At 71.9% G+C, this 57,186-nt stretch carries 46 protein-coding genes (1 of these 46 only partly in view); 23 read left to right on the forward strand and 23 right to left on the reverse strand.

The window, feature by feature from the left end; all coding sequences use genetic code 11:
- Nucleotides 1–379: the start of an excinuclease ABC subunit UvrA gene (gene uvrA, locus ACZ5PB_RS28180; protein ID WP_468694816.1), read on the reverse strand. Its footprint begins 2,621 nt before the window's first position; the window shows 379 of its 3,000 coding nt (coding positions 1–379); it begins with the start codon at nt 377–379; its stop codon lies off the left edge, out of view.
- Nucleotides 380–637: 258 nt separating this feature from the next.
- Here uvrA and ACZ5PB_RS28185 point away from each other — a divergent pair, with 258 nt between their 5' ends.
- The 4 genes from ACZ5PB_RS28185 to ACZ5PB_RS28200 all read left to right on the forward strand — a co-directional run bounded on the left by ACZ5PB_RS28185 (nt 638) and on the right by ACZ5PB_RS28200 (nt 4,583).
- Complete coding sequence (locus tag ACZ5PB_RS28185) at nt 638–1,324, forward strand: maleylpyruvate isomerase family mycothiol-dependent enzyme (RefSeq protein WP_468694817.1); 687 nt, start codon at nt 638–640, stop codon at nt 1,322–1,324.
- Nucleotides 1,325–1,346: 22 nt separating this feature from the next.
- Nucleotides 1,347–2,003 (forward strand): MBL fold metallo-hydrolase, encoded by a 657-nt coding sequence (locus ACZ5PB_RS28190; RefSeq protein ID WP_468694819.1) that lies wholly within the window; start codon nt 1,347–1,349, stop codon nt 2,001–2,003.
- A 90-nt stretch (nt 2,004–2,093) separates the two neighbouring features.
- Entirely contained in the window at nt 2,094–3,131 is a 1,038-nt protein-coding gene (locus tag ACZ5PB_RS28195) for a carcinine hydrolase/isopenicillin-N N-acyltransferase family protein (RefSeq protein ID WP_468694821.1), read from the forward strand.
- 168 nt (nt 3,132–3,299) lie between these two features.
- On the forward strand, nt 3,300–4,583 hold the full coding sequence (locus ACZ5PB_RS28200) for an MFS transporter (protein WP_468694924.1): 1,284 nt from the start codon (nt 3,300–3,302) through the stop codon (nt 4,581–4,583).
- A gap of 79 nt (nt 4,584–4,662) precedes the next feature.
- On the opposite strand, the gene ACZ5PB_RS28205 is transcribed toward ACZ5PB_RS28200, so the two are convergent.
- From ACZ5PB_RS28205 to uvrB, 4 genes are all read right to left on the reverse strand, one after another.
- Complete coding sequence (locus ACZ5PB_RS28205) at nt 4,663–5,640, reverse strand: TerC family protein (protein ID WP_468694925.1); 978 nt, start codon at nt 5,638–5,640, stop codon at nt 4,663–4,665.
- A 283-nt stretch (nt 5,641–5,923) separates the two neighbouring features.
- Nucleotides 5,924–7,984 carry a TerD family protein gene (locus tag ACZ5PB_RS28210; RefSeq protein WP_468694823.1) on the reverse strand — a complete coding sequence of 687 codons (2,061 nt, stop codon included), beginning with the start codon at nt 7,982–7,984 and terminating at the stop codon, nt 5,924–5,926.
- A 102-nt stretch (nt 7,985–8,086) separates the two neighbouring features.
- Complete coding sequence (locus ACZ5PB_RS28215) at nt 8,087–8,665, reverse strand: TerD family protein (protein WP_468694825.1); 579 nt, start codon at nt 8,663–8,665, stop codon at nt 8,087–8,089.
- 140 nt (nt 8,666–8,805) lie between these two features.
- Nucleotides 8,806–10,935 carry an excinuclease ABC subunit UvrB gene (gene uvrB, locus ACZ5PB_RS28220; protein WP_468694827.1) on the reverse strand — a complete coding sequence of 710 codons (2,130 nt, stop codon included), beginning with the start codon at nt 10,933–10,935 and terminating at the stop codon, nt 8,806–8,808.
- A 258-nt stretch (nt 10,936–11,193) separates the two neighbouring features.
- Here uvrB and ACZ5PB_RS28225 point away from each other — a divergent pair, with 258 nt between their 5' ends.
- From ACZ5PB_RS28225 to ACZ5PB_RS28235, 3 genes are all read left to right on the forward strand, one after another.
- Complete coding sequence (locus ACZ5PB_RS28225) at nt 11,194–12,081, forward strand: glycerophosphodiester phosphodiesterase (protein ID WP_468694829.1); 888 nt, start codon at nt 11,194–11,196, stop codon at nt 12,079–12,081.
- 40 nt (nt 12,082–12,121) lie between these two features.
- A complete protein-coding gene (locus tag ACZ5PB_RS28230; RefSeq protein ID WP_468694830.1) occupies nt 12,122–12,682 on the forward strand; it encodes a methylated-DNA--[protein]-cysteine S-methyltransferase in 561 nt (186 codons plus the stop codon).
- Nucleotides 12,683–12,745: 63 nt separating this feature from the next.
- A complete protein-coding gene (locus ACZ5PB_RS28235; RefSeq protein ID WP_468694832.1) occupies nt 12,746–14,026 on the forward strand; it encodes an MFS transporter in 1,281 nt (426 codons plus the stop codon).
- A gap of 18 nt (nt 14,027–14,044) precedes the next feature.
- Here the strand turns inward: ACZ5PB_RS28235 and ACZ5PB_RS28240 are convergent, their stop codons facing one another.
- Together ACZ5PB_RS28240 and ACZ5PB_RS28245 are read right to left on the reverse strand one after the other, a co-directional pair.
- Nucleotides 14,045–14,416 (reverse strand): cupin domain-containing protein, encoded by a 372-nt coding sequence (locus tag ACZ5PB_RS28240; protein ID WP_468694834.1) that lies wholly within the window; start codon nt 14,414–14,416, stop codon nt 14,045–14,047.
- Nucleotides 14,417–14,427: 11 nt separating this feature from the next.
- Nucleotides 14,428–14,883, reverse strand: a complete 456-nt coding sequence (locus ACZ5PB_RS28245) for an SRPBCC family protein (protein WP_468694835.1) — start codon at nt 14,881–14,883, stop codon at nt 14,428–14,430.
- Between the two features lie 173 nt (nt 14,884–15,056).
- Between ACZ5PB_RS28245 and ACZ5PB_RS28250 the strand changes: the two genes are divergently transcribed.
- Entirely contained in the window at nt 15,057–15,362 is a 306-nt protein-coding gene (locus ACZ5PB_RS28250) for a GlsB/YeaQ/YmgE family stress response membrane protein (protein WP_468694838.1), read from the forward strand.
- Between the two features lie 16 nt (nt 15,363–15,378).
- Here the strand turns inward: ACZ5PB_RS28250 and ACZ5PB_RS28255 are convergent, their stop codons facing one another.
- The gene (locus tag ACZ5PB_RS28255) at nt 15,379–16,032 is read right to left on the reverse strand and encodes a nucleoside/nucleotide kinase family protein (protein ID WP_468694840.1); all 654 of its coding nucleotides are present in this window, start codon (nt 16,030–16,032) and stop codon (nt 15,379–15,381) included.
- 76 nt (nt 16,033–16,108) lie between these two features.
- On the opposite strand from ACZ5PB_RS28255, the gene ACZ5PB_RS28260 reads away from it, so the two are divergent.
- Nucleotides 16,109–16,906 carry an SDR family NAD(P)-dependent oxidoreductase gene (locus ACZ5PB_RS28260; RefSeq protein ID WP_468694842.1) on the forward strand — a complete coding sequence of 266 codons (798 nt, stop codon included), beginning with the start codon at nt 16,109–16,111 and terminating at the stop codon, nt 16,904–16,906.
- A 27-nt stretch (nt 16,907–16,933) separates the two neighbouring features.
- A complete protein-coding gene (locus tag ACZ5PB_RS28265) occupies nt 16,934–17,320 on the forward strand; it encodes a MerR family transcriptional regulator (RefSeq protein WP_468694843.1) in 387 nt (128 codons plus the stop codon).
- Nucleotides 17,321–17,769: 449 nt separating this feature from the next.
- Here the strand turns inward: ACZ5PB_RS28265 and ACZ5PB_RS28270 are convergent, their stop codons facing one another.
- Nucleotides 17,770–18,504, reverse strand: coding sequence for a DUF7873 family protein (locus ACZ5PB_RS28270; protein ID WP_468694845.1), 735 nt, complete (start codon nt 18,502–18,504; stop codon nt 17,770–17,772).
- A gap of 73 nt (nt 18,505–18,577) precedes the next feature.
- Here ACZ5PB_RS28270 and ACZ5PB_RS28275 point away from each other — a divergent pair, with 73 nt between their 5' ends.
- The 3 genes from ACZ5PB_RS28275 (at nt 18,578) to ACZ5PB_RS28285 (ending at nt 22,663) form a co-directional block, all read left to right on the forward strand.
- Nucleotides 18,578–19,342 (forward strand): DUF2293 domain-containing protein, encoded by a 765-nt coding sequence (locus tag ACZ5PB_RS28275; RefSeq protein WP_468694847.1) that lies wholly within the window; start codon nt 18,578–18,580, stop codon nt 19,340–19,342.
- 57 nt (nt 19,343–19,399) lie between these two features.
- On the forward strand, nt 19,400–20,746 hold the full coding sequence (locus ACZ5PB_RS28280) for an MFS transporter (RefSeq protein ID WP_468694851.1): 1,347 nt from the start codon (nt 19,400–19,402) through the stop codon (nt 20,744–20,746).
- Between the two features lie 381 nt (nt 20,747–21,127).
- Nucleotides 21,128–22,663 (forward strand): CDP-glycerol glycerophosphotransferase family protein, encoded by a 1,536-nt coding sequence (locus tag ACZ5PB_RS28285; protein WP_468694853.1) that lies wholly within the window; start codon nt 21,128–21,130, stop codon nt 22,661–22,663.
- On the opposite strand, the gene ACZ5PB_RS28290 is transcribed toward ACZ5PB_RS28285, so the two are convergent.
- The 6 genes from ACZ5PB_RS28290 to ACZ5PB_RS28315 all read right to left on the reverse strand — a co-directional run bounded on the left by ACZ5PB_RS28290 (nt 22,640) and on the right by ACZ5PB_RS28315 (nt 32,402).
- The gene (locus tag ACZ5PB_RS28290; RefSeq protein WP_468694854.1) at nt 22,640–24,826 is read right to left on the reverse strand and encodes a tetratricopeptide repeat protein; all 2,187 of its coding nucleotides are present in this window, start codon (nt 24,824–24,826) and stop codon (nt 22,640–22,642) included. The two genes, ACZ5PB_RS28285 and ACZ5PB_RS28290, sit on opposite strands and share 24 nt — an antisense overlap.
- A 109-nt stretch (nt 24,827–24,935) precedes the next feature.
- Entirely contained in the window at nt 24,936–26,195 is a 1,260-nt protein-coding gene (locus ACZ5PB_RS28295) for an SWIM zinc finger family protein (protein WP_468694856.1), read from the reverse strand.
- Nucleotides 26,192–29,089, reverse strand: coding sequence for a DEAD/DEAH box helicase (locus ACZ5PB_RS28300; RefSeq protein ID WP_468694858.1), 2,898 nt, complete (start codon nt 29,087–29,089; stop codon nt 26,192–26,194). Before ACZ5PB_RS28300 ends, ACZ5PB_RS28295 begins: the two co-directional genes overlap by 4 nt.
- 128 nt (nt 29,090–29,217) lie before the next feature.
- Nucleotides 29,218–29,676 (reverse strand): hypothetical protein, encoded by a 459-nt coding sequence (locus ACZ5PB_RS28305; RefSeq protein ID WP_468694859.1) that lies wholly within the window; start codon nt 29,674–29,676, stop codon nt 29,218–29,220.
- A gap of 90 nt (nt 29,677–29,766) precedes the next feature.
- Nucleotides 29,767–31,188, reverse strand: a complete 1,422-nt coding sequence (locus ACZ5PB_RS28310; RefSeq protein ID WP_468694861.1) for an alpha/beta hydrolase — start codon at nt 31,186–31,188, stop codon at nt 29,767–29,769.
- A gap of 152 nt (nt 31,189–31,340) precedes the next feature.
- Nucleotides 31,341–32,402 carry an acyltransferase domain-containing protein gene (locus ACZ5PB_RS28315; protein ID WP_468694863.1) on the reverse strand — a complete coding sequence of 354 codons (1,062 nt, stop codon included), beginning with the start codon at nt 32,400–32,402 and terminating at the stop codon, nt 31,341–31,343.
- A gap of 448 nt (nt 32,403–32,850) precedes the next feature.
- On the opposite strand from ACZ5PB_RS28315, the gene ACZ5PB_RS28320 reads away from it, so the two are divergent.
- The 4 genes from ACZ5PB_RS28320 (at nt 32,851) to ACZ5PB_RS28335 (ending at nt 37,022) form a co-directional block, all read left to right on the forward strand.
- Complete coding sequence (locus tag ACZ5PB_RS28320; protein ID WP_468694864.1) at nt 32,851–34,119, forward strand: LLM class flavin-dependent oxidoreductase; 1,269 nt, start codon at nt 32,851–32,853, stop codon at nt 34,117–34,119.
- Nucleotides 34,116–34,985, forward strand: coding sequence for an ABC transporter permease (locus tag ACZ5PB_RS28325; protein ID WP_468694865.1), 870 nt, complete (start codon nt 34,116–34,118; stop codon nt 34,983–34,985). The genes ACZ5PB_RS28320 and ACZ5PB_RS28325 overlap by 4 nt, the downstream gene beginning before the upstream one ends.
- Nucleotides 34,986–35,110: 125 nt before the next feature.
- On the forward strand, nt 35,111–36,190 hold the full coding sequence (locus tag ACZ5PB_RS28330) for a taurine ABC transporter substrate-binding protein (RefSeq protein ID WP_468694868.1): 1,080 nt from the start codon (nt 35,111–35,113) through the stop codon (nt 36,188–36,190).
- Complete coding sequence (locus ACZ5PB_RS28335; protein ID WP_468694869.1) at nt 36,177–37,022, forward strand: ABC transporter ATP-binding protein; 846 nt, start codon at nt 36,177–36,179, stop codon at nt 37,020–37,022. Before ACZ5PB_RS28330 ends, ACZ5PB_RS28335 begins: the two co-directional genes overlap by 14 nt.
- Nucleotides 37,023–37,077: 55 nt before the next feature.
- On the opposite strand, the gene coaE is transcribed toward ACZ5PB_RS28335, so the two are convergent.
- The 3 genes from coaE to rpsA form a co-directional block, all read right to left on the reverse strand.
- On the reverse strand, nt 37,078–37,683 hold the full coding sequence (gene coaE / locus ACZ5PB_RS28340) for a dephospho-CoA kinase (RefSeq protein ID WP_468694871.1): 606 nt from the start codon (nt 37,681–37,683) through the stop codon (nt 37,078–37,080).
- Between the two features lie 134 nt (nt 37,684–37,817).
- Complete coding sequence (locus ACZ5PB_RS28345) at nt 37,818–38,756, reverse strand: PAC2 family protein (protein WP_468694872.1); 939 nt, start codon at nt 38,754–38,756, stop codon at nt 37,818–37,820.
- Between the two features lie 254 nt (nt 38,757–39,010).
- A complete protein-coding gene (gene rpsA, locus ACZ5PB_RS28350) occupies nt 39,011–40,522 on the reverse strand; it encodes a 30S ribosomal protein S1 (protein WP_468694874.1) in 1,512 nt (503 codons plus the stop codon).
- Between the two features lie 385 nt (nt 40,523–40,907).
- On the opposite strand from rpsA, the gene ACZ5PB_RS28355 reads away from it, so the two are divergent.
- Together ACZ5PB_RS28355 and hrpB are read left to right on the forward strand one after the other, a co-directional pair.
- Complete coding sequence (locus tag ACZ5PB_RS28355; protein ID WP_468694876.1) at nt 40,908–41,774, forward strand: class I SAM-dependent methyltransferase; 867 nt, start codon at nt 40,908–40,910, stop codon at nt 41,772–41,774.
- A 46-nt stretch (nt 41,775–41,820) separates the two neighbouring features.
- Nucleotides 41,821–44,331 (forward strand): ATP-dependent helicase HrpB, encoded by a 2,511-nt coding sequence (gene hrpB / locus ACZ5PB_RS28360; protein ID WP_468694878.1) that lies wholly within the window; start codon nt 41,821–41,823, stop codon nt 44,329–44,331.
- Between the two features lie 12 nt (nt 44,332–44,343).
- Here hrpB and pgfA read toward each other — a convergent pair whose 3' ends face one another.
- The 3 genes from pgfA to ACZ5PB_RS28375 all read right to left on the reverse strand — a co-directional run bounded on the left by pgfA (nt 44,344) and on the right by ACZ5PB_RS28375 (nt 47,412).
- Nucleotides 44,344–45,348 (reverse strand): cell envelope lipid trafficking protein PgfA, encoded by a 1,005-nt coding sequence (pgfA, locus tag ACZ5PB_RS28365; protein WP_468694880.1) that lies wholly within the window; start codon nt 45,346–45,348, stop codon nt 44,344–44,346.
- 16 nt (nt 45,349–45,364) lie between these two features.
- On the reverse strand, nt 45,365–45,502 hold the full coding sequence (locus tag ACZ5PB_RS28370) for an SPW_0924 family protein (RefSeq protein WP_468694881.1): 138 nt from the start codon (nt 45,500–45,502) through the stop codon (nt 45,365–45,367).
- A 173-nt stretch (nt 45,503–45,675) separates the two neighbouring features.
- Nucleotides 45,676–47,412, reverse strand: coding sequence for a lytic transglycosylase domain-containing protein (locus ACZ5PB_RS28375; RefSeq protein WP_468694883.1), 1,737 nt, complete (start codon nt 47,410–47,412; stop codon nt 45,676–45,678).
- Nucleotides 47,413–47,632: 220 nt separating this feature from the next.
- Between ACZ5PB_RS28375 and ACZ5PB_RS28380 the strand changes: the two genes are divergently transcribed.
- A complete protein-coding gene (locus ACZ5PB_RS28380; RefSeq protein WP_468694884.1) occupies nt 47,633–48,463 on the forward strand; it encodes a DUF4184 family protein in 831 nt (276 codons plus the stop codon).
- Between the two features lie 102 nt (nt 48,464–48,565).
- On the opposite strand, the gene polA is transcribed toward ACZ5PB_RS28380, so the two are convergent.
- Nucleotides 48,566–51,325: a DNA polymerase I gene (polA, locus tag ACZ5PB_RS28385; RefSeq protein WP_468694886.1), complete on the reverse strand. Its 2,760-nt coding sequence runs from the start codon at nt 51,323–51,325 to the stop codon at nt 48,566–48,568.
- A gap of 158 nt (nt 51,326–51,483) precedes the next feature.
- Here polA and ACZ5PB_RS28390 point away from each other — a divergent pair, with 158 nt between their 5' ends.
- Both ACZ5PB_RS28390 and ACZ5PB_RS28395 read left to right on the forward strand, forming a co-directional pair.
- Nucleotides 51,484–53,763: an FdhF/YdeP family oxidoreductase gene (locus tag ACZ5PB_RS28390; protein WP_468694887.1), complete on the forward strand. Its 2,280-nt coding sequence runs from the start codon at nt 51,484–51,486 to the stop codon at nt 53,761–53,763.
- A gap of 72 nt (nt 53,764–53,835) precedes the next feature.
- Nucleotides 53,836–54,324, forward strand: a complete 489-nt coding sequence (locus ACZ5PB_RS28395; protein WP_468694889.1) for a PaaI family thioesterase — start codon at nt 53,836–53,838, stop codon at nt 54,322–54,324.
- On the opposite strand, the gene ACZ5PB_RS28400 is transcribed toward ACZ5PB_RS28395, so the two are convergent.
- The gene (locus ACZ5PB_RS28400) at nt 54,314–56,233 is read right to left on the reverse strand and encodes a Xaa-Pro dipeptidyl-peptidase (RefSeq protein WP_468694890.1); all 1,920 of its coding nucleotides are present in this window, start codon (nt 56,231–56,233) and stop codon (nt 54,314–54,316) included. The two genes, ACZ5PB_RS28395 and ACZ5PB_RS28400, sit on opposite strands and share 11 nt — an antisense overlap.
- Before the next feature lie 146 nt (nt 56,234–56,379).
- Here ACZ5PB_RS28400 and ACZ5PB_RS28405 point away from each other — a divergent pair, with 146 nt between their 5' ends.
- Nucleotides 56,380–56,808 carry a hypothetical protein gene (locus tag ACZ5PB_RS28405; RefSeq protein ID WP_468694892.1) on the forward strand — a complete coding sequence of 143 codons (429 nt, stop codon included), beginning with the start codon at nt 56,380–56,382 and terminating at the stop codon, nt 56,806–56,808.
- Nucleotides 56,809–57,186 lie beyond the last annotated feature (378 nt).

A 57,186-nucleotide genomic window follows, 5' to 3' on the forward strand; every position in this document is an offset into this window, starting at 1 on the left:
GCCGGTGGCACTCGGGACAGTGCGGCTTGCCGATCCGGGCGAAGAGCAGGCGGAGGTAGTCGTAGACCTCGGTGATGGTGCCGACCGTCGAGCGCGGGTTGCGCGAGGTCGACTTCTGGTCGATGGAGACCGCCGGGGAGAGGCCCTCGATGAAGTCAACGTCCGGCTTGTCCATCTGGCCGAGGAACTGCCGGGCGTACGAGGAGAGCGACTCGACGTAGCGGCGCTGCCCCTCGGCGAAGATCGTGTCGAACGCGAGGGAGGACTTGCCCGACCCGGAGAGCCCCGTGAACACGATGAGGGAGTCGCGGGGAAGGTCGAGCGAGACGTTCTTGAGGTTGTGCTCGCGAGCGCCACGAACGATGAGACGGTCGGCCACGCCGGTCCGCACCTTTCTTGGGAAGAAGCAGGGTGCCGGGAAGCAGGCTGCTGGGGTGGGGTGCCAGCGCCGCACGGAGGAGCGGGCGCTGTGCATGTGCTGGGTGCCGGGTCCTGGGACACCGTTCGGTTCAACGGTTGTCCGGGGCTCGGATGTTCCCTTCGAGCGTATAGCACGTACATTCGATTAGGAGCCATACGCCTCTCGCTTCACCCGAACGAGTGGCTCAGTCTTGCGCTGCGGCCTATCGTCTGCCTCATGAATGATCATGTGCACGATCTGGCCCTGCTGAGCGACGCCACGAACCGTCTGCTCGCCGCCGCGGCCAAGCTGGACAACGCCGCCGTCGCCGAACCGTCACGGCTTCCCGGCTGGACGCGCGGCCATGTGCTGGCCCACCTGGCCCGCAACGCCGACGCCCTGCTGAACGTACTGGCCGGCCGCCCCATGTACGAGAGCGCCGAGGCCAGGGACGGCGACATCCAGCGCGACGCCCCGCGCCCCCTCGACGTACAGCTGGCGGACGTACGGTCCACGGCCGACGCCTTCGCGCGGGCGGCCGACGCGCCCGCGGACTGGTCGCGGACCGTGGAGCTGCGCAACGGAATCACCGACTCCGCCTCCCGGGTGCCGTTCCGGCGGCTCGTCGAGATCGAGCTGCACCACGTCGACCTGGGGATCGGCTACACGCTGGAGGACCTGCCCCAGGAGTTCACCGGGCGCGAGATCGAGTTCCTCGCGGACCGCTTCGCGGGAAATGCGACGGTGCCTCCGACGACGCTGACCGCCGCCGACGGACGGCAGTGGACCACCGGCGGCACGGACGGCGACGCGGTGACCGTGACGGGCGGGGCCGCCGATCTGCTGGGCTGGCTGGCGGGCCGCCGCGACGGGGCCGCGCTGACCGCCACGGGCGGCCCGCTGCCCGTACTGCCTCCGCTGTAGGCACGGCAGTAGGCTGCCCGCCATGACATACAGCGGAGTGGTGAAGGTCGGCGGGCCCGCGGATGTGCACGAGCTCAAGGACCTGATGATCTCGAAGGTCGCGGTCGGGTCGATGAACAACAACGCCTATCTGCTGCGCTGCCGGGCCACCGGCGAGCAGCTCCTGATCGACGCCGCGGCCGAACCGCACACCCTGCTGACGCTGATCGGTGACGACGGGATTGCCTCCGTCGTCACCACTCATCAGCACGGCGACCACTGGCAGGCTCTCGCGGAGGTCGTGGCGGCCACCGGGGCGCGCACCTACGCCGGGAGGTACGACGCGGAGGGGATCGACGTCCCCACGGACGTCCTCGTGGAGGACGGCGACACGGTACGGGTGGGACGGGTCGAGCTGACCGCCCGGCACCTCGCCGGTCACACCCCGGGCAGCATCGTCCTGACCTACGACGACCCGCACGGCCACCCGCACGTCTTCACCGGGGACTGCCTCTTCCCCGGCGGCGTGGGCAACACCTGGGGCAGCGCGGACGCGTTCGCCTCGCTGCTCGGCGACGTACAGCGGCAGATCTTCGACCGGCTGCCCGACGAGTCCTGGGTCTACCCGGGGCACGGCGGCGACACCACGCTCGGCGACGAGCGGCCGAAGCTGGCGGAATGGCGCGAGCGCGGCTGGTAGCAGGCTCCGGCGCCGGCGTCCTGCACGGCCCTCCCGGTGGCACTCGTTCCGCGCGCATAGTGGAGGGGAGCGCCCAGGGAGGGCCGAGCCATGAGGACGTCCAGGGCGGCCGCCGCGACAGCCGCCCCGCTGCTCGCACTTGCCGTGCTGTTGTCCGGCTGCACGGCGGCCCCCGCCTCGGATCGCCCGGAACGCCCGGCTCCGGTGACCTCCACGGGCGCGCTCCCCGCGGCGGACGCCGCCAAGCTGAGGTCGCTGCGCAAGGTGGACGACCACCCCCTGTGGCAACTGCGCTACGAGGGCACGTACGACCGGCTGCGCGAGGTCACCCCGCCGACGGTGCCCGTTCCGGCCGACGCGGGCTTCGGCTGCTCGCTCTTCTTCGCCCACGGCAACCGCGCGGACCCCCAGTTCGCGCGGAACTTCGACTGGCAGCACGGCCCGGCGCTGCTGCTCTACACCGACCCGCCGGACGGCTACGCGTCGGTGTCCGTCGTCGACACCACCTACCTCGGGCTGCGCAGCGCGGCCGACTTCACCACCGAGCGGGGCAAACGGGGTCTGCTCCAGGCCCCGTTGCTGCCCTTCGACGGGATGAACAGCAAGGGCCTGGCCGTCGGCTTCGCGTCCGTCGACCGGGCGGAAGGGCCCAAGGGCGGCAAGAAGGTGGGCAGTACGCGCATCGTGCGGATCGCCCTCGACAAGGCGGCCACCGTCGCGGAGGCGCTCAAGTTCTTCGACACGTACGAACTCGACTTCACCGACAGCCCTCCGCTGCACTACTTCCTGGCCGACGCGACCGGCGACTCCGCCGTGGTGGAGCTCGTCGACGGGAAGATCGCGGTCGCCGAGCGCGGCCGGCAGCCGTGGAACGGCGCCGTCAACTTCACGTTCGCCGACACCCCGGTGGGCGCCCGCCAGAACGACTGGCGCTACAGGGCGGCGACCGGCGTGCTCGACACGGCGAAGGGCGCACTGGGACAGGCACAGTCGGTGGACCTGCTGCGCACCGTCGCGCAGTCGCACACCCAGTGGTCGGTCGTCTACGGCATGAAGAGCGGCAAGGTCACCCTGGTGACGGGGCAGCGCTGGCAGACCCGGCACAGCTTCACGCTGCCCATGGAGTGACCTCGTACGCTGACCTCCCGGGTGATCTTTTCCGGCGCGTCGGTACGACTAGTCGGGGATTGCCCCTCGGGGCAGTGCGGCACAGGGTAACGAGGGCGCATGCACGCTTCGGAATCCCTCCCTCAACAGTCACCACAATCACCGGAATCACCGGCCCAGTCCCCCTCGATGCTGCGGCTCGCCACCGCCTCGCTCGCCGGAACGGCCATCGAGTTCTACGACTTCGCGATCTACGGAACGGCCGCCGCCCTCGTCCTGGGGCCGCTCTTCTTCCCGTCCTTCTCGCCCCTCGCGGGCACCCTCGCCGCCTTCGGCACCTTCGGCGTCGGCTTCCTGGCCCGCCCGATCGGTGCTGTTCTCTTCGGGCACATCGGTGACCGATTCGGCCGACGGCCCGTTCTCTTCTCTTCGTTGATCCTGACCGGAGTGGCCACCGTCGCGGTCGGCTGTCTGCCCACCTACGACTCCCTCGGCATCCTCGCGCCCGTCCTGCTGCTCCTGCTCCGCTTCCTCCAGGGCCTGGGCCTCGGCGGCGAGTGGGGCGGGGCGGTGCTGCTGACCGCCGAGCACGCGCCCGCCAACCGCCGTGCCCTGTGGGCGAGTTTCCCGCAGACGGGACCCTCCATCGGATTTCTGCTGGCCAACGGCGTGATGCTGGCGATGTCGGCACTGCTGACGGACGCGCAGTTCACCTCGTGGGGCTGGCGGGTGCCGTTCTGGGTGGCGGGTCTGCTGGCCGCCGCCGGACTGCTGCTGCGCAGCTCGCTGGAGGAGACGCCCGACTTCAAGCGGCTGGCGGAGCAGGGGGAACGGGCGGGCGCGCCGTTCGTCGAGATCGTACGCAACCACTGGCGCCTGGTCCTGCTGACGGCCGGCGCGCTCTCGCTGGGCTACGCGCTCGTCTACACGATGTCGACCTGGGCGCTCGCGTACGGCACCGAACGGCTCGGCGTGGAGCGCACGGTCATGCTGGGCTGCATCATGGCGGCGGTGTTCCTGAAGGGGCCGCTGATCCCCCTGGCGGCGGTGCTCAGCGACCGGTTCGGGCGGCGGCCGATGTGTCTGGCGGGGTGCACGCTCAGCACGCTGTGGATCTTCCCGATGATCGCGCTGCTCTCGACGGCCGAACCGGTGTGGATGTTCCTGGGCTTCCTCGGCGGAGCGGTCTCGTTCGCCGCGATGTTCTCGGTGATCGGCGCCTATCTGCCGGAGCTGTACGAGCCCCGGGTGCGCTGTACGGGGGCGGCCGTCGGCTACAACCTCGCCGGGGTGCTCGGCGGGGCGCTCACCCCGCTCCTCGCGACCGCCCTGTCGCAGGGCGAGGGGCCGCCGTGGGGTGTGGCCGGGCTGCTGACGGGCATGGCCCTGCTCAGCCTGGGGTGCTTCGCGCTGCTGCCGGAGACGCGGCCGGTGGCGGCCCGGGGTGTCGGGGCGGAGGCGGCTCCGGCCTGATCCCCGTACCCCGGCAGGAAAAAGAGGAGGTGGACGGCTTCGGCGCCGTCCACCTCCTCCTGCGTCACTCAGCTCCTGGTCAGGAGTCGATCGGCGCCTTGTCCGACTTCGCCGCCTCGGCGGCCTCCGCCGCCTCCCGCTTCTTGTTGGCGATCAGGCTGGTGATCGTCGTGATGACGAGGACACCGCCGATGACCGACAGCGAGAAGCCGATGGAGATCTCGGGGACGCCCACCCCGTTCTCGTGCAGGGCGTGCAGCACCAGCTTGATGCCGATGAAGCCGAGGATCACGGACAGGCCGTAGCTCAGGTGGACCAGCTTCTTGAGCAGTCCGCCGATCAGGAAGTACAGCTGGCGCAGACCCATCAGCGCGAAGGCGTTCGCGGTGAAGACGATGTACGGGTCCTGGGTGAGGCCGAAGATCGCGGGGATCGAGTCCAGTGCGAACAGGATGTCCGTGGTGCCGATGGCCAGCATGACGACCATCAGCGGCGTCATGACGCGCTTGCCGTGCTTCTGGACGAAGAGCTTGGTGCCGCTGTACTTGTCGTCGACGCCGAAGCGCCGCTCGGCGGCCTTGAGGAGACGGTTCTCCTCCCACTCCTCCTCCTCTTCGCTGGCCCGCGCCTCCTTGATCAGCTTCCACGCGGTGTAGATCAGGAACGCGCCGAAGATGTAGAAGACCCAGGAGAAGTTGGCGATGACCGTGGCACCGAGCGCGATGAAGATCGTGCGCAGGACCAGGGCGATCAGCACACCGACCAGCAGCACCCGCTGCTGGAGGTGGGTGGGCACCGAGAACTTCGCCATGATCAGGATGAAGACGAAGAGGTTGTCGACACTGAGCGACTTCTCGGTGACGAAGCCGGCGAAGAATTCGGCGGACGCCTGGGTCGTACCGAAGATCATCAGGCCGAACCCGAAGAGGACGGCCAGCGCGATCCAGACGATCGTCCAGATCCCGGCTTCCTTGATCGATACGTCGTGGGGCTTGCGCCCGATGAGGAAGTCCACACCGATCAGGGCGGCGAGCCCCAGGACGGTGAAGACCCACATGCTCGTTGAAACGTCCACTGCGCCTCCGGCAGATAGCTACGGCAACTCAATCAGCGTCGTCGCTGCCGGAGGTCTCTTCCACCCGAGCCGCTCCATGGCGTGCGCCGGGCCGATGCCCCGGGACCGATGGCGGTCCGTATTGACGGGTACATCGCAGGCCGGGAGTACTCCCCTCCGCTCCGCCGAGAGTACAGGAAGTACCAAGAGAAGGTAAAGGGCTTAGTAAAGGTTTAGGTAAATACGCAGGTCAGTGGCTTTTGCTTGCTCTTGGGAAAGGGTCGTTTCACCGGCCCAGGGCCCTGCGCGCGGCAGCCACCTGGCTGAGCACGTTCCACAGGACCTGGCTGCCTGGCGGGGCGAGCAGCGGTTCGTACGTCCAGGCGTGACCGACCCATGGATCGGCCAGGTGGGCGTCGGGCACCGGGGTGAGTCGCAGCAGCGAACGCCACAGCGGGTCGAGCACCGGACCGTACGCACTGGCCTCCTCGCGGTCGGCCACCATCAGCAGGTGTACGCCGACGGACGGGCCCTCGTCCGCGAGGTAGCGGAGCTGGGTGACGGCACGGTCGTCGAAGCCGTGCGGGAAGTCGTTGACGATCAGCAGCTGCTCGGCGGTGTCCAGGTGCGGCGGCAGCGCGTCCGACGCCCCTGCCCTGACCGCCATCTGTACGAGGTCGACCCGCTCGGTCAGCTTCGCCAGTACGCTCTGCACGCCCTGGGCACCGGCCGCCGGCGGCTCGGCGAGCACTCCGGACTTGACCAGCGGGGCGAGGGCCGCCTGCGCGGAGCCCGCCGGGTCGATGACGTGCACCGTGAACTCACCGGCCGGGTACGCCCCGAGCAGGCGGGCGGCGTGCGCGACGGCGGTGTCCATGGACTGGCGGCGCAGCTGGTCGGTGTCCATCATCATCGCGGCCTCGGAACCGGTCCGTCCGCTGTCGATCCACAGTCCCCGCTCCAGCGGCAGCCGGACGAGGAGCGGGATGTGCAGCTCGGGCCGCTCCGGCAGGTGCAGATCGCCGATGCGCAGTGCCATCGGGATCTCCATCGGAACCCGGTAGGCGTGCCAGGCCGGGTTGTCCCAGCGGGCGAAGGACGGCGGCAGGGCGGGCTCGACGACCTCGGACTCGGCGATCAGCTGGGCGAGGTCGCGGTCGAGCACGGCGCGGGCCTGCTCGACGAGCTGGTCGCGCTTGGCGCGGGCGGTCTCACGGGCCAGGTCTCCGGCGTTGCCGATGCGGCTGCGGGGGTCGGAGAGGACCTTGTCGAGCTCCTGCTCCATGCGGGACTCGGCGAAGTCGACGGCGCTGCGGTAGGCGGCGGCGGTCCGGGCCAGGTCCTCGAACATGCCCCAGACCTGGTTGTACAGGCGCTCCTCCAGGGACCAGCCGGAGGCGTCGCCCGCGACGGGGCGCGGCGGCTGGCCGGGCTGGTGCGGGGCGGGCTCGGGGCGGCCGGGCGGTGCGGGCGGGGGCGGCGGGGGTGTGGCGGGTGCGGCGGCCTTGCGGCGGGGGTGGCTGTAGTTGACGGGCCCGTTGGGGGCCGGGGCCGGGGCGGGCGGCGGGGTGGGGGCGCTGGAGGGGGCAGCGGAGGGGCCGGGGGTGGGGCCGGGGACGGAGGGGCCCGTGGGATCGGCACCCGCGCCCGCATGGTGACCGAGGCCCGTGTCCTGGCGGCCTGCATCCTGGCGGGCTGCGTCCTGACGGGCCGCGTCCTGGCGGGCCGGGGAGGCCTGCCTGCGGGACCGTTCGCCCTCGGCGGTACGGGGCGGGGGCGCGGCCACCGAACGGGCCAGACCGCTGCCGACCGCCTCCTGGATGGTGGCGGCCAGTTCGTGGGCCTGCCCGAGGCCCTGGTCGGCGAGCATCTCGGCGAGACCGCCCGCGTACCCCTGGCCGACGGCCCGTACCTTCCAGGCCTCTCCTCGCCGGTAGAGCTCCAGGGCGACGACGGCGGACTCGGCGTCCAGCCCGGTGAGCGTGAAGGTGGCCACCTCGTCGCCGTCCAGGGACGTGACGGCGACGAAGGGCGCGGCGACCGCGCCGAAGCGGGCCGGGAAGCCGGCCGCGGTCGGCAGTGCGAGGAGCACGTTCACCCGGTGCACGTCCTCGGGGAGCGCGCCCAGGTCGACGGCGAGCCGGTGGTCGGCGGCGGCCTGCCGGGACACCTCCAGGCCCGGCAGCTGGGGCGTGCCGGGGTGGGCCACCCATTCCACGCCCCGTACGGTGCCCTGCTCGTCGCCGAGCGTGGCTCCGGCGACGACCGGCTGCCCGGCCGAGACCCGGATCTCCAAACGGGCCTGGGGCAAGGGGTGGTTCTGCCCCCGGACCAGCTCGGCCGTCATCGTCTCTCCCCCAGGTCGATCGCAGCTCCCGGCGGCCTGCTGCCTCCGGGAGCTGCGGTGTTGCTGCGCGTGCGGTGTTGCGCGGTGCTCTGTCCGTACGTCCTACAGGTGCGGCAGGATCGACGGCATCAGGTCCTGGAAGGTGCGCCCGTTGGCCGGGTTGCCGAGGGCCGTCATCTGCCAGCCGGCACCGGCGCGGCTGACCTTCGCCATGATCTGGGCGGTGTACTGGCCGCCGCCGTCGAGCGTGAAGCGGGCCATCTCCTGGCCGTTGGTCTCGTCGACGATGCGGCAGAACGCGTTCTGCACCTCCTGGAACGTCTGGCCGGTGAAGGAGTTCACCGTGAAGACGATCTGGTCGATGTGGACCGGAACGCGCTGCAGGTCGACGAGGATCGACTCGTCGTCGCCGCCCTGACCGGCGCCGCCGACCAGGTTGTCCCCGGTGTGCTTGACGGAGCCGTCGTCGCTGACGAGGTGGCGGAAGAACACCACGTCCACCGGCTGCTTGTCCGCGAACAGCACCGCCGACGCGTCGAGGTCGACCTCGCGGGTGCGCGAGCCGAACAGACCACGGCGCGGCGCCGCCTGCCAGCCGAGCCCCATCCGCACCGCGGTCAGGGTTCCCCCATCGCTCTTCTGCAGGTTGATGGCCTGGCCCTTGGTCATGTTGACCGTCACGCGCTACCCCTCTCCACGATCCCCAGCACCGCCCGTGTGTGCGGTTGAGCAGCACCCTACGCAGTTCCCCGGAGAGGGTCGCAACCCCGGTGCCTTTTGTGTCGGTCCTGCAACACTCCGCGACGCGCCCGCGCCGTGCGTCACGCCTGTCCCGCCTCCCTCATCTGCCGCAGCTCCTTCTTGAGTTCGCCGACCTCGTCGCGCAGCCGGGCGGCCACCTCGAACTGGAGCTCCGCGGCCGCCGCCCGCATCCGGGCGGTCATCTCCTCGATCTGCTCGGCCAGTTGGGCCGCCGGGCGGTCGGTGAGGACCTCCGCGCCCTTCTTCCCCTTCGCGGACTTCGCCGCCTTGCCGCCGAGCGCCGGGACGGGCGCCTTGGCGTCCTTGCCGGTCCTGGGCTTGCGGTAGTCGGTGCCGAGGAGCTCCTCGGTGTCGACCTCCTCGCGGGCGATGGTCGCGACGATGTCGTTGATCTTCTTGCGGAGCGGCTGCGGGTCGATGCCGTGCTCCTTGTTGTACGCGACCTGCTTCTCGCGGCGGCGGTTGGTCTCGTCGATGGCCTTGGCCATGGCGGGGGTGACCGTGTCCGCGTACATGTGGACCTGGCCGGAGACGTTGCGCGCCGCGCGGCCGATGGTCTGGATCAGTGAGGTGCCCGAGCGCAGGAAGCCCTGCTTGTCGGCGTCGAGGATGGCGACCAGGGAGACCTCGGGGAGGTCGAGGCCCTCGCGCAGCAGGTTGATGCCGACCAGTACGTCGTACTCACCGGCGCGCAGTTCGCGCAGCAGCTCGATGCGGCGCAGGGTGTCGACGTCGCTGTGCAGGTAGCGCACCTGGATGCCCAGTTCGAGGAAGTACTCGGTGAGGTCCTCGGCCATCTTCTTGGTGAGCGTGGTGACCAGGACGCGTTCGTCGCGCTCGGTGCGCAGCCGGATCTCGTGCACCAGGTCGTCGATCTGCCCCTCGGTCGGCTTGACGACGACCTCCGGGTCGACGAGGCCGGTCGGGCGGATGATCTGCTCGACGAAGCCGTCGCCGCGGGAGAGTTCGTAGGTGCCCGGGGTCGCGGACAGGTAGACGGTCTGGCCGATCCGCTGCTGGAACTCCTCCCACTTCAGGGGGCGGTTGTCCAGCGCGGACGGCAGCCGGAAGCCGTGGTCGACCAGGGTCCGCTTGCGGGAGGCGTCGCCCTCGTACATCGCGCCGATCTGTGGGACGGTGACGTGCGACTCGTCGAGGACGAGGAGGAAGTCCTCGGGGAAGTAGTCGAGGAGGGTGTGCGGGGCGGTGCCGGGCGCGCGGTCGTCGAAGTGCATCGAGTAGTTCTCGATGCCGGAGCAGCTGCCGATCTGCCGGAGCATCTCCAGGTCGTAGGTGGTCCGCATGCGCAGTCGCTGGGCCTCCAGCATCTTGCCCTGCTTCTCCAGCTCGGCGAGGCGGTCGGCGAGCTCCTTCTCGATGCCGTTGACCGCCTTCTCCATGCGCTCGGGGCCCGCGACGTAGTGGCTGGCGGGGAAGACGTACAGGCTGTCGTCCTCGCTGATGACCTCGCCGGTGAGCGGGTGCAGCGTGGACAGGGCCTCGATCTCGTCGCCGAACATCTCGATGCGGACGGCCAGTTCCTCGTAGACCGGGAAGATCTCGATGGTGTCGCCGCGGACCCGGAAGGTGCCCCGGGTGAAGGCGAGGTCGTTGCGGCTGTACTGGATGTCGACGAAGCGGCGCAGCAGGGCGTCGCGGTCGATCTCCTCGCCGACCTTGAGGCTGACCATGCGGTCGACGTACTCCTGCGGGGTGCCGAGGCCGTAGATGCAGGAGACGGAGGCGACCACGATGACGTCGCGGCGGGTGAGCAGGGAGTTCGTCGCGGAGTGGCGCAGCCGCTCGACCTCCTCGTTGATCGAGGAGTCCTTCTCGATGTAGGTGTCCGACTGCGGGACGTACGCCTCGGGCTGGTAGTAGTCGTAGTACGAGACGAAGTACTCGACCGCGTTGTTCGGCAGGAGCTCCCGGAACTCGTTCGCCAGCTGGGCGGCGAGGGTCTTGTTGGGGGCCATGACGAGCGTGGGGCGCTGGAGCTTCTCGATCATCCAGGCGGTCGTCGCCGACTTGCCCGTGCCGGTCGCACCCAGCAGGACGACATCCTTCTCACCTGCGCGAATGCGCTTCTCCAGCTCGGCGATGGCCGCCGGCTGGTCACCGCTGGGCTGGTAGGGGCTGACGACCTCGAAGGGCGCCACCGTACGTTCGATCTTGGAAACGGGCCGCATGCAACCACCGTACGACCCACCACTGACACTCGTGCGGTGATCGGCCGCCCGGGGCGCGGGAGCGGGGGGGTGCGGGAGCGGAGGGCCGCCCGTTCGGCCGGTCGGCCGAAGTGTCACCTGTGTACCGGATCTGTCACGGGCCGTGATGGATGCACGTGTCACACCGTTCACCCCATGGCCATTTCGCACCTGTTTCACATTGGCACGCAGCTGTCACGCTCGGTCGCCCGAGCCGTCGTCTCGCGCAAGGAGAGATCCATGCTCACCACCCTCGCCGTCACAGCGACCCTGACCGCTCTCGCGAGCGGGACCGCCGGTGTCGTCCACTCCCCGGCCGCCCCCGCGGGCGCCCCCGCCGCCCCTGCCGCCGCCCCCGTCGTCATCGCCCACCGCGGCGCCTCCGCCTACGCCCCCGAGAACACGCTCGCCGCCGTGGACAAGGCGCGCCGGCTGGGGGTCGACTGGGTGGAGAACGATGTGCAGCGCACCAAGGACGGCGAGTTGGTGATCGTCCACGACGACTCCCTGGCGCGTACGACCGATGTGGAGCAGGTCTTCCCGGGCCGGGCCCCGTGGAAGGTCAAGGACTTCACGGCGGCGGAGATCCGCCGGCTCGACGCGGGCAGCTGGTTCGGCCCCGCGTACGCGGGCGCGCGCGTGCCGACGCTGAAGCAGTACCTGAAGCGGGTCGACAAGAACCACCAGAAGCTGCTGATGGAGGTCAAGAACCCGGCCCTCTACCCGGGCATCGAGAAGGACGTCGTCGCCGTCTTGCGCAAGGAGGGCTGGCTGGACCGCGCCCATGTGCGGAGCAGGCTGGTCGTGCAGAGCTTCAGTGCGGACAGCGTGCGCGCGGTGCACGAGCTGGTGCCTGCGGTGACCACCGGCTTCCTCGGCACCCCGGCGGTCGCGGAACTGCCGCGGTACGCGGCGTACACCGATCAGATCAACCCGCAGCACGGGACGATCGACGCGGGGTACGTGGCGGCGGTGCACCGGCTGAAGGGGGCCCACGGGAAGCAGCTGAAGGTGAACACCTGGACGGTGGACGACGTGGTGAACGCGGCGAAGGTCAAGGGCTTCGGGGTGGACGGGATCATCAGCAACCGGCCCGATGTGGTGAGGGGCGTGGCCGGGAAGTCCTGAGGGCGGAGCCACTGTCAGTGGGGGGTCGTACCTTGGGAACGTGAACAGCGACGTGGGTGGGGTTGTCGAGTGGGGCCTCGTGGGGAGCGGCATCGGGCCCCTTCTCCTGGCCGCCACCGAGGCCGGGCTGGTGACCGTGGCCATGCATGCGGACGAGCGGGTCCGGGAGAAGGTCCTCGACGGGCTGGCCGCCCGCTTGGGAAGTGAGCTCGTCGAGGTCGTGGAGCCCGGTGGCGCGGGCTCGCGGCTGGCCGAGCCCGCGCGGCAGCTCGCGGCCTACTTCGCGGGCGAGCTGCGGGAGTTCGACCTTCCCCTCGACTGGTCGCTGACCACCGGCTTCAACCGGCAGGTGCTCCGCGAGCTCAACGACTCGGTGCCGTACGGAAACGTCGTCGCGTACGGCGACCTGGCCCGCCGCGTCGGCCAGCCCGGCGCCGCCCAGGCCGTCGGCGCCGCCATGGGGTCGAACCCGCTGCCGGTCGTCGTGGCCTGCCACCGCGTGGTGGAGAGCGACGGCGGACTCGGCGGATTCGGCGGCGGGCTGGAGACCAAGCGCGTACTGCTGGCGCTGGAGGGGGTGCTGCCGCAGCCGCTGTTCTGACCCGCGCCGGTTTCCCCGCAAACCCCGTATCGCCCACCCGAGGCGTGCTGGCACACTGCGGCAGTGACGACGACCAGTTCCCCCGTGCCCGCCCCCGTCTCCGCCGAGGCGTTGCCCGCGCTCCAGCGGCGTACCACCGCCGTGCTCATCGTGAGCCAGATACTCGGCGGCCTCGGAGTGCCCATCGGCATCACCCTCGCGCCCGTCCTCGCCACGGAGATCGGCGGCACCGAGGCCGTGTCCGGGCTGGCCCCCACCGCGTCCGTGGTGGGCACGGCCCTGTTGTCCGTACCGCTCGCCTCCCTGATGACGCAGCGCGGACGGCGGCCCGGTTTCGTCCTCGCGTACCTGGTCGGGGCGCTCGGGGCGGCCCTCGTCGTGGTCGCCGCCCTCGCGGAGAGCTTTCCGCTGCTGCTGCTCGGCATGGCGGGATTCGGCGCGGCGTCCCTCGCGAACCTCCAGGCCCGGTTCGCCGCGGCCGACCTGGCAGCCCCCGACCGGCGCGCCAGGGCGATCTCCACGGTGGTGTGGGCGACGACCCTCGGCGCGGTGCTCGGGCCGAACATCGCGGCCCCGGCCGGGCGTATCTTCTCCGGCACCTCCATACCCGTGACGGCGGCCCCGTTCGTGTGGGCCGCCGTCATCTTCCTGGTCACCGGGGTGATCGTCGCCGTACTGATGCGCCCGGACCCGCTGCTGACCGCGCGGGCGCTGTCCCCACAGGCGGACGACACTCCCGCGAACCGCTCCCTGAAGGCGGGCATCGCCGCCGTGAAGGCGTCCCCGCGAGCCCGCCTGGCCCTGGTGACGGTCGCCGTCACGCACACCGCGATGGTGTCGATCATGACGATGACGCCGGTGCACCTGGGGCACCACGGCGCGGGTCTGCAACTGGTGGGGCTGGTCATCAGCGGGCACATCGCCGGCATGTACGCCTTCTCGCCCGTCATGGGCTGGCTCGCGGACAGGCTCGGCCGGCTGTCGGTGATCGGCCTGGCGGCGGGCCTGCTGTCCCTCGCCGCCCTCCTCGCGGGCACCTCGGGAGGCAGCCACGGGCAGACCGCGGCGGGACTGTTCGTTCTCGGTCTGGGCTGGTCCGCCGGGCTGGTCTCGGGCTCCGCGCTGCTCACGGACTCCGTGCCGCAGCCCGCCCGCGCCGCCGTGCAGGGGCTCTCGGACCTGACGATGAACTCGGCTGCCGCTGTCGGCGGCGCGGCGGCCGGACTGATCGTCGCGCAGGCGGGCTACGGCTGGCTCAACGCGGCCGGAGCCCTCCTGCTGCTGCCGATGGCCGCGCTGGCCCTCTTCACGGCGCGTACCTCTCCGGCGAAGGCCCGAGGATGACGGGCCTCGAAGGGGGATTCAGAGGGTGATGTGGTAGGCCTTGCGCAGCGTCTCGTGCACCGTCCAGGTCGTACGGTCGCCCTCGCGCAGCACACACGCGTCGCCCGGTCCGATCTCCAGGGTCGCGCCGCCCTCCACCGCGACGGTGGCACGACCGCTGACCACCACGAAGAGCTCGTTGGCCTCGGTGTCGGTCACCACGCCCGGCGTGATCTGCCAGATCCCGCGCAACTGCTTGCCGTCCGGGGACTCCCACAGCACCTTGCCGGTGACCTCCGGGGTGCCGGAGACGATCTGCTCCGGGTCGAGCGGCTCGGCCTCCAGTTCCGCGTCCGGAATGTGGACGGCGAACGAGGCAGGAGCGGAAGAAACTTGATCAATTGTCGTCATGGCCGGTCACCTTAGCGAGCACTTCCGGCCAGCTGTGCGGCGAGGTGGTCGAAGAAGCCGTTCCATCCCGCCTCCGCCCGGGCGTACTCCTCCGCCGTGAGGTTGGCGCCGATCTGCTGGAACCGCATCCCGGTCCGCCCCTCCCCCAGATCCGCGAACGCCACGGTCACCAGCTCTCCCTCGGCCCCGTCGTCCGAGCTGCGGTCGGCGAGGGTGAGCATCAGCCGTTCCGGCCGTACGACCTCCTGGTACTCGCCCCAGAACGGCAGTTCCGCCCCGTCGGGCGCGATCATCGTCGCGTGCCAGGCGCCGCCCGGTCTGACGTCCAGGAGCACCCCGTCCACCGGGACGTCGAGCGCGGCTCCGAACCAGCCCGCGAACCGTTCGGGCTCCGTCCACGCCTCGTACACCCGCTCCCTCGGTGCGTCGAGGACGCGGGTGAGGTCGATGCCCGCCGTACTGGCCATGGTGGTGGTCCCTTCCGGCCCTCGGGCTCCCGCCCGTCGCCTCTCGCCCCGTGCACCTCAGATGCTCGCCGAATCAACCCAAACCGGCAATACCGGCAAGGCGTGCCCCGGCGTACTCAGGGCACAGGTATGGGCACAGGTAAGGGCACAGGCCTCTACAGGGAGCTACGGCCATGGAGATATCAGGCGTCATCAGCGCACTCGTGATCGGCATCGTCATCGGCGTGCTCGGCCGGCTCGTGGTCCCTGGCCGGCAGCGCATCGGCATCCTGTGGACCATCGCGGTGGGTATCCTCGCCGCACTCGCGGGCGCGGCGATCGCCGAGGCGTTCGGTGTGTCCGACACCAAGGGCGTCGACTGGGTCGAGTGGCTCATCCAGATCGCTCTCGCCGCGCTCGGCGTCGCCGCACTGGACCGTTTCAAGGGCAGCGGGCGGAGCCGGGGCCGGAGCCGCGTCCGCGGACGCAGCCACAGGTAGTCACTGCCGCCGGTGGTCACTGCCGCTGGTGGTCGGGCAGGCCCGTCCAGGCCGGATGCCGCGGGTCGTCGGCCCGTACGACCACGTCCGCGGCGTCCAAGGGGCCGACCTCCTCCTCGTAACGCACGAAGGCGGGCAGCATCCACTGCTCGCCCTCGTCGGTACGTCGCCGCAGCGCGCCCGCCGACAGTCGTACGTACACCGACAGATCGAACGGGAACCAGCGCCCGAGCAGCAGCGGTCCGTGCAGCAACAGCACCGCACCGTCCGGGAGTTGGCGGTACGGGCTGCGGGTCGCGCGGTCGGTGGCCGGGTCCCAGAGGTCGGGCAGCACGCGTCCGGTGCCGCCGGGTTCCAGGGGGCCGAACACCTCCCGCCAGAGCGCTCCGGTGTCGAACCAGCCGTCGAAGTACGTGTCGGGGTCCCGCTTCCCGTACTCGAAGCGCAGCGAGGCGGGGCGCAGGAAGCCCTCGGTGTCGACGACGTGGACGGTACGTCCGCGCAGGCGGAGTGCGGCCGCGATCCGCTCGGCGCATTCGGCGGTGCGGGCGGCGGGCGCACCGTCCACGGCGACCTTCAGCCAGGGGCTGCCGTCGGCAGGCGTACGGGTGTCGAGGTGGTCGGCGAGGGTGTCGGCGAGGCGTTCCCAGGTGATCGGTCGGAGCTGCACCCGGCCATCATCGCCGGTCCGGCCGACGGCTTCCGCTTGACCTTGCCGTTGGCGGCAGGGTCGGAGCATCACCGTCATGAACAGCGCACGCAACAGCAGCAACAACCAGGACCGCCGGGCCGTCGTCGTCACCGGGGCGGGCACCGGCATCGGCCGCGCCACCGCGCTCGCCTTCGCCGCCGAGGGGGCGGCGGTGATCGCGGTGGGCCGCAGGGCGGAGCCCCTCGCGGAGACGGCTGCCGCCGTGGAGCCCCGGGGCGGCGGGCGGATCGTCCCGTTCGTGGCGGACCTCACCGAGGACGGCGCGGCCGAGGCCGTCGTCCGCGCGGCCACGGAGACGTACGGCCGTCTCGATGTACTCGTCAACAACGCCGGGATCGTGGGCGAGGGCGCCCTCGGCACGTACACCCGCCCCGGCATCGAGTCCCAGCTCGCCACGAACCTCGTCGCACCGGTGCTGCTGACGCAGGCCGCACTGCCCGCATTCAGCAAGGACGGCGAGGGTGCCGGCGGGGTCGTGGTCAACGTGACCACTTCGGTGGGGCAGCGCGGCTGGCCGGGGAACTCCGTGTACGCCGCGACGAAGGCCGCGCTCGAACTGCTCACCCGCAGCTGGGCGGTGGAGCTCGCCCCGCGCGGAATCCGGGTCGTGGCCGTCGCCCCAGGCGCGATCGACACCCCGATCGGCGCGCACCAGGGCCTGTCGGCCGAGCGGCAGGACGCGGTACGGAGGTGGCAGATCGCGCACACCCCGATGGCCCGGATCGGCCGCCCGCAGGAGGTCGCCTGGGCGATCACCCGGCTCGCGTCGCCCGAGGCGTCGTTCGTGACGGGTACGGTGCTCGCGGTGGACGGGGGTGCGGTGGTCGCCTGACCCGTACGGCAGGAGGAGGGGCGCGGGATGCGCATCGGGGAACTCGCGCGGGCGACGGGCTGCACGCCCCGCGCCCTGCGCCACTACGAACAGGCGGGCCTGCTCACGTCCCTCCGCTCGCCGAACGGCTATCGGGAGTACGACGCCGGGTCGGCCGTGGTCCGGGTGCGCAACATCCGTCAACTCCTGGACGTGGGGCTGACGTTGGAGGACGTACAGGCCTTCGGTCCGTGCCTGGACGGGAACGTGCTCGACGCCGCGCCGTCGGACGGTGCGCTCAGGATCGCGCGGGAGCGGCTGGCGGTGCTGGACGCGCGGATCGCGGCGCAGACGGCGGCCAGGGAGAAGCTGGCGAGCGCACTCGCCGGGGCGGCGGCTCCCGGCCCTGCTGCAGGCCCTGACCCATTCCCCTGACCCATTCCCCGGTCCCGGCCCCGGTCCCGGAAATGCCGGAGCGGACTCGGAGGATTTGGCCATCCTCCGAGCCCTGTAGGTGCCGTCGTCATGCGCACACCGGCACACTTGAGGGCGAGGGTCAGTCGTCACATCGCTGTGTTCTGCCTTTAAACTACCGCGCATCGTCGGGTCGTTCAGAACAAAAGCTGCACGGGCTGGAATTGAACCAGCATCCAGCGATCAAAGCCCTCGCCCGGTCGATCCGGTGATCGACGGCAATGCTGAGTCTGGAGCAATAGTCTGAGATTGAACGCGGTCTGCCTCTGCCGGAATTGGGCTACCGCAGCCCGAATGCTGCGGGGAGGATTTGAACCTCCACTGGAACCGCGCATCACGACAAGCCTCATCTTCAGCTTGCGCTCCTGGCGCACCCCCACCGCACTTCGGCGGCAGGGGAGTTTTTGACGCTACCCGAAGAGGTAGCCGAACACCACGTCCCCGACGCGCCGGTCGGTGACCTCGGCGCCGTTCGCCTCCTCACGGGCGTACTTGACCGCCTGCTGGAGCTTTTCGACCCGGCCGAGGAGTTCGTTGACCCGCCGCGCGGGCAGCGCTCCGGAGAACTTCACGGTCGTCCAGTAGCCGACCGGTACGTCCTCGTAGTACACCTCGACCTGCGCCGGGTGCTTCTCGGTCGCCTCCGCCTTGACGTGATTGCGCGGCACCTTCTTCGTACGAACGGTACGGACCGGCGGGTCGGTCTTCCAGGCGTCCGTCGAGGGGTCCTGCGCCCACGACTCGGCGGCGTCCAGCACGGGCAGCTTGCGCACGAAGGTGTGGATGTCCGTCAACTGCTTCTCCAGGAAGAGCAGATAGGAGACGGGCACGGAATTCAGCAGTACCCTGCCGTCCACCTCGACATCTGCGCGCGCCTCACAATTCGCCCAGTCCTTGGTGGCGGTCACGTCGAAAAGGCGGGTGAGTGCGTTCGCGGTGTCGCGCAGTACGTCCTCGGCCTTCACCTGCACTCGCGTCGACTCGGGCGGAAGCTGCTCGCCCTCCTCGTCCTTCGGCTGATACGTACGGGAAATGCCCGCCAACAGGCCCGGTTTCTGGAGACCGTGATGGGCCGCCGTCAGGTCCTGGTGTGCCTTGGACTTGACGCCTTTCTCGACTGCGATGATCTGATTGAGTTTCGCCACACCGGAAAGCTAACAGCGTCAACGTCCACTGTTCCAGCGATTATTGATCGGCGAAGGACGGTAAGTCCTTGGCATGACTTCCCTCCCGGCGGAACCGACGGATCCGCCCGACCCGACGGGCCCGCACGAGCCGACGGATCCGCCCGACCCGACGGGCACGCCCGACCCGGTGACGTACCCCCTGGCCGGTCCCGTCGTCATCGAGCCGCTCAGGCGCCGCCACTGCGCGGAGTGCCGGCAGGGCCCGCTCCCCCTCCACGTGCTGGAGTTCAACGCGCCGCGCTGCCTGGACTGCGCCGACCTCGGCCACCTCGTCCTGCTGCCGCGCGGCAACGCCGCCCTCACCCGCCGTGCCCGGGAGGGCAGTGCGCTGTGGGCGGTGGTCGTCCGCTTCCACCGGCGCCGCAAGCGGTACGAACGTCAGGGCCTGCTCGTCGAGGAACAGGCCCTGGCCCGCGCCGAGTCGGCCTGCCTCGCGGACGCCGACGCCCGGGAGCGCCGCAGGGTCAGGGACGCCGCCCGCCGGGCCGCCGGGGACGTCACCTTCACGGCCTCCTTCGCCGCCGCGATCCTCGGCCTCTTCCCCGGCTGCCCGCCGGAGCGGGCCCGCGCCGTCGCCGCCCACACCGCACAGCGGGGCAGCGGCCGGGTCGGCCGCAGCGCCGCGGGGCGCGCCCTGGACGAGGGCGCCGTGACGGCGGCGGTGCGGGCCGCGGTGCGGCACGAGGACACCCCGTACGACAGCCTGCTGATGGCGGGCGTCCCCCGGCACGAGGCGCGGGCACGGGTGGCGGAGGCGATCGAGACGGTGCTGGAGGCGTGGCGGGCAGGGGGTTGAAGGGCGCCGGCGGGGGAGGATGACACCCCCCACACACCAGGCGAGGTACCAGCCGCGATGACCACCCCTGCGCCACGTCCCCACGACGGAGCGGAGCTCGCCCCCTCGCTCGACGAAGCGCCGCTGCGCCCCTTCCACCTGCGGGTCACCGCCACCACCTTCGGCGCGAACTTCTCCGACGGGTACGCGCTCGGCATGATCGGCGCCGTCCTGACCACCCTCACGGACGCCCGCCACCTCTCCGGCGTCTGGCAGGGACTGCTGGGTGCTTCGGCGCTGATCGGGCTGTTCTTCGGCAGCATCGTGCTGGGCCGGGTCGGCGACATCATCGGCCGCCAGAAGCTGTACATCTACAACTTCGTACTGATCACCGTCGCCTCCGCCCTCCAGCTCTGGGCGCACGATCCCGCCGTCCTCTTCGTCCTGCGCCTGCTGATCGGCTTCGGTCTCGGGGCGGACTACGCGGTCGGTCCTACGATGCTGTCGGAGTTCGCGCCGAAGCGGCTGCGCGGGCTGCTGCTCGGCTCCCTCACCGTGATGTGGACGGTCGGTTACGTCCTGGCCGGGATCCTCGGCACCTGGCTCGGCGGCACCGAGCACGCCGCGTACCTCCTCCTCGCGTCGGGCGCGCTGCCCGCCGCCCTGGTGCTCCTGCTGCGCTTCGGCACCCCGGAGTCGCCGAGCTGGCTGGTCAGCCAGGGGCGGGTGGCGGAGGCCAGGGAGATCGCCCGCCGCTATCTGCGGTCCGAACTGGGCGACACGGCCGTGGCCGCCGCCGTCGCCCCGTCGGCCACGTCTGCGGCGGCGTACCGCGAACTGTTCGCGCCCGGCCAGTCGCGCCGCACCTGGTTCGGCCTGATCTTCTACAGCGCCCAGGTCCTGCCGTACTTCGCGATCTACACCTTCATGCCGACGATCCTGCTCGCCCTGGACGTCGAGGACGCCGACCTCCAGAACTTCCTCCTCAACCTCTTCCTGCTGGCCGGCGGCGTCATCGGCCTGTGGTTCCTGCAACGCACCGGCCGCCGCCCCCTGGTGATCACCACCTTCGCCGTGATGACCTGCGCCCTGACCCTGATGGGCGCCCTCAGTCATGCCTCCTCGGTGGCCCTGATGATCCCGTTCCTCGTCTACACCTTCGTCATGGCGGGCGCCTCCAACCTCACCCAGGTCTATCCCGCCGAGCTCTACCCCACCCACCTGCGCGCCACCGGCGTCGGCTTCCTCAACGGCACGAGCCGCATCGCGTCGGCGATCGGCACGTTCGTCCTGCCGGTGAGCCTGGAGTCGCTCGGCCTGAGCTGGTCGATGTACTGGCTGGCGGGGGTGCTGCTGATCGGGACGGTGGCGTCGGTGGCGTGGGCGCCGGAGACGAAGGAGGTGGGCACCACTTCCGGGGGGTGAACGCCGGCCTTCACCCTCGGGCGGCTGCCGGGCGGTGCTTGTCGTACGGTGTCGGGGCCGGGGGACGGCGGAACGATCAGACGCCGAGGGGTTGTGGTCCGGGGTGATACACGCTAATCGGACCATGATCGCGAACCGCGAACCGCGAACCGCGAACCGCGAACCGCGAACCGCGAACCGCGAAGTGCGCGCGGTCCACGGTTCGCCGCTGCCTCCGTCCCTGATGCCGGTGCCGTCCCCCTCGTCTCCCCGCTCCCCCGTCTCCGCGTCCCCGTCGGCCCGGACGCCGACCGCTGGCGTACCCTCCCCGGCCGCCGCACCCTCGTCGCCGTCGCCCGTACCGTCACCTCCACGGTCCGGGTCCTCGACGTTCTGCGGCCCGTGCTGCGTGACGATCCCCGGGTCGACCTCCTGTTCGCGTACGACCCCACCTCCGCGTTCAGCGGCGGCGTACTGGAGCTGCTCTGCTCGCTCGGGATACGTACGCTCCCCTGGGACCAGTTCCGCGCCCTGTCCCCCGCACCGGACCTGATCGTCACCGCCACCGAGAACGCCGACCTCGTCGACGCGAGCGGCCACCGCGGCACCCCCGTTCTGGTCCTCCTCCACGGGGTCGGCTTCCACAAGCGGGTCCCCGATGCCCGCAGCCGGGACGACCGGCTCGCCGGGATGGTTCCCGAGGCGCTGCTGCCGCGCGCCCTGCTGGCCCTCTCCCATCCCGACCAGGCGGTCCAGTTGCGGGAGTCGTTCCCCGCGAGCGCCGGTCGTACCGTGCTGGTCGGTGACCCCAGCCACGACATGCTCGACGCCGGGCGGGACCTGCGCGACCGGTACCGGCGCGTCCTCGGTGTCCGGGACGGCCGTCGGCTGGTCGTCGTCAGCTCCACCTGGCGCGACCGCTCCGTGCTGGGCCAGGACACCTTGCTGCCCGCCCGGCTGCTCGCCCAGCTCCCGCTGGACGAGTACGCGGTGGCGCTCGTCACGCACCCCAACATCCCGGCCGCCCACGGCGACTACCACCTGGACACGGTGCTCGCCTCGGCCCTCGACGCCGGGCTGCTGCGCATCCCTCCGGAGCACGGCTGGCAGGCGGCGCTCCTCGCCGCCGACCTCCTCATCGGCGACCACGGTTCGGTGACCTTCTACGGTGCCGCGCTGGGCACTCCCGTCCTGCTGGGCGCGTTCGCCGAGGCGGAGGTCGTCCCCGGTACGCCCATGGCCGAACTGGGGCGGGTCGCGCCGTACCTCGATCCCACCGCTCCGTACCTCCCCCAGGTCGAACGGGCGGTGGACGGTCACGACCCCGCACTCCTGCGCAAACTGGGCGAGAGCGCGCTGATCACGCCGGGCCGCTCGCTGCCGCGACTGCGCAGCCTGGTCTACGAGGCCCTGGACCTGCCCGCGCCACCCGGCCGGGTCCGGCTGCTGGCACCGGAGGATCCGGTTCCGCGTGCCTGGGTGACGGGGGACGCCGTTCACCTCGCCGCCCGGTTCGAACCGGCGGCCGGGAGGGTGACGGTACGCCGTTTCCCGGCGGCCGTCGCCGAGTTCGGCCCTGCGGGCAGTGCCGACGACGGCGGGATCCGTCATCTGCACTGCTCCGACGAGGAGCGGGACCTCGGGCTGCGGCAGCGCGCCGAGACGCTGACCTCGCTCGATCCGGAGCGTGCGCTGGCCCGCCATCCGCGGGCCCGACTGGCGGTCGGACCGGTGTCGCGGGGACGCTGCCGCATCCTGCTCGACGACGGGCGGGCAGTGGACGCTTCAGCCACCGGCCCTGGGGCGGATCCGGCGCTGCTGGCCGCCGTGGTGCACGCGCTGATGTGGGCCGGGGAGCCCTTGGCCGGGCGTTTCGCGCTGGTGGTGGGGTCCGGTGCGGAGGAGGAAGTGGTGCTACGGACGGCCGCCGTCGGCTGAGTTGCCAGTGTTGCTCGTATTGCCTGTGTTGTTCGGGCCGCCCTCGCGGTGCTCCAGTTGTTCCCGCAGTTCCCGGGCGCGTGGGCTGCCGCCCGCTTCGTAGATCTCCAGTGCCCTGGTCAGCTGTTCCTCGCGCGCCGCGTGGTCGCCGGTCAGGGCGTGGAGCTCGGCCAGTTCCTCGCGTGCCTGCGCCTCGTAGTGGGTGGCGCCGACGCCTGCCAGTTGCGCTGCGGCCCGTGTCAGCTCTGCGAGCGCCGTGTCCGTTTCGCCGAGTTGCGCGCGTACGGAGCCGAGTGCGGCCAGGGCCCTGGCCCCCATCCGCTCGTCGGGCCCGCCGGGCAGGTCCGCGAACCGGCGCACCGCGTCCTCCAGCGTGTCCCGCGCCGCCTCGTACCGCTTGGCCGCGCTCTGCGCACGCCCGAGGAAGTAGCGGCCGATGGCCTTTCCGCGGTGGTCGCCGGCCGCCTCGTACAGCGCCATCGCCTCCTCGTAGTTGGCGATCGCGCGCTGCGGTTCGCAGGCGTCCAGGTATCGCCCGTAGAACTCGCGCGCGGAGGCCCGCAGCAGTACGTCACCGCTGTCGTCCGCCCGTACGACCGCCGCTTCCAGCTCCGTACGGGCCCGCTCGCGCTCGTCGAGGTCGAGCAGCGGCCGTGACAGCAGGCAGCGCAGCCGGGCCTCGGTGAACGCGTCGCCACCCGCCACGGCCGCGGCCACTCCCAGCTCTCCGGACACCAGCCAGTCGGCCAGGTACCTGCGGGTGAGGAAGAGGGCGGTGAGCGCCTCCGCCAACTCGGCGACCGAACCGTGGAGTTGTTGGGCCGCCGCGGCCCTCATCGTCTCGATCAGCTCGGCCCGCCGGGTGTCCAGCCAGTCCAGCGCGGCGTCCTTGTCCCGGAACGGCCCCCGGGCGTCCGGCAGCCGCTGGACGTGCCGCCCGGCGCGCAGTCGGCCCCCTGTGATCGTCCGGTCGGCGTACGCGGCCGTCTCCAGCAGCCGCTCCGTCGTACGGGCGACGACCGGGCCCCCGTCGCGCACCGCGTCGGCCCGTTCACGTGCGTGCAGGCGGACCAGTTCGTGGAATCCGTACCTCCCGTCGGAGTACGGGAAGACCAGCCCGGCCTTGCGCAGCACGCCGAGCAGTTCCCCGGCCGCCGCCTCCTCCCGGTCCGCCACGGCGGCGGCGAGCGTGGCGTCCCAGCGGGGTGCCGGGCACAGCCCGAGCAGGGTGTAGAGGCGGGCCGCCTCCGGGGGCAGGCTCGCGAAGGCCAGTTCGAACGAGGTCGTCACGACGGGCTCCCCTTCCAGGGACAGGACGGACAGGCGGCTTCCCTCGTCGTCCAGTTCGTCGGCAAGGGTGGCGAGGCGACGGTCGGGCCGCTCGGCCAGCAGGGCCCCGGCCACCTGGAGGGCGATCGGCATTCCGGCGCAGGCACGCACGATGCGGGCGGCGGCCCCGGGCTCGTTCGTAACGCGTTCGGGGAAGGGCTCGCAGTGCCATTCGAGCACCTGGCGCCCCTCTTCGACGGTGAGCGGTTCCAGGAACCTCAGCCGGGCGCCCCGGGGCCGCAGCCTTCCCAGCGGCCCCTGGCTGGTGACCAGGACGAGGCTGCCGGGCGCCCCCGGTGAGAAGGAGGCGACCTGGGTGTCCTCGGTGACGTTCTCCAGCACCACCAGCACGGCCCCGCGCTCGGCCGTACGGCTGCGGAACCACGCCTCCAACTCCCGCAGGGTGGAGGGCATGTAGGTGTCGTCGACGCCCGTCGCCCGCAGGCAGGCGCGCAGTGCCTCCGCGACGTCACCACCGGCCCGGCGGCCGCGCAGCGCGCCGAAGTCGACGTAGAGGTCACCGCCCGGGAAGCGGTCGCGGACCCCCTCGGCCCACCGGCTGACCAGCTGGCTCTTGCCCATACCGGCGAGCGCGTGCACACAGCCCACTCCGACGCCGCCGGTGCTCGCGTCGAGCCATTCGTCGATCACCGCACGCCATGCGTCACGCCCGACGAACGGCTGTGTGTGCAGCGGGATCTGACGTGGCGTCAACACTTCACGCGATGGGGCCGGGTGGAGGTGGAAGTCGCCCCGCACCGTGCCGATCTGTGCGACGGTCCCGCTCACCACTCCCGAGATGTCGTTCCGCACGCCACCCGACTCGACACCCATGTGCGCACCCCTCCCCCGCCGACGGCCCTTGTGCACAAGCTACTTGACGGCCCGTGAGGTGTACCGGCGGCGCCGCCGTGGTACGGCTTCCCCGGGGAGGCCGGCCCGGTCAGGTGTTCAGCAGGGCGTTGAGTACGTCGACGGGGTCGCCGCCCGGTGGGCCGCTGGGCCACCAGTCGTCGGTGCCGCTGTCCGACTCGTATCCGTACCAGAGGCCGTCCTGGCCGTAGCGGAGCTGGAAGCGGTCGGCGGAGAGGTGGTTGCGCCAGGGGCGGAAGTCGTGGCGGCCCAGGGCGTGCAGGGTGGAGCGGGCGCGGTCGAAGGGGCCCGCGGGCGGGTCCCAGGGCTCATCGAGTACGGCGAGGGCGGCGGGGCCGCCCTGCCGCCAGGCGGAGACCGCCCGGGCGAGCTCGGTGGGGGTGCGGCCGAGTGCGCGGGTGAGGGAGGTGTAGAGGGAGCGGGTCGCGGCGGTGAGCCCCGAGCCGGGCTGGGCGGCGGCGATGCGGACGGCGTCCTGCCAGGGGCCGAGGCCGCGGAGGGGGTCGGTGCCGGTGGTGAGCAGGGCGTGGGCGCGGGCCGCCGCGTCCGTGGCCAGGTGGTCGAGGGCGAGCGGGTCGGGGGCCTTCCGGCCGCCCGGGTAGGAGGGCGGGGTGCCGGGGACCGGCGGCGGGGGGAAGGGCGCCGGGAGCAGGCCGAGGGGTTCGCGGGCGAAGGCGTCGCGGGCCGTGATTGTCGGCACGGTGGGGGCGGTGCGGGCGCTGCTCGCGGTGCGGGCGGCGTTGCGGCGGGAGAGGGCGTCGAGGATCTCCCGCTCGTCCCTGCCGCGCAGCAGGAAGACGACGAAGGGGTCCTCGTCGAGGATGCGGGCCACCTGGTAGCAGAGGGCGGCGGCGTGCTTGCAGGGGCGGCCGGCGTCCGGGCAGGTGCAGGTGGGGAGCACGTCGCCGGCGGCCGCGGGCAGCAGGGGGATCCCGGAGAGGGAGGAGTCCGGGTCGAGGAGGGCGTGCGGCATGGTCTTGGCGAGGAGCGCTTCGAGGTGCGCGGGGTGGTCGGCGGCCACGTCCAGGAACTCGTCCCAGTCCTCGTCGGGGAGGGTGCGCAGACGGATGTCCGCGCGGTACGGGCGGGCCCGGCTGCCGCGTACGTAGGCCACCACCCGGCCCGGGGTGACCGTGATGGTGTCGACGTGGCCCGCGTCGGCGTACTCCCGGCCCCGGGCGAGTCTGGCCGGGTCGAGCGAGAGGTCTTCGAGGGCGGACACCCAGGCCCTGCCCCACCAGGTGGTGGCCGGTCCGGTGGTCTGTGGGGTCGGCGGGAAGGTGCGGCGGCGGTCGGCCGCGGGTGCGGGCGGTGGCGTACGGGGGGTCATGAGGGCCTCCTCAGCGACACCAGGTCCGCGAGCTCGCGGTCGCTGAGCTCGGTCAGGGCGGCCTCGCCGCTGCCGAGGATGGCGTCCGCCAACGAGCGCTTGGCGGCGAGGAGTTCGGCGATGCGGTCCTCGACGGTGCCCTCGGCGATCAGCCGGTGGACCTGGACGGGCTGGGTCTGGCCGATGCGGTACGCGCGGTCGGTGGCCTGCTCCTCGACCGCCGGGTTCCACCAGCGGTCGAAGTGGACGACGTGCGAGGCGCGGGTGAGGTTGAGGCCGGTGCCCGCCGCTTTGAGGGAGAGCAGGAAGACGGGGACCTCGCCGGACTGGAAGCGGTCGACCATCTCCTCGCGCTGTGCGACCGGGGTCCCGCCGTGCAGGAGCTGGGCGGGGATCGCGCGGGCCGACAGGTACTGCTGGAGGAGCCGGCCCATGGTCACGTACTGCGTGAAGACCAGGACCGACTGTTCCTCGGCGAGGATCGTGTCGAGGAGCTCGTCGAGGAGGGCCAGCTTGCCGGAGCGGGCGGCGAGGCGCGCCGGTGCCACGGCCGGGCCGCCCTGCGCCGGGCCGCCCTCCTTCAAGCCCTCCTCCTTCAAGTACTGCGCGGGGTGGTTGCAGATCTGTTTGAGGGAGGTCAGCAGCTTCATGATCAGGCCGCGTCGGGCGATGCCCTCGGAGGCCTCGATGGCGGCCATCGTCTCGTGCACCGCCGCCTGGTAGAGCGCGGCCTGCTCGCGGGTGAGCGGTACCGGGTGGTCGGTCTCGGTCTTGGGCGGCAGTTCGGGGGCGATGCCCGGGTCGGACTTCTTGCGGCGCAGCAGGAAGGGCCGTACGAGCCGGGACAGCCGCTCCACCGCGTCCGGGTCCTCGCCGCCCTCGACCGCGCGCGCGTGCCGGGCGCGGAAGGTGGTGAGCGGGCCGAGGAGCCCCGGGGTGGTCCAGTCGAGGAGGGCCCACAGTTCGGAGAGGTTGTTCTCGACGGGGGTGCCGGTGAGCGCGATGCGGGCCGGGGCGGGGATGGTGCGCAGCGCCCTGGCGGTGGTGGAGCGGGGGTTCTTGAGGTGCTGGGCCTCGTCGGCGACGATCATGTTCCAGTCGTACGTGGCGAGTTCGGGGGCGCTGGTGCGCATGGTGCCGTACGTGGTGAGGACGAAGCCGCCGGTCAGCTCGTCGAGGTGGCGGCCGGTGCCGTGGAAGCGGCGGACCGGGACGCCGGGCGCGAACCGTTCGATCTCGCGCTGCCAGTTGCCCAGGAGGGAGGCGGGGCAGACGACCAGGGTGGGGGCCTTGCGGGCGCGGTGCAGGTGCAGGGCGATCACGGTGATGGTCTTGCCGAGGCCCATGTCGTCGGCGAGGCAGCCGCCGAGGCCGAGTGAGGTCATCAGGTCGAGCCAGGCCAGACCGCGCAGCTGGTAGTCGCGCAGGGTGGCGTTCAGCGCGGCGGGCTGCGGTACGGCGTCGGCGCCGCCGCGCGCGAGCCGGTCGCGCAGGGTGGCCAGCGCTCCGGCCGGTACCGCCTCGACCTGCTCGCCGTCGATCTCCGCCGTGCCGGTGAGCGCGACCGTGAGCGCGTCGGCCGGGTCCAGCAGCCCCAACTGCCGCTTGCGCGCCTTGCGTACGAGCGCGGGGTCGACCACCACCCACTGGTCGCGCAGCCGGACCACCGGGCGGTGCTCCTCCACCAGAGCGTCCATCTCGGCCTCGGTCAGCTCCTCGCCGCCGAGCGCCAGCTGCCAGCTGAAGTCGAAGAGGTGGTCGGCGTCGAAGAAGGGGGTGCCGTCGGTGGCCGAGCCGGGTGCGGGGCGGACCACGGCGGTGGCGGTCAGCGTACGGGCCAGCTCGCGCGGCCAGTGCACGCGCACCCCGACCGCCTCCAGCCGGTGTGCCGCCGCGCCCAGCAGGTCGTACAACTCCTCGTCGGACAGCGGCAGTACGTCGGGGACGGGCTGTTCCAGGAGCCGGGCGAGCGGCGGCCAGACGCGGCCCGCCCTGCGGATCGCGAGAACGGTGTCGATCCGGGCCCGGGGGCCGAAGTGGTCGCCCCCGTCCCCCGCCCAGAGGTCGGCCGCGTCGACGAGGTGGGTCGGGTCCGCGAGGCTGTGCACCTGCACGACGGCGGCCCCGGCCGGGCGCCCGCGCGATGCCCGGCCTCCGCCCTCGTCCCCCTCCTCCTCGTGACTGTCGAAGAGCCCGTACGCGGGCAGGTCCAGCCGCAGCGAGACCCGCACTCCCGCGTCCGCACCGGCCGCCACCTCGGCGGCCCACTCCCGCAGCCCCGGCAGGTGCTGCGCCTGACGTGCGGCGAAGGGCGCGTCGAACGCGAGCCCGGCGGCGGGTGTGCGGGGCAGGGTGTCCGCGACGGCGTCGACGAACGACCGCACCAGATAGGCCGGATCGGGCACCTGGAGCGGCTTGTGGTCCGCGACCGGAACCGCGTACGCCTCCACCGGCATCGCGGCGGCGATGGCCCGCAGCTGTGCGATGTCGTCACCGCTCGGCGGCCCGGCCCGCCAGGCGTCCTCGTCGGCAGCGGTGAGCCCGGGCAGCAGCAGCCCGCGCGCGACGAGGTGCAGGGCGTGGAGGGCGGCGGCGCCCCAGCAGCGGGTGGCGCGGTGCGCGGCGGGGTCGTGCCGGGCGGCGACGAGGAGCGGGAGCGCCTCGTCGAGGGACAGCAACCGGGCGGGGACGGTACGGGCACGCAGGACCGCACCGTGCCGCCGGACGACGGTGATCTCGGCATCAGCCCCGGGCAGCGGGGTGCCGTCGGGGCGCCAGAGCGCGACGCGCGAGTCGCGAGGGAGGGGCGCGGGGAGGTAGAGGGCGGCTGTGTGCGGGGATGCGAGTGGGGCTGTGCGCGGGTCTGTCTGCGGGGCTGTGCGCGGTACGGCCATCGTGCCCGTCCCTCCTCTCCGGTCCGGATTCGCGCAGGTGAGCGCGGGGATCCTGCATGGACCTGAAAGTTTACGGGCGGGGTCTGACAACGGGGGTCCACGGCGCCGGGGGCGGTGCGGCAGCCCCCTCACCCCCGGCCCTCGTCCCCCTTCACCAGCCGGCCCACCGCTCCGATCTGGAAGTACGTCCCGTTCCCCGTGGCCCCCGAGATCGTGTTGTGCACCGTGCCCACGTGCACCCCGCCCCCGTCCGCCCCGCCCCGCCCCTCCCCCGCGTCCAGCTCCCGCAGGATCGCCCGGAGTTGGTCCGCCGACTGCGGGTCCGCCGCCAGGGTGCGGCGGATCCTGAGCAGCCACTCGCCCCGCAGGGCCGCCGCCAGCTCCGGGTCGTCGGTGCCCCGGAGGGCGACCAGTTCGCTGCGGGTGGTCTCCAGTTCGCCCTCGACGGTTTCCAGGTCGTCCTCGGCGCCGCCGCGCGAGAGGAATCTGCCGAGGGCGGCGCGTGCCCGGGCCCAGCCGTCCGTCGTCATCTGCGTCACCAGCGTGGTCGCACCTGCCGTGGCCAGCGCCATCAATTCCGGTTCCACCGGGACTCCTTCCGCGTGTCCGTCCCTCCCCGCCACCGTAGGTCCGCGACCGCCCCGGAACAGCCCCTTCACCCCAAGAGGAAACTCTCCTCACCTCAAGAGGAAACTCTCCGCCGCCCGCGCCCCCGACTCCGCCCCCGCGTGGACACGCAGCTGGGTGGAGTGGCCCGCTCCCTTCAGGACCACCAGCTCGGCGTGCGGCAGTCGCCGCCGCGCGTCCCGCGCCCACGGCAGCGGGGTGGACAGGTCCCGGTCGCCCGCCAGCAGCAGCACCGGTGCCGTGAGCTTCCGGTAGCCGTCGGACAGGTCGTGGGAGCGTGATCGAGGCCACGGCAGGCAGGTCTGCGGAATGCCCTGCTCGGCGGCCGTACGCGTCTCGAACGGCCACACATCGCGCTCTTTCAGCCGCCGTACGGCCCGGTCCAGGGCCGCCTGCCTGCCCTTCTCCGGCGCTGCCGCGTCGCCCCACGGGAACGGAGTGTCCGCGCACAGCGTGGCCGCGTGCAGGCCGGAGCTGAACTCCGCCGGTGGTGCGCCGTCCGGTTCGGCGAATCCGGTGACGAGCTGCTTGAGCTGTACGGAGTCCCCGGTCGCCGCCTTGTGGAGGGCGCCCAGGATGCCGAACCTGGGGTCCTTCAGCGGTGCGTCGATGATGCTGGCCACGACGAGCAGGTGGAAGACGCCGACGCCGTTGCCGTCCCGCCGTACGACCTCGGCGAGATCGGCCGCCGGATCGTACCCGCAGGACTGTTCCCGGCAGGCGGTGCGCAGCACCTGGCCGGCGTGGCGCAGGGCCGCCGTGTAGAGGCCGTCGGCGCCGTCCAGGGGGACGACGGAGTCGAGGACGAGCCGGTTGACGCGCCGGGGGTGGGTCAGTGCGTACTGGCTCGCCGTGAAGGTCCCGTACGAGACCCCGTCCAGGCTCCACTTTTCGGCGCCCAGCGCCTTCCGCAGGTCCTCCAGGTCGGCGACGGTGTCGGCAGTGGTGTAGAAGTTCCGCCGCTCGCCCAGGGAGTCGGCGCACGCGCGCACGGCCGCGCGCGTGGGCACCGCCGTGTCGCTGCCGCCCACCTCCCGCTGAAGCTGCGGGCAGTCGATCGCGGTGTTTCCCGTACCGCGCTGGTCGATCATGACGAGGCGGTAGTCGGCGACCGCCCGGGGCAGCGAGTCGCGCACCTTCTTCACGTACGCGACACCCGGCTGTCCCGGCCCTCCGGAGAGGAAGAGCAGCACGCCCTTCGGCGCCCTGGTGTTGTCGGCGACGGCGACCGACAGTGTGAGGGTGCCCTTGCGGTGCTCGCGGTCCAGAGGCACGGTCAGCTCGGAGCAGGTGGTCGCCGGGAGGTCCGGGCAGGGGTGCGAGCCGGTCAGGGCCGGTCTCGCGGGCGGTGCCGCCGAGGCGGATCCGGTACCGCCCCCGCTCCCTCCCTCGGGTGGTGCCGAGCCGACGCAGGAGACCAGGGCGAGGAGTGCGACCGCGGTCGCCGTGCACGCGCGCGTGAAGGTGGTCATGGTCGCTCCCGGCGGAGAGGAGGAGGTGCGGTCCGGTCGTCGTCGCTCCCATCCTGTGCCCCGGGCCTCGGGCCCGCATCGAGGATCGGTGCTCAGAACGACCCGCAGGGAAGAACGGTGCTCAGAGCGAAGGGCCACCCGGGTGCGGCGCCTCAGAGTGCCAGCCAGCCGACCCCGCCGTACCAGTGCCGGCCCGCCCGGAGGTGCCCGGCGACCGCGCGTTCCAGGGACGTACGGGTGGGAAGGTCCGCCACCGGGATGCCGGGGTCGCCGTAGACGAAGCGGACGGTGCGGTCGTCGCACTCCTCCTCGCCCGGGGTGATCCGGTCGAAGAGGTCCTGGAAGGCGACGATGTTCGAGTGGCCGGGGAGGTACTCGCGCAGTTGCGGGTCGAGCAGCCAGGACTCGCAGACCGCCACCGCGAGCTTCACCCCGGGGTAGTACCGGGGGAAGAACTCGCGTGCGGCGGCCAGGGAGTTCGCGCACGCCTCCGGTGTGATCGGACCGGAGAAGTCCGGGACGTGGATGCTGAGACACGGCTCGCCGGCCCGCTCGGAGCGCCCCGCCTCCGCAAGAGAGGCACCGGCCGTCCCCAGCACCGTCGTCAGCTGGAACTGGAGCCGCCCCAACTGGTATATCTCGCCCCGGAAGTGCAGCTGTATCCAGTACGGCACCAACAGCCCGCCCGTCCCCGTCAGCCTGCGGTGCACGGCCATGTTGCGCCCCAGGTCGGCCAGGGTCCGCCGGGAGATATCCGCCGGAATGCCGAGTTCACGGTGGTGGGCCCGCGCGTACGGAAGCAGTGCCAGGAACACGGTCACCGCGAAGTACCGCCCGGCCACACCCAGTTCCGCGGGCAGCACCGGAATCCGCAACCCGCCGCCCGGCACCCCCATGTCCCGCGCCATCGCCCGCACGCACCGCTCCCGCAGCCAGCTCCACTCGGGGTCGTCCGCCACCTTGGGCACCAGCGCGATCAGCGGGTTGACGTCCTCGTGCGGAACCGCCAGATCCAGCAGCGCGGCGAGCAGTTCGTCGCCCTTGGGCAGCCGCGCCGACAGCTCCGTCGGCAGCCCCGACGGCAGTCCTGTCGGCAGTCCTGGCGGCAGTCCGGCCGCCCCCTCGGGCCCCTCCAATGCCTCCAGCCTCTCCAGTTCCTCCAGCCACTGCGCCAACTCCGCGTCCGCCCGCAGCACTTCCCGTACGGCAACCATGTGCGCCTCCTCGTCGTCGCTTTGTCGTCGCTTTGTCGTCGCTGTCGACACCATCATCGATGGTCCGCCATCCGAGACCCGTTCGTCCATCATCCGGACTTCGGTTGTCGGGCGGCCCACCGGGAAGCAAGGATGCGGGCATGGCCCCTGTTCTCGTATCGCGTCGTCACGTGGATCTGCTGCGTGTTTCGACCATGCTCTGTCGGGCCTCCTCCTGCCGTACGTCCGGCTGCTGACGCACTGATTCCGGCCTGCCCGTAGGCGGCCCGCCGCCCCTTCGCGGCCCTCTCCGCTCGCGCCCCGGCACCGCCGGGCCCGCAGCCATGCTCCGCCCTTCCCCCAGCCCTGCCCCGCCCCACCCTGCCTTCCTCTTCCCACTCCTCCGTACGGAGTCCCGCCGCGCCCGTGTGCCGTTGCGGGGCTCCCCGCTGCCTCCGAGGTCTCCCCCATGCCCACCCACGCGCCCGCCGCCGTTCCCGGAACTCCGCCCCTCGCGCCCCACCAGCCCCTGCTGCACTGGTTCCTGCCCACCGGCGGTGACGGCCGCGACCCCGGCGGGGTGACCGCCGTGCAGGGCCGGACGAGTGCCGCGACCCGGCGGCCCGCCGACATCGGCTATCTCTCGCAGGTGGCGCGCGCCGCCGAACAGGCCGGTTTCCACTCGCTGTTGACTCCCGTGGGCCTCGGTTGCGTCGATCCGTGGATCCTCACCTCCGCGCTCGCCCAGCACACCGACCGGATCGGATTCCTGGTCGCGTTCCGGGCCGGGTTCGCCAGTCCCACCCTGCTGGCCCAGCAGGCGGACGCGTTCCGCAGGTTCACCGGCGGGCGGCTGCGGCTCAACGTGGTGACCGGGGGCGACCCCGCCGAACAGCGGGCATACGGAGATCACTTGGCGCACGACGAGCGGTACGCCCGCACCGCCGAGCTCATGGCCGCCCTGCGCACCCTGCTCTCCGGCGAGGAGGCCGACCACGAGGGCACGCACTTCCGCCTCCAGGGCGCGCGCCTCGCCGACCCGGCCGTGGAGCACCCCGTACCGCTTTACTTCGGCGGCGCTTCCCCCGCCGCCGAGGAGGTGGCCGCGCGCCACGCCGACGTACAACTGCTGTGGGGAGAGCCCCCGTCGGCGATCGCCGAGCGCATCGAGCGGCTGCGCGCCAAGGCGGACGCGGCGGGCCGGGCGCCTGGCTCCCCCGGTGCGCACGCGCCCCTGCGGTTCGGGCTGCGGCTGCACGTCATCGCCCGTGACACCGCCGCCGAGGCCTGGGCCGAGGCGGACCGCATCCTGGCCGGGCTCGACCCGGAGGCGGTACGCGCCAGCCAGGCCAGGTTCGCGCGGATGGACTCCGTGGGCCAGGCCAGGATGGCCGCCCTGCACGGCGGCAGCGCGGACGCCGCGAAGCTGGAGATCTCGCCCCACCTCTGGGCGGGCATCGGTCTCGTACGGGAAGGGGCGGGCACCGCGCTCGTCGGCTCGCACGACGAGGTCGCCGAGCGGCTGTACGAGTACCGGGCCCTGGGCATCGACGAGTTCGTCCTGTCCGGCTATCCGCATCTGGAGGAGGCGTACCGGGTCGGCGAAGAGGTCGCGCCCCGGCTGCGCGCGCTCGTCGACCGTGCGGACGGGCACACGGAAGGGCACCCGGACAGGCACACGGAAGGGCACCTCTCCGTGGCACCCGGACCGCACATCGAAGAAGCGGCGCGCGCATGACCCTGACCGCACCCGCCGAGAAGCCCGCCACCGCCGAGCCCGCGCCCGTGACCCCCTCGCCCCGTGCCGGCACCCCCCGCTTCGCCGCCCTGCGGTGGGCGGCCCTGCGGCTCGTCGCCCTGGCCGTCCTGCTGGGCGCCTGGCAGCTCGTGGTCGTGGCGGAGGTCTGGCCGCGCGTCCTGGTGCCGTCGCCCGGCGAGGTCTGGCACCAGTTCGTGCTGTCGTCGACAGTCCACGACGGGGTGCGCGGGCAGAGCGGCCACCTCCTGATCGAGCACCTCGGGGTAAGCCTGCGCCGGATCGGCATCGGCACCGGTTACGCGGTTCTCGCGGGGGTGCCGCTCGGGCTGCTCATCGGCGCGGTCCGCCCGATCGCCGTCGTACTCGAACCGGCCGTGACGTTCCTGCGGACGCTGCCCCCGCTCGCGTACCTCTCGCTGCTGGTCATCTGGTTCGGCATCGCCGAGTCGCCCAAGGTGTGGCTGCTGATCATCGCGGCGCTGCCGCCGATCGCCGCCGCGACCGCCGCCGCCGTACGGACGGTTCCCGAGCACCTCGTCGAGGCGGCCCGCGCGCTGGGCGCGGGGCAGTTGTCGCTGCTGCTGTCGGTACGGCTTCCCGCCGCGCTGCCGGAGATCCTGACGGGGGTACGGATCGCCGTCGGCGTCGCGTACACCTCGGTGGTCGCGGCCGAGACCATCAACGGCGTCCCCGGCATCGGCGGCATGATCCGCGACGCGCAGCGCTACAACCAGACCGCCGTGGTCATCGTCGGCATCATCGCCATCGGCCTGTCCGGCATCCTCCTCGACGCCCTGCTCAGGACCGCCGAGCGGTACCTCGTCCCGTGGCGCGGCCAGAAGTGAACCCGCGCCGAGAACTGAACCCACCGCGAGAAGCGCACCCGCGCCGAGAAGTGCGCCCACTCCGAGAACCGACCGCGCGCAGCCGCCGTTCCTACGCCCCACCACACCCCACCCGGAGCCCCGCCATGTCCCCGCGCCCACGCCGCGCCACCCGCCGCACCACCCGCCGCACCACCACCCTCCTCGCCGCCGTCGCCGCGCTCACCTCCCTCACCGCCACCGCCTGCGGCTTCGGCGGCGCGGACAGCGCGAGCGGCGCCAGCGACGCGTCCGGGAAGACGGTCGTCCGCATCGCCTACCAGTCGATACCCAACGCCGATCTGGTGGTGAAGAACCAGCGGCTGCTGGAGAAGGCGCTGCCCGACGTGTCCGTGAAGTGGGTGAAGTTCGACTCCGGCGGCGACGTCAACACCGCCGTCATCGCGGGCTCGGTGGACCTGGGTCTCGCCGGTTCCAGCCCGGTCACCAAGGGGCTCTCCGCACCGCTGAACATCCCGTACAAGGTCCTGTGGATCCACGATCTGATCGGTGACAACGAGGCACTCGTCGCGAAGAAGGGCATCGGCGGAGTCAAGGACCTGGCGGGGAAGAAGGTCGCCGCCCCGTTCGGCTCGACCTCGCACTACTCGCTGCTCGCCGCCCTGAAGTCGGCGGGCGTCCCGGCCTCCGACGTCGAGGTGCTCGACCTCCAGCCGCAGGACGCGCTGGCCGCCTGGAAGCGCGGTGACATCGACGCGGCGTACGTGTGGACGCCCACCCTGGACGACCTGATGAAGGACGGAAAGGTCCTCACCACCAGCCGGAAGGTCGCCGACGCGGGCAGGCCGACCGCCGACCTGGGCATCGTCACCAACGCCTTCGCCGACCGCCACCCCGAGATCGTCACCGCCTGGCTCAAGGCCCAGGACCGGGCCGTCTCCCAGGCCAAGTCGGACCCCGCGAAGGCGGCCGAGTCGATCGGCAAGGAGCTCAACATCTCGCCCGCCGACGCCGAGCGGCAGCTCGGCCAGCTGGTGCTGCTGACCGCGAAGGAGCAGACCGGGGACGCCTATCTGGGCCGGCCGGGCGCCCCGGGCAAGCTCGCCGCGAACCTGCGCGACGCCGCCGACTTCCTCAAGGGGCAGAAGGCGGTGGACGCGGTGGCACCGCTCGCCGACTTCCAGAAGGCCCTCGCCGTCGAGGAGTTGTCCCGTGCCGCACGCTGAGCCCACGACCGCCGGCCCCGCCGAGGTGGTACTGGAGAACGTCACCGTGCGGTACGGGCGCACCGCACGCGGGGCAGGTGGCGCACGCGGCGACCGCTCGCTGACCACCGCCGTCGAGGACGTCTCCCTCACCCTCGCCGACGGCGAGTTCACCGTCCTGGTGGGCCCTTCCGGCTGCGGCAAGACGACCCTGCTGCGCGTGGTGGCGGGCTTCGAGCACGCCTCGCAGGGCGCTGCGCTGGTACGGGGATCCGCCCCGGCCCCCGGCGGCGGCACGGGCATCGTCTTCCAGCAGCCCCGCCTGTTCCCGTGGCGCACCGTCGCCGGGAACCTCGCCTTCGCCCTGGCCAGGCACGGCGTCCCGCGCGAGCAACGCCCGCCCCGCATCGGGGAGTTGCTGGAGCGGGTGGGGCTGGCGGGCATGGGCGGGCGGCGCACCTGGGAGCTGTCGGGCGGGCAGCAGCAGCGGGTGGCGATCGCGAGGGCGCTGGCGGGCGAGCCCCGGCTGCTGCTGATGGACGAGCCGTTCGCCGCGCTGGACGCGCTCACCCGCGAACGCCTCCAGGAGGAGGTCCGCACGCTGGCGGCGTCCTCGGGAACCACCGTGCTGTTCGTGACGCACTCGGCGGAGGAGGCGGTGCTGCTCGGCACCCGGGTCCTGGTGATGGCGGCGCCGGCGGGCGCGCCGGGCCGTATCGTCACCGAGCTGTCCGTGGACCTGCCCCGGGACCCCGGCACCGATCCGGCGGCCCTGCGCGCCACCCCCGAATTCGCCCGGCTGCGGGGCGAGTTGACGGCCACGATGCGCGAGGCGGCCACCCTCCCGGCATGACAGATGCCCCGGCGGGAGGGCCCGCCGGGGCACCGTACGACACATCGCGCGCGGGCTAACTCCCGAGCCCCGCCCGGTCCTTCAGCTCCCGCCACACCTTGCGCACCTGTGGCTCCAGCTCCGCCAGCGGCCCGTCGTTGTCGATCACCAGGTCCGCGACGGCGAGCCGCTGCTCCCTGCTCGCCTGCGCGGCCATCCGCCCGCGCGCGTCCGCCTCGCTCATGCCCCGCAGCCGCACCAGCCGGTCCAGCTGCGTCTCGGGCGACGCGTCGACGACCACGACGAGGTCGTAGAGCGGCGCGAGGGAGTTCTCGGTCAGCAGCGGTACGTCGTGGACGACGACCGCGTCCTCCCCCGCCGCCCGCTCCAACTCGGCCGACCTGGCTCCGACCAGGGGGTGCACGATCCCGTTGAGCGTCCTGAGCTTCTCCGGGTCGGAGAAGACGATCGCGCCCAGCGCCGGCCGGTCCAGCGTGCCGTCCGCCGCGAGGATCCCCTCGCCGAACGCCGCCACCACGGCGTCGAGCCCGGGAGTCCCGGGCTCGACGACCTCACGTGCGATCTTGTCCGCGTCGACGACGACCGCGCCGTACGACGCGAGCAGCCGCGACACTTCACTCTTGCCGGCGCCGATACCACCGGTCAGGCCCACCTTCAACATGACCAGCAGCTTAGGGCGTGTCTTTCGGTTCAGGCCTGGGTCGCGGGCCTGTGCACGCACCCAGCCCCGCTCGGCCACCCCAAGAGGGCACGGCCCCCCTGGTCGGCCTGATCCGAAAGACACGCCCTAGGCCCCTACAGGTCTCCCTCGCGCTCCGCGAGGAACTTCTCGAATTCCAGGCCGATCTCGTCCGCCGACGGCAGGTCCTTGGCCTCCGCGACCAGGCTGCCGCGGGTCTCCGCCCCGGCCACCGCGTCGTACTGGTGCTCAAGTCCCTGGACCAGGGCGACCAGTTCCTCGTCGCCCTCGCCGACCTGCCGGTCGATCTCGTCCTGGGTGCGCCGCGCCTCCGTGCGCAGCGAGTGCGCCACCGACGGCAGGACCAGGCCGGTCGCCGCGGTGATCGCCTCCAGGACGGTCAACGCCGAGTCCGGGTAGGCGGACCGGGACACGTAGTGCGGTACGTGGGCCGCGACGCCGAGCACGTCGTGCCCCGCCTCCGTGAGCCGGTACTCCACCAGCGACTCCGCCGAACCCGGCACCTGGGCCTCGTCGAACGGGCTGCGGTGCCCGGGAACCAGGTCCGTGCGGTTGCCGTGCGGGGTGAGGCCCACCGGGCGGGTGTGCGGGACGCCCATGGGTATCCCGTGGAAGTTCACCGCCAGCCGCACGCCGAGGCGCTCCACGACCTGCCGGACCGCGGCGGCGAACCGCTCCCACTCCACGTCCGGCTCGGGGCCGGCCAGGAGCAGGAACGGGGCGCCCGTGGCGTCCTGCACCAGGTGCACTTCGAGGGACGGGGTCTCGTAGTCCGTCCACTGGTCGCGGCGGAACGTCAACAGGGGCCTGCGGGCCCGGTAGTCCACCAGCCGGTCGTGGTCGAAGCGGGCCACGACCTGGTGCGGCAGCGTGTCGAGCAGCTTCTCGACGATCTGGTCGCCGGTCTCCCCCGCGTCGATATAGCCGTCGAAGTGGTAGAGCATGACAAGTCCGGCCGACTCCTGGGCGAGCGCCATGTCGACGACTGCCAGCCCCTTCGGCTCCCATGCGTACAAACCCTGCGGATCAAGCACGATTCCCGCTACCTCCTCGGTGGTTCTCAGAGAAGAACGTGCCACGGGCCCCGGGCATTCCCGTCCGGCCCTCCGATCCCTCGTACGAGTGCGGATCCCGCGCAGCGGGAACCGGCAGCGGGAACCGACGGGCGCACATGCGACGAGGCCCGCTCCCCCGAAGGGGAACGGGCCTCGTCGTTCAGCCAGTTCAGCTGTCGACCGCCGGAATCAGAGAATCCGGACGATCACGCGGACCGGTGAGGGTCAGAGCTTCAGCTCTGGCCGCCCGCCAGCTTCTCGCGCAGGGCAGCCAGGGCCTCGTCCGACGCCAGGGCGCCGGAGTTGTCGTCCGACTCCGAGGAGTACGAACCACCCGAGATGCCCGCACCGGCGTTGCCACCGGTCGCGGCCGGAGCGGCAGCGCCCTCGGCAGCGGCGGCCTCGTCGGCCTCGCGGGACTTGATGACCTGGGCCTGGTGCTGCTCGAAGCGCTGCTGCGCCTCGGCGTACTGACCCTCCCAAGCCTCACGCTGGGTCTCGAAGCCCTCGAGCCAGTCGTTCGTCTCGGGGTCGAAGCCCTCGGGGTAGATGTAGTTGCCCTGGTCGTCGTACGAGGCGGCCATGCCGTACAGCGTCGGGTCGAACTCGACCGAGGCCGGGTCGGCACCGAAGGACTCGTTGGCCTGCTTCAGCGACAGCGAGATCCGGCGACGCTCAAGGTCGATGTCGATGACCTTGACGAAGATCTCGTCGTTGACCTGGACGACCTGCTCCGGGATCTCCACGTGGCGCTCGGCCAGCTCGGAGATGTGGACCAGACCCTCGATGCCCTCGTCGACGCGCACGAACGCACCGAACGGAACCAGCTTGGTGACCTTGCCGGGAACGACCTGGCCGATCTGGTGCGTACGGGCGAACTGCTGCCACGGGTCTTCCTGCGTCGCCTTCAGCGACAGGGAGACACGCTCGCGGTCCATGTCGACGTCGAGGACCTCGACGGTGACTTCCTGGCCGACCTCGACAACCTCGGACGGGTGGTCGATGTGCTTCCAGGACAGCTCGGAGACGTGCACGAGACCGTCGACGCCACCCAGGTCCACGAAGGCACCGAAGTTGACGATCGAGGAAACGACGCCGGAGCGGACCTGACCCTTCTGGAGGGTCGTGAGGAACGTCTGGCGCACCTCGGACTGCGTCTGCTCAAGCCAGGCACGGCGGGACAGGACCACGTTGTTGCGGTTCTTGTCCAGCTCGATGATCTTGGCTTCGAGCTCCTTGCCCACGTAGGGCTGGAGGTCGCGGACACGGCGCATCTCGACGAGGGAGGCCGGCAGGAAGCCACGGAGGCCGATGTCGAGGATGAGACCACCCTTGACGACCTCGATGACGGTGCCGGTGACGATCCCGTCCTCTTCCTTGATCTTCTCGATCGTGCCCCAGGCGCGCTCGTACTGCGCACGCTTCTTGGACAGGATGAGACGGCCTTCCTTGTCCTCCTTCTGGAGAACCAGGGCCTCGATCTCATCGCCCACGGCGACGACCTCGTTGGGGTCGACGTCGTGCTTGATGGAAAGCTCGCGGGACGGGATGACGCCTTCGGTCTTGTAACCGATGTCGAGCAGGACCTCGTCCCGGTCGACCTTCACGATGACGCCGTCGACGATGTCGCCGTCGTTGAAGTACTTGATCGTCTCGTCGATCGCGGCGAGGAAGGCTTCCTCGTTACCGATGTCGTTGACCGCTACCTGCGGGGTGGTAGAGGTGGTCTCGGTGCTGCTCGTCATGTGGGAAAGGGCTCCGGTACGGACAGTAAGTCGTAGGTACTGCTACGCCGTGAGCCCTTCGTTCTGCAGCGACCGGACAGCCGAAGAAGCACCACCGAAAATTTCGCCGGAGGCGCCTCGAAAACCGAGGGGACATACATACAGATACGAGCGCGGCCTGCTAGGTCTGAGGCGCGCAGGCTCGCAGCGCAACTTGTAGCATACGGGGGCCGCCGGGCAGGGTCAATGCGCGAAGGCACACACCCGGGGCGGAACGCCCCATACCCGGCACAACTCAGGTTCGGCGAGGCCACAATGGCCCTTCCGCCCCCTCCCGGCATCGCTGCGCGACCGCAGCGGACGATCCGGTCGGGCGGAGCCTACTCAGACGATTCAGACGGGCGCAATGATCCACGAGGACGACGCTTTCGAGGCCCTTGACGTGTTCGGTGACTCCACGGAGACGGACGACTCCGAACCGGAGGCGACCCGGCGTGCGGCCGGCGACGACGAGAGCAGCCGGGCCAGCCGGGGCTGGTGGGACCGCAACGCGGACGAGTACCAGCAGGACCACGGGAACTTCCTGGGCGACGACCGCTTCGTCTGGGGCCCGGAGGGCCTCGACGAGGCGGAGGCGGGGCTGCTGGGCCCCGCTTCCGCTCTCAAGGGGCTCTCCGTGCTGGAGATCGGCGCGGGGGCCGCACAGTGCGCGCGCTGGCTGGCCGCGCAGGGGGCCCGCCCGGTCGCCCTGGACCTCTCGCACCGCCAGCTCCAGCACGCGCTGCGGATCGGCGGCGGCGAGGACGGGGTGGGCCTGGTGCAGGCGGACGCCGGGACGCTCCCCTTCGCGGACGGCTCCTTCGACCTGGCGTGCTCCGCGTACGGGGCGGTGCCGTTCGTCGCGGACCCGGTGAAGGTGTTCCGCGAGGTGCACCGGGTGCTGCGGCCCGGCGGGCGCTGGGTCTTCTCGGTGACCCACCCCATCCGCTGGGCGTTCCCCGACGAGCCGGGCCCCGAGGGCCTCTCGGTCTCCGCCTCCTACTTCGACCGCGTCCCCTACGTCGAGCAGGACGAGCGGGGCAACGCGGTGTACGTGGAACACCACCGCACCCTCGGCGACCGCGTCCGCGACGTGGTGGCGGGCGGCTTCCGCCTGGTCGACCTGGTGGAACCGGAGTGGCCGGCCTGGAACAGCGCGGAGTGGGGCGGCTGGTCCCCGCTGCGCGGCAACCTGATCCCGGGCACCGCGATCTTCGTCTGCGAACGCTCCTAGGAGGGTTCGGCGCCGCCGTCCCCCGCCCCCGTACGACACTGGGGGCGTGATCCGCACCGACGCCCTGGCCCAGCTCCCCGTACGCACCGCCCTGCCCGCCCTCACGGCCGCTCTGGACGACCACGGCACCGCCGTCCTGTGCGCGCCGCCCGGTACGGGCAAGACCACCCTCGTGCCGCTGGTCCTCGCCGGGCTGACCGGTGGCGGGCCGGCCCGCCGGGTGGTAGTGGCGGAGCCCCGTCGCATCGCCGCGCGGGCCGCCGCCCGCCGGATGGCCTGGCTGCTCGGCGAGCAGGTCGGCGAGCGCGTCGGCTTCACCGTCCGGGGCGAGCGCAGGGCGGGCCGCGAGACCGTCGTGGAGGTCGTCACCACCGGCGTACTGCTGCAACGCCTCCAGCGCGACCAGGAGTTGGCCGGGACGGACGTCGTGGTGCTCGACGAGTGCCACGAGCGCCACCTCGACGCGGACACCGTGGCGGCCTTCCTGCTGGACGTACGCGAGACCATCCGCCCCGAGCTGCGCCTGGTGGCGGCCTCCGCGACGACCGACGCGGCGGGCTGGGCCCAACTCCTCGGCGGCGCACCGGTGGTGGAGGCGCAGGGGGTGTCGTACCCCGTCGAGACGCTGTGGGCGCCGCCCGCGCGTCCGGTCCGGCCGCCGCACGGGATGCGGGTCGATCCGGCGCAGCTGGCCCATGTGGCGTCGGTGGTGCGCAGGGCGCTGGCCGAGCGGACCGGCGACGTGCTGTGCTTCCTGCCGGGGGTCGGGGAGATCGCCCGGGTGGCGGGGCAGCTGGGCGGGGTGGACGCCGAGGTGCTCCAGGTGCACGGCCGGGCGCCCGCCGCCGTGCAGGACGCGGTGCTCGCGGGTTCGGCGGCCGGGCGCCGATTGGTCCTGACGACGTCCGTCGCCGAGTCGAGCCTGACCGTGCCGGGGGTGCGGGTCGTCGTGGACTCGGGCCTGGCGCGCGAGCCGCGCACCGACCACGCGCGGGGCCTGAGTGCGCTGACGACGGTACGGGCGTCCCGTGCGGCGTCCCGGCAGCGGGCGGGCCGGGCCGGGCGCGAGGCCCCCGGGACGGCGTACCGCTGCTGGGACGAGGCCGAGGAGGCGCGGCTGCCGGGCTTCCCGAACCCCGAGATCAAGGTCGCGGACCTCACCGCCTTCGCCCTCCAGGCGGCCTGCTGGGGCGATCCCGGCGCCCAGGGCCTGGCCCTGCTCGACGCTCCCCCGGCCGGGGCGATGGCGGCGGCGCGGGAGGTGCTGACGGCGGTCGGCGCGGTGGACGGGCAGGGGCGGGCGACGGACCGTGGCGTACGGCTGTCCCGGCTCGGTCTGCACCCCCGGCTGGGCCGCGCCCTGCTGGACGGCGCCCGCGAGGTGGGCGCGCGCCGGGCGGCCGAGGTGGTGGCGCTGCTGAGCGAGGAGCCGCCCAGGGAGTACGGCGACGATCTCGCGGCGGCCTGGCGGGCGGCCCGCCGGGGCAGCGACGGGTACGGGGCGCGCTGGAAGCAGGAGGCGCGGCGGCTGGCCTCGCAGGTGGAGGGGGCGGGCGCCGCCGGCGGGACGCTCTCGGACGATGCGGCGGCGGGGCTGGTGGCGGCGCTGGCGTTTCCCGAGCGGGTGGCGAGGGCGCGGGGAGCGGGGGCGTTCCTGATGGCGTCGGGGACCGGGGCCGAGGTGACGGAGACGTCGCGGCTGCGCACGGCGGGGTGGCTGGCGGTGGCCGTCGCCGACCGGCCCTCGCACTCGGCGTCCGCGCGCGTGCGGCTGGCCGCCGTGATCGACGAGGACACCGCGCGCCTGGCGGCGGAGCACCTGCTCGACTCCGGTGAGGAAGTGGGCTGGGAGGGCGGGGACGTCGTCGCCCGGCGGGTGGAGCGGCTGGGCGCCGTCGAGCTGACCGTACGGCCGCTGAAGGACCCGCCACGCGCGCGCGTGCGCGAAGCGCTGCAGGAGGGGCTGCGCAGGGAGGGCCTCGGGCTGCTGCGGTGGAGCCGGGACGCGGAGGGGCTGCGGGAACGACTGGCCTTCCTGCACCGGGAGTTGGGCGCACCGTGGCCGGACGTGTCCTACGGGGCGCTGGCGGAGCGCGCTCAGGAGTGGCTGGAGCCGGAGCTCTCGCGGGCCCGGCGGCAGGCCGATCTGGGGCGGATCGACGCCGGTCAGGCGCTGCGGCGGCTACTGCCGTGGGCGAGCGGGGACGCGTCCCGGCTGGACGAGCTGGCACCGGAGCGGATCGAGGTGCCGAGCGGGTCGCGGATCCGGGTGGACTACGGGGGCGAACAGCCGGTACTGGCGGTGAAGTTGCAGGAGATGTTCGGCCTGGCGCGGACACCTCGGGTGGGGGGCGTGCCGGGGGTGCCCGTACTGGTGCACCTGCTGTCCCCGGCGGGGCGTCCTGCGGCGGTGACGGCGGACCTGGAGTCCTTCTGGAAGGACGGCTACCGGGCGGTACGGACGGAGCTCCGGGGCCGCTACCCAAAACACCCTTGGCCGGAGGACCCGGCGGCGGGGATCGCCACGAGACACACGAAGGCGCGCCAGCGGGGGTAACACCCCCGCCCCCTAGCCGCCTTGAGCGGCGGAGTCGAACCCCTCGCCCCCATCCCACCTCCGCCCCCGCGGCGCGCGCCGCGTCTTCGCCTCCAGCCAGAGGGACAGGGCCAGGAGGAGCAGGCCCAGGGCCAGGAAGCCCCACGGGAGGTACGAGGAGAGCAGAAGCACCAGCGTGCGGTTCGACTTGACCAGGGCGACCGTCGAGTCGATGTAGTCCGCGCGCATCTTCACGTGGCCCGAGAACGCCGTCACCTTGTCCCGGCCGCCCAGCAGGCTGCCCCCGCGCATCTCCTCCTGGTGGATCTCCTCGCCGTTGACCGGGGCGCCCGTCACGGGGTCGATCCAGAACATCCGCTTGGTCGTGTACCACATGCTCGTACCGGTCTGCTTCTCCAGCTTGGTGGAGTCGATGCCCGGCATCGGCATCTTCTTGGGGTAGCGGACCTTGGTCCACGGGATGGTCTGCTCGAAGTAGTAGACCTCCAGGCCGCGGAAGGTCTGGGTGCCCTTGTAGTGGATGGGGGCGGTCTTCCGGGCGCGGTAGTCGAAGTACTCGTAGTCGCGCTTCTCGGTCAGGAAGGGCCACTTGTACTCGATGCCGGTCCGCTGCACCGGGTCGCCGTCGACCATTTCGCCGGTCGCGTGCACCGGGTCCTGGGTGTGGGCGTCGAAGATGTAGCGCTCGGGGATGGAGGAGATCATCTTGCCGTCGGGGCCGACGACGTAGGAGAGGGTGTCCCAGACGACGACGTCGCGGCCGGCGGTCGCCTCGATCTTCTCGGACTCCTCGACGTTGCCCTTGAGGGTCTGCACGATGGTGAGCTTCTCGACCTTCTTGGCCTGCATGGTGCCGTAGTCGACGAGGACCGCGGGCTTCGCCTCCAGTACGGCTTCCTGGTACTGGCTGGGCGGGATCTTGGCCAGCCTCGGGAAGGCGTACCAGCGGAAGAGCGGGGAGAGCGCGGCGAAGAAGACCGCGAAGGCGAGCAGGATCAGGCTGGCTTTGCGTCGCATCTGCGGCTCGCCCCCACTACTTCTTCGGACCGGGAACGGTGGTCAGCAGCGGCTTCGGCGAGGTCTCGCCGGGCGGCACGCCGATGGCCGTGATCGTGAGGACCAGGGCGAACGCCGCCACCAGTCCGATGGCGGCGGCTATGAGTGCGCGCATGGCCCGACTCCCTCCCGACGTACGGTTTCTGACGTACCGTCAGCGAGGGGGCACCGTAGCAACGGGGGCGCAAGAGGGGAACAGGTCGAACGGCCCGGGCACGGGGAAAGGGCCGGGGACGATGCCCCCGGCCCTTCCTGAGTACAGCGTGCGCCGTTCCCTGCGGCTCGCCCCTACGGCTTGGCCGTCCCCGAAGGTGTCGTCCCCGGGGTGGTCGGCGTCGTCGTGGGCGGCGTGGTCGGGGTCGTCGGCGGCGTGGTGGGCGGTGTCGTCGGCGGGGTCGTCGGTGCCGCGGTGACCGTCAGCTCCACGTTCAGTACGACGCCGTCCGCGACGATGCGCAGGACGTATGTACCCACCGTGCCGTCCGCGTAGAGCTTGGGCAGCTTCACCGTGCCGTCGGCGCCCGTGACGAGTCCGCCCACGGTGCGGACCGCCTTGCCGTCGGCGGCCTTGAAGTACGGGCCCTTGGTGCCGATGACCACGGCGGAGACCTTGGACCCGGCGAGGGCCTTGCCGCCGTCGGTGGCTTTGACCTCGACCTGGGTGGCGAACTCGGCCCCGGCCTCCGCCTTGAGCGCGGTGTCCGAGGTACGGGCCAGCGCGTCCGCCTTCGGCGCCGGAGCGGGCTTGGCCGTGACGGTCGCCCAGAACTCGGCGGCCGGAGCGCCCGTCGCGGTCGCCCGGACCACGAAGGAGCCCGCCTTCTCCCCCGCCGCGAGGGCGGGTGCGGTCGCGATGCCGTCCTTGCCGGTGGTGACGGTGGTGCGCGTCGCGTTGCCCGGGAAGCGGGCGCCGGTGGTGCCGACGACCGTGAAGCCGACCTTGACCCCGGCCACCGGCTTGCCCGTCGCGGACAGGGCCCGCACCGCCTGGCGGTCCGCGAAGTTCTTGCCCGCGACGGCGGTGAGCTTCTGCCCGCCCGCCACCGCCAGTTTGCTGACCCCGGCCGGGGTGGTCGGCGGCTTCGTCGGGGTGGGGGGCTTGGTGGCGGGAGTGGTCGGCTTGGTGCCGGGGGCGGTGGGGCCCGGCGCCGGGGTGGTCGGCGGGGCCGTGGGTCCGGCGCCCGGTCCCGTGGTGGGCGGGCTGTTGGGCTCGGGGGCGGAGGGCTGGACGCCGCTGCCGTCCGGGACCTCGTGGGTGCCGCGGTTGTAGTAGTCGAACCAGGAAAGGACCGTCCGCAGGTACTCCTGCGACCGGTTGTAGCTGAGGATCGCCTTGTCGCGGTCCTCCGCGACGGTCATGTCGCGGGAGCCGGCGCAGAGGTAGTGGCCGGCGGCGAGGGCGGCGTCGTAGATGTTGTTCGGGTCCTTGCGGCCGTCGCCGTTGCCGTCCTTGCCGTTGCGCGCCCAGGTCGACGGGATGAACTGCATCGGGCCTATCGCCCGGTCGTACGTGGCGTCGCCGTCGAACTCGCCCTTGTCGGTGTCCGCTATGTGTGCGAAGCCGATGCCGTTGAGCACCGGGCCGCGGATCGGCTTGAGGGTGTTGCCCTGGGCGTCGACCTGGCCGCCGCGCGCCTGCCCGGACTCCACCTTGCCGATGGCCGCGAGGAGTTGCCAGGGGAGCTTGCAGGAGGGGTCGGCGCTCTCGACCGCCGCCTGGGCCTTCTTGTACGCGTCCAGGACGGTCGCCGGAAGGCCCGCCTCCGCCTCGGCTGCCGGGGTGGAGCCGTCACCGGTGCCGGTCGTGGCGCCCGGGGTGGGCGTCGTCAGCGGCGGCAGGTCCGTGTAGTAGGGGGAGTTGCCGGAGGCCGCGGACTCGGGCTGGGGCTTCGCACCGGCCGGCTGGCCCTCGTACGTACCCGTGACCCCGGGGGCCTGCGACGCGGACAGGGCGGCCACGGCTATCGCCGCGACCGCTGTCGTGGTCGCCCCCTTGCGCAAACGGCGACCGAATTGTGCTGCCATGCGAGTGGTCCCTCCCCATCGGCGGCAGTGCGCGCTCCCCAGCGCGACGACCCACGTGACACTACGACAACTCTCGGAGCCCGAACACCGGCTTCTGGGCGCTTTTCACCAGTTCGACACCTGAGAAACTCCTGAAAGACCGGCCTCAACGGTCCCGCATACTGAGCGTTACTGATCACAAGGGGTCAAGTAGCCAGCAGATGTCATCAGGGGGACAAGGGTGCCGTTCACACTCAGCCATGCCGCAGCCGTGCTGCCCGGAATCCGGCGCGACGGGACGGGGCGCGGACCCTTCCTCGCGTCGGCTCTGGTGGCCGGGTCCTTCGCCCCCGACCTGACGTACTTCCTCGCCTCGTTCTTGCCCAACGGCATGTCCTTCGGCGGCTTCACGCACTCGGTGCCGGGCATCCTCACCGCCGACGTCCTGTGCACGGCGCTGCTCGTGGGGCTGTGGCTGCTCATACGGACACCGCTCGTCGCACTGCTGCCGCGCCGGTGGCAGGGGCGGGTGTACGGGTTCGTGCGCGGCGCGCGCTGGGACGGCGTATCGGCGTCGCTGGCGGGGAAGTTCGTGCTGTCGGCGGTGGTGGGGGCGCTGACGCACGTCGGGTGGGACCTGTTCACGCATCCGGGGCGGTTGGGGACGGACCTCTTCCCGGTGCTCGGAAGCACGATCGCGGGGTTCCCCCTCTACACCTATGCGCAGTACGGGACTTCGGCGCTCGCGGCCGTGGGGCTCGGCTGGTTCCTGGTGACGGCACTGCGGCGGCAGCCGGGCGGGGACGCGGCGCCGGGCGACGTACCACTGCTGTCCGCACGGCAGCGGGCCGCCGGGGGCGCGGTGCTGCTCGGGTGCACGGTGCTCGGGGCGGTGCTGCGGTGCGTGCGCTGGGCGGCCCACCAGACCGTGCCGCTGCGGCCGTTCGACTACATCCCGACGATCTGCTTCGGCGCGGGGGCCGGACTGCTGGTGGGGCTGGTGCTGTACGTGGTGCTGGTGGGCCGGTGGCGGCGGACGTCCTCGGCCACGGAGGGCGTGCTCGTCCCTTAGGGCACGCTCGTCCCGTAGGGCGTACTGGTCCCGCAGGGGCAGGGCAAGGGGCGGCCCCCCGTCGGGAGCCGCCCCTCGTCCTGCCCGGGTACTGCCTCGCTCTCAGTGCGCGGCCGACTCCCAGTCCGCGCCCACGCCCACCGACACGTCGAGCGGTGCCCGCAGTTCGACGGCCGAGGCCATCTCGTGGCGGACGATCTCCTCGACCCGCTCCCGCTCGCCCTTCGCGATCTCCAGCACGATTTCGTCGTGCACCTGGAGCAGCATCCGCGAGGTCAGCCCGGCCTTCTCCAGCGCGGCGTCCACGTTCAGCATCGCGACCTTGACGATGTCGGCGGCGGTGCCCTGGATGGGGGCGTTGAGCGCCATCCGCTCGGCCATCTCGCGGCGCTGGCGGTTGTCGCTGTTGAGGTCCGGGAGGTAGCGGCGGCGGCCGAGCATCGTCTCCGTGTACCCCGTGGCGCGGGCCTCCTCGACGGCGCGCTGGAGGTAGTCCTGCACTCCGCCGAACCGCTCGAAGAAGGTGTTCATCAGACCGCGCGCCTCGCCCGCGTCGATGTTCAGCTGCTGGGAGAGGCCGAACGCGGAGAGCCCGTAGGCCAGTCCGTACGACATCGCCTTGATCTTGCGGCGCATCTCGGCGTCGACCTCGGAGCGCTCCACGCCGAACACCTGGGAGGCGACGGTGGTGTGCAGGTCCTCGCCGGACTTGAACGCCTCGATCAGGCCCGCGTCCTCGGAGAGGTGGGCCATGACGCGCAGTTCGATCTGGCTGTAGTCGGCCGTCATCAGGCACTCGTAGCCCTCGCCGACGACGAAGCCGCGGCGGATGGCGCGGCCCTCGTCGGTGCGGACCGGGATGTTCTGCAGATTGGGCTCGGTGGAGGAGAGGCGTCCGGTCGCGGCCACCGTCTGGTTGAAGGTCGTGTGGATGCGGCCGTCGGCGGCGATCGTCTTGATCAGGCCCTCGACGGTGACGCGCAGCTTGGCCTGCTCGCGGTGGCGCAGCATGATCACCGGGAGTTCGTGCTCGGTCTGCCCTGCCAGCCAGGCGAGCGCGTCCGCGTCCGTGGTGTAACCGGTCTTGGTCTTCTTCGTCTTGGGCAGCGCCAGCTCGCCGAAGAGGATCTCCTGGAGCTGCTTGGGCGAACCGAGGTTGAACTCGCGGCCCGCCGCGTCGTGCGCCTCGCCGACCGCCTGCTGCACGGCGCCCGCGAACTGCTGCTCCATGGTGGTCAGGTGCTCCCGGTCGGCGGCGATGCCGTGCCGCTCCAGGCGGGCGAGGAGGATCGAGGTGGGCAGCTCCACGTCGTGCAGCAGCTCGGCCGCGCCGACCTCCCGCAGCCGCTCCGTGAAGGCGTCGCCCAGGTCGAGGATGGTGCGGGCCTGCCCCATCAGGGCGTCCGCCTCGGCCCGCTCGTCCTCCTCGGAGCCGAACGCCAGCTGCCCCTCGGCAGCCGCCGCCGGGGCCAGCTCGCGGCCCAGGTACTCCACCGACAGCGCGTCGAGCGCGAAGGAGCGGCGGCCCGGCTTCACCAGGTACGCGGCGAGCGCGGTGTCCATGGTGACGCCGTCCAGCGTCCAGCCGTGCTCCGGCAGGACCCGCATCGCGCCCTTGGCGTTGTGCAGCACCTTGGGGCGGTCCGCGTCGGCGAACCAGGCGGCGACGGCCTTCCCGTCGGTCTCGTCGAGCTGCGCCGGGTCGAACCAGGCGGCGGCGCCGTCGGCGGCGGCCAGCGCGATCTCGGTGACGCTGCCCGTGCCGAGCGCCCACGTGTCGACCGTGGCGACGCCGAGCGGCTGCGCGCCGTGCTCCGCCAGCCACGGGGCGACCTCGCCGGTGCCCAGCACCGAGCCGTCCAGCTCCAGGCCTGCGGCCGGGGCGGCGGCCTCCTCCTCGGCGGCACCCGGGTCCACCGCGTACAGCCGCTCGCGCAGCGACGGGTTGCGGATCTCCAGTACGTCCAGGACGCCGGCCACCGCGTCGCGGTCGTAGGCGGCGCGCTCCAGGTCGGCGGGGCCCTTGGCCAGTTCCACGTCGCGCACCATCTCGGTGAGCTTGCGGTTCAGCTTGACGGCGTCCAGGTGGTCCCGGAAGTTCTGTCCGGCCTTGCCCTTGACCTCGTCGGCGCGCTCCACCAGGTCGGCGAACGAGCCGAACTGGTTGATCCACTTCGCGGCGGTCTTCTCGCCGACGCCGGGGATGCCGGGGAGGTTGTCGGACGGGTCGCCGCGCAGGGCCGCGAAGTCCGGGTACTGCTGCGGGGTGAGCCCGTACTTCTCCTCGACCTTCTCCGGGGTGAAGCGGGTCAGCTCGGAGACGCCCTTGGTCGGGTAGAGGACGGTGACGTGCTCGGTGATCAGCTGGAACGAGTCGCGGTCGCCGGTCACGATCAGCACGTCGAACCCGGCCTCCTCGGCCTGGGTCGCGAGCGTCGCGATCACGTCGTCGGCCTCGAAGCCGTCGATCGCGAAGCGGTCCACGTGCATCGCGTCGAGGAGCTCGCCGATCAGCTCGACCTGCCCCTTGAACTCGTCGGGGGTCTTGGAGCGGTTCGCCTTGTACTCGGGGAACTCCTCGGAGCGCCACGTCTTGCGGGACACGTCGAACGCCACCGCGAGGTGCGTGGGCGCCTCGTCACGCAGGGTGTTCGCGAGCATCGACGCGAAGCCGTAGATGGCGTTGGTCGGCTGGCCGCTCGCGGTCGTGAAGTTCTCCGCGGGCAGCGCGAAGAACGCACGGTAGGCCAGGGAGTGCCCGTCCATGAGGAGCAGGCGGGGGCGGGCCCCGGCGGTACCGGTTGCCTCGCCGCCTCCGGCGGAGGGGGTCTTGTCTGCGGTCTTCGCTGCTGTTTTTGCCACGCCCCCGATCCTAGGCGGCGCCACTGACAATCCGGTCCGCCCGCCGCTCACGCCCCGCCCCTGACGCACTCGCTGTCAGTGGCCCGTGACAGGATCGAAGACGCACCACGAGGACGTACACGAGGATTCGAAGATCCACCCGCTCGAAGGGGAGCGCCATGGCAGCGAAGCCGCCCGCAGGGGACCCGGTCCAGGACGCGCCGCAGGTCGCCTCCCCGCAGCACGCCGCCGCCGGGCTGCCCGCCATCGCGCACACCCTGCGCGCCGCCCACCAGCAGATGGGCACCGTCCGCACCGCGCGCACCCTCCTCAAGGTCAACCAGAAGGGCGGCTTCGACTGCCCCGGCTGCGCCTGGCCGGAGGAGGACAGGCGGCACACCGCCGAGTTCTGCGAGAACGGCGCGAAGGCCGTCGCCGAGGAAGCCACCCTGCGCCGGGTCACCCCCGCGTTCTTCGCCGCCCACCCGGTCCCGGAGCTCGCTGAGCGCAGCGGGTACTGGCTGGGGCAGCAGGGCCGGATCACCGAGCCGATGTTCCTCGACGAGGGCTCCGACACCTACGTACCCGTGACCTGGGAACGCGCCTTCGAACTGATAGGTACGGAGCTCAGGGCGCTCGGCTCCCCCGACGAGGCCCTCTTCTACACCTCCGGCCGCACCAGCAACGAGGCGGCGTTCCTGCTCCAGCTCTTCGCCCGCGAGTTCGGCACCAACAACCTGCCGGACTGCTCCAACATGTGCCACGAGTCGTCGGGGTCCGCGTTGACGGAGACCATCGGCATCGGCAAGGGCAGCGTCTCCCTGGAGGACCTGCACCAGGCCGACCTGATCATCGTCGCCGGGCAGAACCCCGGCACCAACCACCCGCGCATGCTCAGCGCCCTGGAGAAGGCCAAGCACGCGGGCGCGAAGATCATCTCGGTGAATCCGCTGCCCGAGGCGGGGCTGGAGAAGTTCAAGAACCCGCAGACCCCGCAGGGCATGCTCAAGGGCACCGCCCTCACCGACCTCTTCCTGCAGATCCGCCTCGGCGGCGACCAGGCCCTCTTCCGCCTCCTCAACAAGCTGATCCTCGACACCGAGGGCGCCGTCGACGAGCTGTTCGTACGGGAACACACCCATGGTTACCAGGAGTTCGCCGCAGCGGCGCAGGCGGCCGACTGGGACGAGACGCTCGCCGCGACCGGGCTGGAGCGCGCCGACATCGAGCGCGCCCTGCGAATGGTGCTCGCCTCCAAGCGGGTCATCGTGTGCTGGGCGATGGGCCTGACCCAGCACAAGCACTCGGTGCCCACCATCCGCGAGGTCGTCAACTTCCTGCTGCTGCGCGGCAACATCGGCCGCACCGGCGCCGGGGTCTGCCCCGTCCGGGGCCACTCCAACGTCCAGGGCGACCGCACCATGGGCATCTTCGAGCGGCCCGCCCCGGCCTTCCTCGACGCCCTCGACAAGGAATTCGGCATCACCTCGCCCCGCCACCACGGGTACGACGTGGTCCGCGCCATCCAGGCGCTGCGCGACGGCGACGCGAAGGTGTTCTTCGCGATGGGCGGCAACTTCGTGGCCGCCACCCCCGACACGCACGTCACCGAGGCGGCGATGCGGCAGGCCACGCTCACCGTCCACGTCTCGACCAAGCTCAACCGCTCGCACGTGGTCACCGGCACCCGCGCCCTGATCCTGCCCACCCTCGGCCGCACCGACAAGGACGTGCAGAAGAGCGGGAAGCAGTTCGTGACGGTCGAGGACTCGATGAGCATGGTGCACGCCTCGCGCGGCAACCTGCCGCCCGCGAGCCCGCACCTGCTGTCCGAGCCCGCCATCGTCGCCCGGATGGCGCGCGCCGTCCTCGGCAAGGAATCGGCCACGCCCTGGGAGGAGTTCGAGCGGGACTACGCCACCATCCGCGACCGGATCTCCCGGGTCGTCCCGGGCTTCGAGGACTTCAACGCGCGGGTGGCCCGCCCCGGCGGCTTCACCCTCCCGCACGGCCCGCGCGACGAGCGCCGCTTCCCCACCGCCACCGGCAAGGCCAACTTCACCGCGGCCCCCGTCGAGTACCCCGAACTCCCGGCCGGGCGGCTGCTGTTGCAGACCCTGCGCTCCCACGACCAGTACAACACCACCATCTACGGCCTCGACGACCGCTACCGGGGCATCAAGGACGGCCGCCGCGTCGTCCTGGTCAACCCCGAGGACGCCCGCGCACTCGGGCTCGCCGACGGTGCGTACGCCGATCTGATCAGCGAGTGGAAGGACGGCGTCGAGCGCCGCGCCCCCGGCTTCCGCGTCGTCCACTACCCGACCGCCCGGGGCTGCGCCGCCGCGTACTACCCGGAGACCAACGTCCTGGTCCCGCTGGACGCGACCGCGGACACCAGCAACACCCCCGCCAGCAAGTCCGTGATCGTACGTCTGGAACAATCACCGACCGTCTGAGCGTTCGCTTAGTCGAGGGCCTGCCCGCTCGGCGGGCCCCACCGGTCACGTACATCGAACGGAGCCTGGCCCATGGGTGAGAAGTCCACCGCGAAGTTCCCGCCGGAGGTCGTCGAGGAGTACGCCGCGCTCGGCGTCGACCTGCCCGCGCTGTTCTCCGCCGGGCACCTCGGCACCCGGATGGGTGTGGAGATCGTCGAGGCGTCCGCCGACCGCGTCGTGGGCACGATGCCCGTCGAGGGCAACACCCAGCCGTACGGGCTGCTGCACGGCGGCGCCTCCGCCGTCCTGGCCGAGACGCTGGGCTCCGTGGGCGCGATGCTGCACGGCGGCATCAAGAAGCTGGCCGTGGGCGTCGACCTCAACTGCACCCACCACCGGGGCGCCCGCAGCGGACTGGTGACCGGTGTGGCCACCCCCGTCCACCGCGGACGCTCCACCGCCACCTACGAGATCGTCATCACCGACGAGCAGGACAAGCGGGTCTGCACGGCCCGCCTGACCTGCATGCTGCGCGACGCCCCGCAGGCACCCTCGGCGGTATCACCGGTCACCGGCTGACCGGCAGCGTCACACTGCTGACCCCGGCCCGGACCGTCATCCTCGTCCCGGCCGGGTGGCGCAGCGTGTAGTCGAAGTCCGTCGAGATCAGCACCACGCCCAGCCGGTGCCCCTTCTTGAAGACGTACTCCTGCGGCTGCATCTCCCACTTCAGCCCGTACTCCCGGCCCTCCACGACCTTGTCCTGGCGGGAGAGGGAGTTCCGGTTCCGGGCGTCCAGCCAGCCCCGCGACACGATTTTGAAGTCGGCGCTCTCGGTGCGGTGCTTGGTGCGGTAGGCGCAGCCGGTGTCCCCCGGGATGCCCTGGCCGTAGCAGACCTGGGGCTGCGAGGTGTCCTGGGCCAGGCCCGCCGTCGCCCGGGTGTCCTTGCCGTAGTCGACGAGCAGCGCCGTCACGTACGGCGAGCTCCCCTTCAGTGAGGCCCGTACCGACAGCTTGGGCACCCCGTTGATCCGCAGGTCCCGCCCGAGGGCGTCGGTGGTGTACGCCAGCCGGTTCGGGTTCGCCGCGTCCGGCGAGGCCACCAGCTGCTCGGCCCGCACGGTGCGGCCCGCGTCCGTCAGCGACTGCCTGACCGGCAGACCGGGCCACGCCGAGAGCCCTGAGGCGTTCAGCCGCAGCGTCTCCTCGCGGGTCCCCCTGGCCGGCCACTCCGACTGCCGCTTCCAGCTGAAGTCCGCCTGCTCGACATCCACCTTCGGCTCGTCCAGCGCGCCGTTCTTCAGCCCGTACAGCCAGTGGTCGAACCACTGGTGGGTCTGCCGCAGCCACTCCTCCATGCGCAGCGGCATCGGGTTGCTGTGCCCGGCCTGGTGCAGCCACATCTTGCGCGGCACGTTGTGCTTCTTGAGCGCTTCCCACAGCTGGACGGTGTGCTTGGTCTTCACGTTCCAGTCGTTGAAGCCGTGCACCACGAAGACCCCGGCCTTGATCTTCCCGACGTCCTTGAGGTAGTCCCGCTCGCGCCAGAAGGGACCGTAGTCCCCGGTCACCCGGTCCTGCTCGGCGGTCAGCGCGTCGTGCACGGGCGCGCAGATCTCCGGATTCGTACGGCTGTTGACGCCCTTGGCGAGGATGTCGGTGTCCTCGCCCTGGTAGCCGCCGGGTGCGACGACGCCGCCGCCGGCCCGGTAGTAGTCGTACCAGGAGGAGATCCCGGAGATCGGCACGATCGCCTTGAGGCCCTTGACGCCGGTCGAGGCGACGGCGGTCGGCAGGGTGGCGTTGTACGAGATGCCCATCATCGCGGAGTTGCCGGTGGACCAGGTGGCCCGGGACGGTTTGCCGTCCGGGTCCCAGCCCCTGGCCCGTCCGGCGAGCCAGTCCACGGCGGCCTTCGCACCGAGCGTCTCGTTGCGCGCGCCGGAGGTGGAGCAGCCGGTGGCCGCGCCGGTGCCGACGCTGTCGACCTCGGCGACCGCGTAGCCGCGCGGCAGGTAGTAGTTGTCGTAGTAGCCGCCGTACGTCACCGGGCCGTTCGCCGCCATCGAGGGCCTGCGGGCGTCCCCGTCGAGGCGTTTGCCGTCCAGCGGCAGCCCGTCCTCGTCCAGGTCGACGTCGTGGAACGGCACATCGGGTCCGCCGCCCCAGTAGGGGCTGGCCTCGATGATGGTGGCGACCTTCAGCCCGGCGTCGGTCTCCTTGGGCCGCAGGATCCGCATCCGTACGGTGTCCCGCCTGCCGTCGTGGTCGCTGTCCACCTCGGTCTCGACGTCGACCAGCTGAAAGACGGCGTCGGCCCGCGAGAAGACGGGCTCCGTCCGGTTGTCGACGATCTTCAGCGCGGGTCCGGGGCCCTCGTCGGACCGCGCGGCGGCGGGTGTGGCGAGCGCCGCCAGGAGGGACGCGGCCAGTGCCGCCGTGCCCCATGTCCGTATCGTGCGTTCCGCTCTACCGGGTCTCACCATCGGGCCTGCCTCCAGGGGGGCGCGGGGATTCGACGATCACGCAGGGAGCGCGTACACATTCCACCGCGTGCGCCCCGAACGCACCAGAGTGCACTGCCGCATCACAGCCGCCTCATTCTTCTCAACTCGTGTTCTAGCGTGGGGAGATGGAGAAGAAGCGCACCTCCGCACTCACCTCCGCACTCACCTCTGCAGTCGCCGCCGCACTCGCCTCCGCGCTCGCCGCGGCGGCCCTGCTGGCCGGCTGCGGCGGTACGGGAGGGACACCCCCGCCGGTCGGCGTCCAGACGCCCTCCTTCCCGCCGCTGACCACCAAGTCGCCCGCCGAGATCTGCGCACAGATCACCGGCTACTGGGTGCGCGAGCGGCTCGCCGGGCGCGGCACCGGCGACTTCATGAAGGAGGGGCTCTCCAACGGCACGAACAACATCGTCGTGGCCGTCATGGAGGCCGCCCGCAAGGAGCGCGAACGGGCGGGCGACGCGGCCGCCGAGAAGCTCATCACCGCCCGCACCGAGCAGGACTGCGCCGACCGCTACCGCACCGCGACACCGACCGGTAACCCCTGGCACTGATCGCGGACCCCGCCGGACAGTGACCGTTTTCCGGGATTGACCGTCCGGATGCCGCAAAAATGTTACGCAGCGTAATGCGCGCGCAAAGTGGAATCAACACCCCCAGCACGTCGGCGAGCGCCGTCGTGAACCCTTCCTGCACAAGTTGTCCGCATAGCGGACTGTCAGCACCATGAAGCTCCCAAGCTCCTTAAATATGCTGGGAGTTCTCGGTATTCGAGATTCCGCGCCTCACCGGAAAAGCACGAAAAGACCGACCTGTTCCCCTCACTTCTGGCCACGGCATAACAAGAGCGTCACATCCTGTGCACGCCGCTCCCCGCCGCCATCCCATGCGCTTAGAGTCACGGCCAGTCACCGCGCCGCCGGGCGCGTCGC

Source organism: Streptomyces sp. NPDC032721 (genome assembly GCF_055579625.1).

Coding starts and splice junctions, on each gene's coding strand:
- ACZ5PB_RS28325 (WP_468694865.1), top strand. CDS start 34,116: ATGACCCTGACCGCACCCGCCGAGAAGCCCGCCACCGCCGAGCCCGCG.
- ACZ5PB_RS28395 (WP_468694889.1), top strand. CDS start 53,836: ATGGGTGAGAAGTCCACCGCGAAGTTCCCGCCGGAGGTCGTCGAGGAG.
- ACZ5PB_RS28330 (WP_468694868.1), top strand. CDS start 35,111: ATGTCCCCGCGCCCACGCCGCGCCACCCGCCGCACCACCCGCCGCACC.
- ACZ5PB_RS28225 (WP_468694829.1), top strand. CDS start 11,194: ATGCTCACCACCCTCGCCGTCACAGCGACCCTGACCGCTCTCGCGAGC.
- ACZ5PB_RS28245 (WP_468694835.1), bottom strand. CDS start 14,883: ATGGCCAGTACGGCGGGCATCGACCTCACCCGCGTCCTCGACGCACCG.
- ACZ5PB_RS28315 (WP_468694863.1), bottom strand. CDS start 32,402: ATGGTTGCCGTACGGGAAGTGCTGCGGGCGGACGCGGAGTTGGCGCAG.
- ACZ5PB_RS28265 (WP_468694843.1), top strand. CDS start 16,934: ATGCGCATCGGGGAACTCGCGCGGGCGACGGGCTGCACGCCCCGCGCC.
- pgfA (WP_468694880.1), bottom strand. CDS start 45,348: ATGCGACGCAAAGCCAGCCTGATCCTGCTCGCCTTCGCGGTCTTCTTC.
- ACZ5PB_RS28240 (WP_468694834.1), bottom strand. CDS start 14,416: ATGACGACAATTGATCAAGTTTCTTCCGCTCCTGCCTCGTTCGCCGTC.
- ACZ5PB_RS28310 (WP_468694861.1), bottom strand. CDS start 31,188: ATGACCACCTTCACGCGCGCGTGCACGGCGACCGCGGTCGCACTCCTC.
- ACZ5PB_RS28405 (WP_468694892.1), top strand. CDS start 56,380: ATGGAGAAGAAGCGCACCTCCGCACTCACCTCCGCACTCACCTCTGCA.
- ACZ5PB_RS28210 (WP_468694823.1), bottom strand. CDS start 7,984: ATGACGGCCGAGCTGGTCCGGGGGCAGAACCACCCCTTGCCCCAGGCC.
- ACZ5PB_RS28280 (WP_468694851.1), top strand. CDS start 19,400: ATGACCACCCCTGCGCCACGTCCCCACGACGGAGCGGAGCTCGCCCCC.
- ACZ5PB_RS28295 (WP_468694856.1), bottom strand. CDS start 26,195: ATGACCCCCCGTACGCCACCGCCCGCACCCGCGGCCGACCGCCGCCGC.
- ACZ5PB_RS28200 (WP_468694924.1), top strand. CDS start 3,300: ATGCTGCGGCTCGCCACCGCCTCGCTCGCCGGAACGGCCATCGAGTTC.
- ACZ5PB_RS28250 (WP_468694838.1), top strand. CDS start 15,057: ATGGAGATATCAGGCGTCATCAGCGCACTCGTGATCGGCATCGTCATC.
- ACZ5PB_RS28185 (WP_468694817.1), top strand. CDS start 638: ATGAATGATCATGTGCACGATCTGGCCCTGCTGAGCGACGCCACGAAC.
- rpsA (WP_468694874.1), bottom strand. CDS start 40,522: ATGACGAGCAGCACCGAGACCACCTCTACCACCCCGCAGGTAGCGGTC.
- ACZ5PB_RS28195 (WP_468694821.1), top strand. CDS start 2,094: ATGAGGACGTCCAGGGCGGCCGCCGCGACAGCCGCCCCGCTGCTCGCA.
- ACZ5PB_RS28370 (WP_468694881.1), bottom strand. CDS start 45,502: ATGCGCGCACTCATAGCCGCCGCCATCGGACTGGTGGCGGCGTTCGCC.
- ACZ5PB_RS28375 (WP_468694883.1), bottom strand. CDS start 47,412: ATGGCAGCACAATTCGGTCGCCGTTTGCGCAAGGGGGCGACCACGACA.
- ACZ5PB_RS28205 (WP_468694925.1), bottom strand. CDS start 5,640: ATGTGGGTCTTCACCGTCCTGGGGCTCGCCGCCCTGATCGGTGTGGAC.
- coaE (WP_468694871.1), bottom strand. CDS start 37,683: ATGTTGAAGGTGGGCCTGACCGGTGGTATCGGCGCCGGCAAGAGTGAA.
- ACZ5PB_RS28260 (WP_468694842.1), top strand. CDS start 16,109: ATGAACAGCGCACGCAACAGCAGCAACAACCAGGACCGCCGGGCCGTC.
- ACZ5PB_RS28190 (WP_468694819.1), top strand. CDS start 1,347: ATGACATACAGCGGAGTGGTGAAGGTCGGCGGGCCCGCGGATGTGCAC.
- ACZ5PB_RS28300 (WP_468694858.1), bottom strand. CDS start 29,089: ATGGCCGTACCGCGCACAGCCCCGCAGACAGACCCGCGCACAGCCCCA.
- ACZ5PB_RS28400 (WP_468694890.1), bottom strand. CDS start 56,233: ATGGTGAGACCCGGTAGAGCGGAACGCACGATACGGACATGGGGCACG.
- ACZ5PB_RS28355 (WP_468694876.1), top strand. CDS start 40,908: ATGATCCACGAGGACGACGCTTTCGAGGCCCTTGACGTGTTCGGTGAC.
- ACZ5PB_RS28390 (WP_468694887.1), top strand. CDS start 51,484: ATGGCAGCGAAGCCGCCCGCAGGGGACCCGGTCCAGGACGCGCCGCAG.
- ACZ5PB_RS28320 (WP_468694864.1), top strand. CDS start 32,851: ATGCCCACCCACGCGCCCGCCGCCGTTCCCGGAACTCCGCCCCTCGCG.
- uvrB (WP_468694827.1), bottom strand. CDS start 10,935: ATGCGGCCCGTTTCCAAGATCGAACGTACGGTGGCGCCCTTCGAGGTC.
- ACZ5PB_RS28290 (WP_468694854.1), bottom strand. CDS start 24,826: ATGGGTGTCGAGTCGGGTGGCGTGCGGAACGACATCTCGGGAGTGGTG.
- ACZ5PB_RS28275 (WP_468694847.1), top strand. CDS start 18,578: ATGACTTCCCTCCCGGCGGAACCGACGGATCCGCCCGACCCGACGGGC.